The organism is Clostridium oryzae, from assembly GCF_002029235.1.
Taxonomy (GTDB): domain Bacteria; phylum Bacillota; class Clostridia; order Clostridiales; family Clostridiaceae; genus Clostridium_AE; species Clostridium_AE oryzae.
This window is the reverse complement of the sequence record NZ_MZGV01000006.1, coordinates 57,672-115,342: the sequence shown is the minus strand read 5'-3', so window position 1 is coordinate 115,342 and position 57,671 is coordinate 57,672. Positions and strand designations below refer to the sequence as shown.

The 57,671-nt window shown below is 33.4% G+C and carries 50 protein-coding genes and 1 pseudogene (2 of these 51 cut by a window edge); 34 read left to right on the top strand and 17 right to left on the bottom strand.

Annotation, left to right across the window (positions count from 1 at the left end; all coding sequences use genetic code 11):
• A protein-coding gene (locus CLORY_RS04620; protein ID WP_079422339.1) for an alpha/beta hydrolase crosses the window boundary here: on the top strand, positions 1-20 show its 3' portion. It extends 289 nt beyond the left edge of the window; the window shows 20 of its 309 coding nt (coding positions 290-309); its start codon lies off the left edge, out of view; its stop codon occupies positions 18-20.
• Positions 21-159: 139 nt separating this feature from the next.
• On the opposite strand, the gene CLORY_RS04615 is transcribed toward CLORY_RS04620, so the two are convergent.
• Together CLORY_RS04615 and CLORY_RS04610 are read right to left on the bottom strand one after the other, a co-directional pair.
• Positions 160-684 (bottom strand): GNAT family N-acetyltransferase, encoded by a 525-nt coding sequence (locus tag CLORY_RS04615; protein WP_079422338.1) that lies wholly within the window; start codon positions 682-684, stop codon positions 160-162.
• A gap of 140 nt (positions 685-824) precedes the next feature.
• Positions 825-1,697: a DMT family transporter gene (locus CLORY_RS04610; RefSeq protein WP_079422337.1), complete on the bottom strand. Its 873-nt coding sequence runs from the start codon at positions 1,695-1,697 to the stop codon at positions 825-827.
• A 391-nt stretch (positions 1,698-2,088) separates the two neighbouring features.
• Here CLORY_RS04610 and CLORY_RS04605 point away from each other — a divergent pair, with 391 nt between their 5' ends.
• Positions 2,089-4,734 carry a fibronectin type III domain-containing protein gene (locus CLORY_RS04605; RefSeq protein ID WP_169911530.1) on the top strand — a complete coding sequence of 882 codons (2,646 nt, stop codon included), beginning with the start codon at positions 2,089-2,091 and terminating at the stop codon, positions 4,732-4,734.
• 170 nt (positions 4,735-4,904) lie between these two features.
• Here the strand turns inward: CLORY_RS04605 and CLORY_RS04600 are convergent, their stop codons facing one another.
• From CLORY_RS04600 to CLORY_RS04590, 3 genes are all read right to left on the bottom strand, one after another.
• Complete coding sequence (locus CLORY_RS04600; RefSeq protein ID WP_079422335.1) at positions 4,905-6,866, bottom strand: methyl-accepting chemotaxis protein; 1,962 nt, start codon at positions 6,864-6,866, stop codon at positions 4,905-4,907.
• 444 nt (positions 6,867-7,310) lie between these two features.
• Entirely contained in the window at positions 7,311-9,983 is a 2,673-nt protein-coding gene (locus CLORY_RS04595) for an MFS transporter (RefSeq protein ID WP_079422334.1), read from the bottom strand.
• 132 nt (positions 9,984-10,115) lie between these two features.
• On the bottom strand, positions 10,116-10,745 hold the full coding sequence (locus CLORY_RS04590; protein ID WP_079422333.1) for a TetR/AcrR family transcriptional regulator: 630 nt from the start codon (positions 10,743-10,745) through the stop codon (positions 10,116-10,118).
• 180 nt (positions 10,746-10,925) lie between these two features.
• On the opposite strand from CLORY_RS04590, the gene CLORY_RS23200 reads away from it, so the two are divergent.
• The 18 genes from CLORY_RS23200 (at position 10,926) to CLORY_RS04510 (ending at position 22,449) form a co-directional block, all read left to right on the top strand.
• On the top strand, positions 10,926-11,096 hold the full coding sequence (locus tag CLORY_RS23200) for a hypothetical protein (RefSeq protein WP_169911529.1): 171 nt from the start codon (positions 10,926-10,928) through the stop codon (positions 11,094-11,096).
• A gap of 249 nt (positions 11,097-11,345) precedes the next feature.
• Positions 11,346-11,921 (top strand): TetR/AcrR family transcriptional regulator, encoded by a 576-nt coding sequence (locus tag CLORY_RS04585; RefSeq protein ID WP_079422332.1) that lies wholly within the window; start codon positions 11,346-11,348, stop codon positions 11,919-11,921.
• Positions 11,921-12,061 (top strand): SDR family NAD(P)-dependent oxidoreductase, encoded by a 141-nt coding sequence (locus tag CLORY_RS23930; RefSeq protein WP_079422331.1) that lies wholly within the window; start codon positions 11,921-11,923, stop codon positions 12,059-12,061. Before CLORY_RS04585 ends, CLORY_RS23930 begins: the two co-directional genes overlap by 1 nt.
• Entirely contained in the window at positions 12,058-12,414 is a 357-nt protein-coding gene (locus CLORY_RS04575) for an SDR family NAD(P)-dependent oxidoreductase (RefSeq protein ID WP_169911528.1), read from the top strand. The genes CLORY_RS23930 and CLORY_RS04575 overlap by 4 nt, the downstream gene beginning before the upstream one ends.
• Before the next feature lie 42 nt (positions 12,415-12,456).
• Entirely contained in the window at positions 12,457-12,939 is a 483-nt protein-coding gene (locus tag CLORY_RS04570) for a TetR/AcrR family transcriptional regulator (protein WP_169911527.1), read from the top strand.
• A 303-nt stretch (positions 12,940-13,242) separates the two neighbouring features.
• Positions 13,243-14,259: a fumarylacetoacetate hydrolase family protein gene (locus CLORY_RS04565; RefSeq protein ID WP_079422328.1), complete on the top strand. Its 1,017-nt coding sequence runs from the start codon at positions 13,243-13,245 to the stop codon at positions 14,257-14,259.
• Between the two features lie 46 nt (positions 14,260-14,305).
• Positions 14,306-14,929 carry an L-2-amino-thiazoline-4-carboxylic acid hydrolase gene (locus tag CLORY_RS04560; RefSeq protein WP_079422327.1) on the top strand — a complete coding sequence of 208 codons (624 nt, stop codon included), beginning with the start codon at positions 14,306-14,308 and terminating at the stop codon, positions 14,927-14,929.
• 101 nt (positions 14,930-15,030) lie between these two features.
• Positions 15,031-15,651: a bis(5'-nucleosyl)-tetraphosphatase (symmetrical) YqeK gene (gene yqeK, locus CLORY_RS04555; RefSeq protein ID WP_079422326.1), complete on the top strand. Its 621-nt coding sequence runs from the start codon at positions 15,031-15,033 to the stop codon at positions 15,649-15,651.
• 80 nt (positions 15,652-15,731) lie between these two features.
• Positions 15,732-16,061, top strand: coding sequence for a hypothetical protein (locus CLORY_RS23700; RefSeq protein ID WP_242954335.1), 330 nt, complete (start codon positions 15,732-15,734; stop codon positions 16,059-16,061).
• Between the two features lie 22 nt (positions 16,062-16,083).
• A complete protein-coding gene (locus CLORY_RS23695) occupies positions 16,084-16,434 on the top strand; it encodes a DUF4351 domain-containing protein (protein WP_242954334.1) in 351 nt (116 codons plus the stop codon).
• 226 nt (positions 16,435-16,660) lie between these two features.
• Positions 16,661-17,227 carry a flavodoxin family protein gene (locus tag CLORY_RS04545; RefSeq protein WP_079422325.1) on the top strand — a complete coding sequence of 189 codons (567 nt, stop codon included), beginning with the start codon at positions 16,661-16,663 and terminating at the stop codon, positions 17,225-17,227.
• Between the two features lie 14 nt (positions 17,228-17,241).
• Positions 17,242-18,111, top strand: a complete 870-nt coding sequence (locus CLORY_RS04540; RefSeq protein WP_079422324.1) for an alpha/beta hydrolase — start codon at positions 17,242-17,244, stop codon at positions 18,109-18,111.
• 222 nt (positions 18,112-18,333) lie between these two features.
• Positions 18,334-18,594: a hypothetical protein gene (locus CLORY_RS04535; protein WP_079422323.1), complete on the top strand. Its 261-nt coding sequence runs from the start codon at positions 18,334-18,336 to the stop codon at positions 18,592-18,594.
• Complete coding sequence (locus tag CLORY_RS04530; RefSeq protein ID WP_079422322.1) at positions 18,582-19,031, top strand: type II toxin-antitoxin system VapC family toxin; 450 nt, start codon at positions 18,582-18,584, stop codon at positions 19,029-19,031. Before CLORY_RS04535 ends, CLORY_RS04530 begins: the two co-directional genes overlap by 13 nt.
• A gap of 386 nt (positions 19,032-19,417) precedes the next feature.
• Positions 19,418-20,275 (top strand): AraC family transcriptional regulator, encoded by an 858-nt coding sequence (locus CLORY_RS04525; protein WP_079422321.1) that lies wholly within the window; start codon positions 19,418-19,420, stop codon positions 20,273-20,275.
• 12 nt (positions 20,276-20,287) lie between these two features.
• The gene (locus tag CLORY_RS04520) at positions 20,288-20,743 is read left to right on the top strand and encodes a GyrI-like domain-containing protein (RefSeq protein ID WP_079422320.1); all 456 of its coding nucleotides are present in this window, start codon (positions 20,288-20,290) and stop codon (positions 20,741-20,743) included.
• Positions 20,744-20,747: 4 nt separating this feature from the next.
• On the top strand, positions 20,748-21,707 hold the full coding sequence (locus CLORY_RS04515; protein ID WP_079422319.1) for an ABC transporter ATP-binding protein: 960 nt from the start codon (positions 20,748-20,750) through the stop codon (positions 21,705-21,707).
• Positions 21,694-22,449 carry an ABC transporter permease gene (locus tag CLORY_RS04510; RefSeq protein ID WP_079422318.1) on the top strand — a complete coding sequence of 252 codons (756 nt, stop codon included), beginning with the start codon at positions 21,694-21,696 and terminating at the stop codon, positions 22,447-22,449. Before CLORY_RS04515 ends, CLORY_RS04510 begins: the two co-directional genes overlap by 14 nt.
• 149 nt (positions 22,450-22,598) lie before the next feature.
• On the opposite strand, the gene CLORY_RS04505 is transcribed toward CLORY_RS04510, so the two are convergent.
• Positions 22,599-23,234: a chloramphenicol acetyltransferase gene (locus tag CLORY_RS04505; protein WP_079422317.1), complete on the bottom strand. Its 636-nt coding sequence runs from the start codon at positions 23,232-23,234 to the stop codon at positions 22,599-22,601.
• A gap of 149 nt (positions 23,235-23,383) precedes the next feature.
• Here CLORY_RS04505 and CLORY_RS04500 point away from each other — a divergent pair, with 149 nt between their 5' ends.
• Positions 23,384-24,130 carry a MerR family transcriptional regulator gene (locus CLORY_RS04500; RefSeq protein ID WP_169911526.1) on the top strand — a complete coding sequence of 249 codons (747 nt, stop codon included), beginning with the start codon at positions 23,384-23,386 and terminating at the stop codon, positions 24,128-24,130.
• A 169-nt stretch (positions 24,131-24,299) separates the two neighbouring features.
• Here CLORY_RS04500 and CLORY_RS04495 read toward each other — a convergent pair whose 3' ends face one another.
• The 3 genes and pseudogenes from CLORY_RS04495 to CLORY_RS04485 all read right to left on the bottom strand — a co-directional run bounded on the left by CLORY_RS04495 (position 24,300) and on the right by CLORY_RS04485 (position 27,278).
• Positions 24,300-25,472 carry an MFS transporter gene (locus CLORY_RS04495; protein ID WP_079422315.1) on the bottom strand — a complete coding sequence of 391 codons (1,173 nt, stop codon included), beginning with the start codon at positions 25,470-25,472 and terminating at the stop codon, positions 24,300-24,302.
• A gap of 305 nt (positions 25,473-25,777) precedes the next feature.
• Complete coding sequence (locus CLORY_RS04490; protein WP_079422314.1) at positions 25,778-26,152, bottom strand: winged helix-turn-helix transcriptional regulator; 375 nt, start codon at positions 26,150-26,152, stop codon at positions 25,778-25,780.
• A gap of 30 nt (positions 26,153-26,182) precedes the next feature.
• Positions 26,183-27,278 (bottom strand): annotated as a pseudogene (locus CLORY_RS04485) (DEAD/DEAH box helicase).
• A 388-nt stretch (positions 27,279-27,666) separates the two neighbouring features.
• Between CLORY_RS04485 and CLORY_RS04480 the strand changes: the two are divergent.
• Positions 27,667-28,038 (top strand): Rrf2 family transcriptional regulator, encoded by a 372-nt coding sequence (locus CLORY_RS04480; protein ID WP_079422313.1) that lies wholly within the window; start codon positions 27,667-27,669, stop codon positions 28,036-28,038.
• Positions 28,039-28,133: 95 nt separating this feature from the next.
• Entirely contained in the window at positions 28,134-29,183 is a 1,050-nt protein-coding gene (locus CLORY_RS04475) for a methyl-accepting chemotaxis protein (protein WP_079422312.1), read from the top strand.
• 29 nt (positions 29,184-29,212) lie between these two features.
• On the opposite strand, the gene CLORY_RS23690 is transcribed toward CLORY_RS04475, so the two are convergent.
• The 4 genes from CLORY_RS23690 to CLORY_RS04460 all read right to left on the bottom strand — a co-directional run bounded on the left by CLORY_RS23690 (position 29,213) and on the right by CLORY_RS04460 (position 32,893).
• Positions 29,213-29,545, bottom strand: coding sequence for an EamA family transporter (locus CLORY_RS23690; protein WP_242954333.1), 333 nt, complete (start codon positions 29,543-29,545; stop codon positions 29,213-29,215).
• 51 nt (positions 29,546-29,596) lie between these two features.
• Positions 29,597-29,941, bottom strand: coding sequence for an EamA family transporter (locus CLORY_RS23685; protein ID WP_242954332.1), 345 nt, complete (start codon positions 29,939-29,941; stop codon positions 29,597-29,599).
• A gap of 209 nt (positions 29,942-30,150) precedes the next feature.
• Entirely contained in the window at positions 30,151-32,139 is a 1,989-nt protein-coding gene (locus CLORY_RS04465; protein ID WP_079422311.1) for an ABC transporter permease, read from the bottom strand.
• Complete coding sequence (locus CLORY_RS04460) at positions 32,126-32,893, bottom strand: ABC transporter ATP-binding protein (protein ID WP_079422310.1); 768 nt, start codon at positions 32,891-32,893, stop codon at positions 32,126-32,128. Before CLORY_RS04460 ends, CLORY_RS04465 begins: the two co-directional genes overlap by 14 nt.
• 231 nt (positions 32,894-33,124) lie before the next feature.
• On the opposite strand from CLORY_RS04460, the gene CLORY_RS04455 reads away from it, so the two are divergent.
• Together CLORY_RS04455 and CLORY_RS04450 are read left to right on the top strand one after the other, a co-directional pair.
• On the top strand, positions 33,125-33,841 hold the full coding sequence (locus tag CLORY_RS04455) for a response regulator transcription factor (protein ID WP_079422309.1): 717 nt from the start codon (positions 33,125-33,127) through the stop codon (positions 33,839-33,841).
• A 13-nt stretch (positions 33,842-33,854) separates the two neighbouring features.
• A complete protein-coding gene (locus tag CLORY_RS04450; protein WP_079422308.1) occupies positions 33,855-35,255 on the top strand; it encodes a sensor histidine kinase in 1,401 nt (466 codons plus the stop codon).
• A 25-nt stretch (positions 35,256-35,280) separates the two neighbouring features.
• Here the strand turns inward: CLORY_RS04450 and CLORY_RS04445 are convergent, their stop codons facing one another.
• Both CLORY_RS04445 and CLORY_RS04440 read right to left on the bottom strand, forming a co-directional pair.
• Entirely contained in the window at positions 35,281-36,717 is a 1,437-nt protein-coding gene (locus CLORY_RS04445; RefSeq protein WP_079422307.1) for a sensor histidine kinase, read from the bottom strand.
• Between the two features lie 4 nt (positions 36,718-36,721).
• Positions 36,722-37,408, bottom strand: coding sequence for a response regulator transcription factor (locus tag CLORY_RS04440; protein WP_079422306.1), 687 nt, complete (start codon positions 37,406-37,408; stop codon positions 36,722-36,724).
• A 183-nt stretch (positions 37,409-37,591) separates the two neighbouring features.
• On the opposite strand from CLORY_RS04440, the gene CLORY_RS04435 reads away from it, so the two are divergent.
• From CLORY_RS04435 to CLORY_RS04395, 9 genes are all read left to right on the top strand, one after another.
• Positions 37,592-38,473: an ABC transporter ATP-binding protein gene (locus CLORY_RS04435; RefSeq protein WP_079422305.1), complete on the top strand. Its 882-nt coding sequence runs from the start codon at positions 37,592-37,594 to the stop codon at positions 38,471-38,473.
• Entirely contained in the window at positions 38,466-40,058 is a 1,593-nt protein-coding gene (locus CLORY_RS04430; protein WP_079422304.1) for a hypothetical protein, read from the top strand. Before CLORY_RS04435 ends, CLORY_RS04430 begins: the two co-directional genes overlap by 8 nt.
• Before the next feature lie 181 nt (positions 40,059-40,239).
• Positions 40,240-41,136 (top strand): LysR family transcriptional regulator, encoded by an 897-nt coding sequence (locus tag CLORY_RS04425; protein ID WP_079422303.1) that lies wholly within the window; start codon positions 40,240-40,242, stop codon positions 41,134-41,136.
• Between the two features lie 438 nt (positions 41,137-41,574).
• Positions 41,575-44,460: a glycoside hydrolase family 3 C-terminal domain-containing protein gene (locus CLORY_RS04420; RefSeq protein ID WP_079422302.1), complete on the top strand. Its 2,886-nt coding sequence runs from the start codon at positions 41,575-41,577 to the stop codon at positions 44,458-44,460.
• Between the two features lie 81 nt (positions 44,461-44,541).
• Positions 44,542-46,962, top strand: a complete 2,421-nt coding sequence (locus CLORY_RS04415; RefSeq protein WP_079422301.1) for a beta-glucosidase family protein — start codon at positions 44,542-44,544, stop codon at positions 46,960-46,962.
• A gap of 17 nt (positions 46,963-46,979) precedes the next feature.
• On the top strand, positions 46,980-47,603 hold the full coding sequence (locus CLORY_RS04410) for a hypothetical protein (protein ID WP_079422300.1): 624 nt from the start codon (positions 46,980-46,982) through the stop codon (positions 47,601-47,603).
• A gap of 573 nt (positions 47,604-48,176) precedes the next feature.
• Entirely contained in the window at positions 48,177-50,600 is a 2,424-nt protein-coding gene (locus CLORY_RS04405; protein ID WP_079422299.1) for a beta-glucosidase family protein, read from the top strand.
• Between the two features lie 277 nt (positions 50,601-50,877).
• The gene (locus CLORY_RS04400; RefSeq protein WP_079422298.1) at positions 50,878-52,398 is read left to right on the top strand and encodes a response regulator transcription factor; all 1,521 of its coding nucleotides are present in this window, start codon (positions 50,878-50,880) and stop codon (positions 52,396-52,398) included.
• A gap of 15 nt (positions 52,399-52,413) precedes the next feature.
• Entirely contained in the window at positions 52,414-54,159 is a 1,746-nt protein-coding gene (locus tag CLORY_RS04395; protein ID WP_169911524.1) for a sensor histidine kinase, read from the top strand.
• Positions 54,160-54,707: 548 nt separating this feature from the next.
• Here CLORY_RS04395 and CLORY_RS04390 read toward each other — a convergent pair.
• Both CLORY_RS04390 and CLORY_RS04385 read right to left on the bottom strand, forming a co-directional pair.
• Positions 54,708-56,897 (bottom strand): alpha-galactosidase, encoded by a 2,190-nt coding sequence (locus CLORY_RS04390; RefSeq protein WP_079422348.1) that lies wholly within the window; start codon positions 56,895-56,897, stop codon positions 54,708-54,710.
• Positions 56,898-56,972: 75 nt separating this feature from the next.
• A protein-coding gene (locus CLORY_RS04385; RefSeq protein WP_079422296.1) for a hypothetical protein crosses the window boundary here: on the bottom strand, positions 56,973-57,671 show its 3' end. The gene runs 1,287 nt beyond the window's last position; only the last 699 of its 1,986 coding nucleotides appear in the window; the start codon falls outside the window, past its right edge; it ends in the stop codon at positions 56,973-56,975.

Below are 57,671 nucleotides of genomic sequence, written 5' to 3'. Positions count from 1 at the left end.
TAAAAAGGATTTTTAAGTAGTAATTGATTATATGATTTATAAAATATAAAGAAAAGCTAAAAAAGCAAATATCTTTATAAAACAGCCTTAAATATAATGGATAAACAGTATTCACTCTAAATTTTTAGTAAAAAAGGACAAATCATGTATGCGCATAAATCAGAAGTTTGTATACAATTTAATTGCTTTATCATTTTTTAAATTTACACAAAGTGTAATAGAATTTATAGTATCAAAGCTAAACAACCATTTAAGGGCAATAGACAGTAATCTGCTGGCTATACCTTTGCGTCTCTGTGATTCATCAACTGCAAGAAATTCTATATTACTAAGACTAACATCGGGTTCAGCTTCTGCATATATATATCCACACAGAGACGAATTTTCTTTAATAATAAACACTTTTCGATGTTTGTTTAGTCGTCGAATGATTTGTTTACCCTTATAATAAGCATTTGGAAATACTGTATCATGAAGATTAACAAAATCCTGGAAATATTCTTGAGATAATTCTATAGCAAGTTCGTTGGTGGGCATACCTATATATTTATTAGAAAACATTAAAATAGTATGTCCACCATGGTTATGAAAGCCAAGCTTTTTAGCTAAATCAATAACATGAGTATTTTGCTTATTTGGAAACATATGTAATGTTTTTACGTTCTGAGGAAGCAGTTTAATCATTTCCTTCCAGAAGTCAATTGCAATATCCCATTTATCAGTTTTAATAAATGACCCCCATATCTCGGCACTATTGTTCTCAACTCAATCATTCTACACTTCCTCCAGTCTATATTTATCTTAACATAAAAGTTGGTAATTATCTAAGAGTGTTCATATCTATCTTTAGCTAATATAACTGTAGAAATTAGTATAAATACACTTCCAATTAACAAAACAATAGATAGTCTTTCGCCAAGAAATAATACTCCGAGAAATATACTTACTATAGGTTCGAAGGTTCCAAGTATTGCGGAGGAGGATACTCCTATTATTTTTGTAGCCTTTAGCAGCAAAATTATTGATACTATTGTTGAAATCACGGATATACCCAGATAACAAATTACTGCCTTAAAATTAAAATTTAGAGTTATAGAATTATTAAGTAGTCCATATAAAGCAGTACCTATTGATGATCCGAAACAAATGTACATAGTTACAACTCTATTGTCTAAGTTTCTTATAGGTTTTAGATTAAGACCAATCATAGTGAATCCATAAGCTACACCGGAAAATAAAGCTAACGAAATACCTAAAACATTTATTGTACTGTTTTTGAAAGCAGCTAACAAATATATACCCGTAGCAGCAAGCAATAGAGATATTATTTTTCTGGTACTCATTTTATTTTTAAAGAATATAAAGCCTACTATACAAACAACAACTGGATATATAAAATGCAGAGTCGTTGCGAGACCTGCTCCTAGGTAGTTATAAGATATAAACAAGGCAAGAGTAGTTATAGTATAACCAATAGTGTTTATTAATAATAAAAATATCTGTTCCTTTTTCAAACTAATCTCAATCTTAATATATTTTAGGTAAAGAAATAATACTAAGGTTGAAATTATAAATCTAAATACTAATACAGTAGTTGGATTAGATCCATTAATATATGCAACTCTAGCTAAAATTGGCATAATTCCAAATGCTACTGATGATAAGAGTGCATATACTATTCCTTTGTAATTGTTCAAAACTTTATCCCCCTTGTTAAAAATGTCCATAATGCAAAAGTATCATTTCAATAAAAATAGTATTTTTTTATCACACATAATATTATAGCCCTTTACATTATTAAGGCAATACTAAAGAGACTCTAGATAATATTGTGTAAGAAATGTTTTCCAAAATGAGAACTTGAACGATAAGAATATCGTATTATAGAGTGAAGAGTTGGAAGATGTATGAAAATTGGGATATATGAAGAAAGGTGAGGATGAAGAAAGTTTGTTATTTTTATGTGAAAAGATAAAGCAGCAGATGGTTTTTTATGAATAGGACAAGCATTGTCCTATTTAGGTATAGCTTGCATTGGCTAAACTTATTTATAAAATTTATTATGAAATGTTGATTAGGGAGGATGTTTTGGAAGCACAAAAAGGAAAAATTAGAAAAATAAGTTCGATAATTATTTTAATTGCGTTTTTGGTAAGTATAATTCAAATTCCGCAAACTGCAAATGCGGCAGTTAAAAAGATTAGCATACCAATTGAAATAAAGGTTGCATCAGTATCATATAATAGTGTTATTGTAAGCTGGAGAGAGGTTCAAGGTGTAAGTGGATACAGCTTGTATATGGCTACTTCCAGTAATGGAAAATATAAGTTAATCAAATCTACTGCAGCAAATAGTTACATAGTGTCAGGACTTAGTACTGGCAAAACTTATTACTATAAAATAAGAGCATATAAAATCTTAGGCAAGAAGAAGATATATGGCACATATTCTTCAATAGGATGTGGAAAACCTATTCTTGCTGCACCGATTTCAGTAAAAGTTATACAAACATCGAATACTGGCGTTACTATGAGCTGGGAGAAAGTTCAGGGTGCAAGCGGCTACATATTATATCAGGCGACTTCAAGTGAAGGTGCGTATAAATTAATAAAAACGACTACAGAACATACTTCGACCATTACTGGTCTTATTCCAGGAGTGAATTATTATTATAAAGTAAGAGCGTACATAACTAAAGGAAATAGTAGAGTTTATAGTGATTATTCAACTGCAGCAGTTTGTAAAACGACCTTAGCTGCACCTAGTTCTCTTGAGGTAGTTTCTCTATCATATAGCAGTGCTAACGTAAGCTGGAGTGAGGTGCCTGGGGCCACAGGATATGAGCTCTACAGGTCAATTTCACAAAATGGAAGCTATAGTTTAATAACAACAACATCTTCTAGCAGCTATAAAGATACAGGACTAGCACCAGGAAAGGTTTATTACTATAAGGTAAGAGCATATAGTACGATTGGATACAGCAAGGTATATAGTGCTTTTTCATCAGTAGAAAATTCTCAATTAATGCTTCTTGCACCAACTTCACTTAAAGCTCAAGCATCTTCTTATGATACTATTAAACTCAGCTGGAGCAAGGTGACAGGTGCAAATGGCTATCAGATTTACAGAGCTGCTTCTAAGGAAGGAAACTATTCTTTAGTTGCAACAGTTTCTACAACAAGCTATAGCAATACTAAACTTACAGTCGGCAAAAGTTATTATTATAAGATAAGAGCATATGGAATATTAGACGGAAATACGACATATAGTGATTTTTCACCTATTAGGAGTGCGAAGCTTATACTGTCTGTACCGAAATCTGTAAAGGCATCGGTATATTCCTTTGACAGTGTTAACGTAAGCTGGAAAAAAGTATCAGGTGCAAGTGGTTATGAAATCTACAGATCTGAATCGAATAATGAAGAATACCAATTAATAACTTCAATTAATGCTAAGACCTATAGAGATTCAGGTTTAAAAACAGGGACAAGCTATTATTATAAAATAAGGGCATTTAGAACTGTTGGCAGCGGTAAAGTATATAGTGGTTTTTCCTCTGTAGTAAATTCAAAACCTCAATTGTATATTCCAAAGAATATAAAAGCGGAAGCATCATCTGAGAACAGTATTACTGTCAGCTGGAATGCTTTAGGCGGAGCGGTAGAATATGAAGTATACAAAGCTGAAGCTAGTGAAGGACCATACAACTTGATATCAACTTCATCATCTTCTGCCTGCATGGATATAGGACTTGAAACAGGTGGAACATATTATTATAAAGTAAGGGCTTGTGCAGCTGTTGGAGGCAGTAAGATATATAGTGATTTTACTACTGTAGTAAGCTGTGTTGCAGCGGTAGTTAATGTAACTGCTGTAAGCTTAAATAAGAGTAAAGATACCTTGACTGTAGGGAATACTGACACGTTAATAGTTTCTATAACTCCTCAAAATGCATCAAATCAAGCTGTTACATGGAGTTCTTCAGATGATTCCGTAGTGACAGTCGATGATGACGGGAATATAACAGCGGTTGGGGCAGGAACTGCTGTTATAACTGTAATAACTGTTGATGGAGAGAAAAAAGCTAGCTGCAGTGTGACTGTAAGTGATAACAGCAGTGATACTAAAATTAAAGGAATTGACGTTTCTAGGTGGCAAGAAAACATAAACTGGTCAGCAGTGAAAAGTTCTGGAGTCAAGTTTGCTATGATAAGATCATCTTATGGAAGCAAAAGTGCAGATCCAATGTTTGAAGTTAACTATGCTGGTGCAAAAGCTAATGGAATAGCAGTTGGAGCATATCATTATAGTTATGCAACAACAACAGCTAAAGCTGCTGTAGAAGTAAATAACTTTATGAAACAGCTGCAAGGAAAACAGTTTGAATATCCTGTATGCATAGACATGGAGGATGCATCCATGAGTAGTATCAGCAGAAAGACATTAACAGATATAGTGCTTGTGTATTTAAAAAAACTCACGCAAGCTGGATATTATCCTATGATATATGCAAATAAGAATTGGTTCACTTCAAAACTTGATGACACAAGACTTAAACCTTATGATCACTGGCTTGCCCAATGGACGTCTTCAATTTCCTATGATGGTCCTGTAGGAATATGGCAATATAGTGATGCTGGCAGTGTGAAAGGAATAAGCGGAAGAGTAGATATGGATATTTCATATGTTGACTATACATCTAAAATAAAAGCTGCGCATTTAAATGGATTTTAGCTGCAGGAATCATTTCCGGCTAATAATTTTAATTGCAAGTCATATAAGCATAATAATGATAAAAAAAGCCGTGCACTGTATTTTTGTTTGCACGGCTTTACATTATACCTTTTTATATTATATTCGCGGTAATGGCTAATATGAAAAGTTTTTATAATATATGTACAAGTTTAAAGCTTAAACGTATCAACTTCAGCCATAAGTGATTGAGCCATATCAGAAAATGTTTTAGTGAACTCTGTAATTGTCTCAAGTGATGCAAGCTGTTCTTCGGATGAAGCAGATATTTCTTGCATGCTGGCTGAAGATTCTTCTGTTACAGCAGACATATCTTGAGCTTTTGCTACAACAATTTCCGTATTGTCTTTTATTTTTCCCAGCATAGTTGCTATGTTTTGGGATTGTTCTGCAATGTTACTAGCGGAATCTTTAATTTTATGGAAGGTGGTTTGCGTAATACTTAATGCATCCTTTTGTGCCTGCATAGCCAGTGTAACATTTTCAGCTTTTTCTGTAGCTACTCTGGTCTTATTATTAATATCTTCTATGATAGCTCCAATTTGATTTACGGCCTTAGCAGAATTTTCGGATAGAACTCGTATTTCATCAGCAACTACTGCAAAGCCTTTGCCCTGTTCACCTGCCCTTGCTGCTTCAATAGAAGCATTTAATGCTAGTAAATTAGTCTGTTCAGCTATGCTGTTTATTACTTCAATGAAATCTTTTATTCTTACTGCCATATCATCTAATTCACTTATTGCTGCGCTGATTTCTTTAGTAGTTACATCGCTTTCCTGCATTCTCTCAACCTGTTGTTTAAGAGAATTTTGACCTTCTTCCACCAGCTTTAAGGATTCAACAGATTTATTAGCTCCAATTTCTGTAGAGGAGTTTACATCGTTAATTAAAGATGCGATATTTTGTATAGCATCATTTGTGTTAGTAATCATATCACTTTGTTTACTGTTACCTTCAGCTATTTCATTTATGGTTAACACAACATCACTTAATGCTTTTGTATTTTCAGATGTAGAATTAGTTAGTTCTTTTGAACCTGCCGAAATTGCATTAGAAGTATCTTTAATCTTCTTAACAATACTCTTTAAATTAGTTGTCATAATAGAAAAGGCTTTAGCCAAGTTTCCTATTTCATCTTTAGATTTTATGCTTATATCAGAAACATTTAAATTTCCGCCAGCAATTTGATTAGCTGCGTTGCTTAATTTTACTAATGGCTTAGCTATTCTAACTGATAAGAAATAAGCAGTTAGAGCTATAACAATTAATACCATGACTGTAGCAACAGATAATGTAGCAGTTAGTGCAGTAGCCTTAGCCATGGCTGATGAGTATATTGTATCTGTGCAAATAAGCCATCTAGTTTTACTTTGGTACGCATAAGATCCAAATACTTTTTGGCCTGCATAATTAGTTACTACTCCAGAAGAGTTTTTACCCGATAAACCACTCTTGATATTTGATAATTTACTTAAGTCTTTTCTTTGCGTAACATATTTAACATTAGGGTGTGCTATGATTTTTCCGTCTTTATCAGTTATATAGACGGTAGTAGTTTTATCCGATAATTCCTTAGTTAAATTACTTATTTTCGCAAGTTCCATGCTTGCGTGGACTACACCTATAATACTGCCTCCGTCTTTATCTCTTACTGGTGTAGCTATGTTAATAATCAAGTGCTTATTAGCTTTGCTGATTAGTACATTTGATATAACCTCGTCATTGCCTTTTATAGCTTGCTGGAAGTAGGGACGGTCACTTATATTTGGCAGAGTTTCTGTAGTATCTCTTGCAAATGGCTGGCCTTTTGCATCATCTAAAGTGACTGTAAGCTCAGGGTGAAGAGCTTTAGTTTCTGTCAGTAATTGTACTACTTTTGCCTTGTTGAAAGCACGAACATCAGAATTCCTAGCCAGTATCTTTAAATCCTTGAAATCACTTGAGATTAAATCATCTATTTTAGTTTGAATATTCTTGGATTTGTTTAGATTCGATTGGCTAATAGTCTGCTTCAGCTGATTGCTGAAAAACCAATTAGAAGCCACCGAAAATAGAATGAGCGGAATACCGCTTATTAGCAGTATTATAATAATTAGCTTTTGTTTTAATTTCATAAATATTCTCCCTTGTAGTATTATTTTGTATCAGTACCATTTAATTATCGACCAGTTGATGGAATTTATAAAGGAAAGTTACATATTCGTTAGGTAAAAATTTGGTTAAATATAAGATTTTATATAGATTTAGATTATTGTTATAAGTCTTTAATGAATGGATTAGTCTCCGTAGTGCCACAACATTTCAATTTTTAGCGTCTAGGAATTTATGCTTTTTGCCAATTGTGGATAACTTTTAATTAATATCAAGATACACTACTAAAGAGTAAAGAGTAAAGAGAAAAGTGAAGGTGGGAATTCAGCTGTGCTGAATTCCTATGAATCAATTTCGTTTCTTTTTAGAAAAGGCCCATGAAAGCGTGCTTTCACCAAGTAGAATGAAAAGGTAATCTTCTTTTTAGTAGGAAGTGGTTGAAGGAGACATTTTCCAGCCGACGGAAATCACTTCCTACCTTTTTTATCAGTAAATACACCAAAGATTGACATAGATAAAATAATCATTGCTGCGATAAAGAAGGTTTTATCGAAGGCAGCTGTAATTTCTTTATTCTTATATTTCTTAATATCATTAACTTCATCAGCAATCAGATCTTTCTGTTCCAGCATATTTAAACCAGTAACTATCTGTTCTGTGCCACTTTCAATTTTCTCGGAAGCACTTACTAATTTATCTGACCCTTTTTTAAGTTTGCCGCTTCCATTTAAAGCACTATGAGCTCCTTTGTGTATATTATCTGTGCCTTCATATATTCTATCGGCGCCACTGCTGAATTTTGAAAGAGCATTGTTAAGTTTACCTATACTGGTTTCCAGTGTATTAATTCCACCAGTGCTGCTTTCGAGTTTGCTTGCACCATTTGCTAGTTGTTCGATACTAGTTTTTAAAGTCCCTGATTTTTTAAATTGAGCTGCCAGTTTTTTTGTTGAAGCAGAAAGTTTATTGATTCCAGATGATAGAGAAGAACCTGCATATACGACGCTTTCTCCTGATGTATTGCTTTTACCCATAGAAATAAGTTTTTCTTCGAAGTCAGATGAATTATTTACGGATGGATTAATGGCAGCAGTATAGATATTTATCAGGTTACTAAGCATTCTAATTTCATTCATATGTTTAGCTCTGTCATTCTTGCTATTTGAACTTGAATATTCAGTTTTAGCCTTAAGAAGTTTGTTTTTATAAACTGTCAGTAGTTGAGGAGAAGTAGGATCATTACTGATAATAGTATATAGAGTACTGTTTACTACTGAGATATAATTATCAGTTCCTTTTGAAGCATTCTGTGCTCCCTTTGAAAGACTCATGATTCCATCATATAAAGTAGGTATTTTAGAATTACTGTTTGATTCGAATTGTTTAAGCAACTCTTTAGTACCTACATTTAATTTATGAATGCCATCGGAGAGTTTATTTAAACCTTTGTTTTTATCAGAAACTGATGTATATAATTTATCAGAACCAAGGGATACTTCTTTCAGACTGTCTTTTAGAGTTTTCATACCTGCAGTTAGAGAACTAGTACCGTTATAGAGAGCATCTAACCCGGAATTTAGATGATTAATTCCAGAATTTAAATTATTCTGTCCGACAGCTGCTTTTTTTGCCCCCTTCTTTAGTGAATTTGCACCTTTATAAAAAGCAGCAAGAGTTTTATTATCTGTAGAGGAGGATTTTTTTAATAACATTGATTTATTGTTTTTCAGTTTTTTCTCTAATTTCTTTTTTATTGAATTCTGAGAAAAGTTATTTTCTTTATCTGTGTTATTTACTATTTTAATAAGCTCTCTTCTAACTGGAGTAATTATTTCTTTGTGATTTTTTATATCTTCAACAGCATATTTTTTAATGTCGGTTTTTGCACCTGAAACTCCTGAATTAAGAAGGCTTACTAGCAATGCAATTCCAATACATGTGCCTATCTGTCTAAAGGCATTAATAATTCCTGACCCTATTCCGCTTTTATCTTCTGGCAGGTACTTAATTGATGAAGCTATAGCTTGACATGAGAAGCCAAGTCCAATTCCGCATATGAATAAGTTAAATATCATTATAACTTTAGTTGTATTAATTTCAACTCGTGAAAGCAAAATGCAGCCTACTCCCAGTATGAGGATTCCTAAAAAGTTCACAACTCTTGTGCCTGCCTTCTTTGAAAGCATACTCCCAGCTGGTATTGAAATCATTGCGGTAACTGAAATTGTCATAAGAATAAAAGCTGCATCAAGGGCACTGTAGTTCAATACATCTTGAAGAAAATAATTAAATATGAGTATGGGACTCATAGTAGCAAAACCAGTTATCATATAGCATATACTGGAGGCTGTAAAGGTAGATTCCTTAAAAAGACTGAGCTCTATCATTGGGGAAGGGGCGATACGCTCTATAAAAATAAACAGTATCAAAGTCACTGCTGACATAATGAAGAGAGATATAATAAGCAAAGAGTTCCAGCCATATTCTCTTCCCTTAAGAAGTCCGAAAACCAAACAGAACAGACATATTGTTATAAGCAGCATACCTAACCAGTCAATTTTCTTCGAGACTGTATCATCATAGGATTCCTTGGCGAACAGGATTATTAATATAACAGCTAATATGCAAAGTGGTACATTTACGAAGAAAACAGCCTGCCAATTCATATACTGTATCAGTAATCCACCAATGGGTGGGCCACTGGCTGCGGCTAGAGCCACAATTGCTCCTGAAGCTCCTACAACGAATTGTCGCTTTTCTTTTCCGAATATCTCTAACCCCATTGGTAAAACGATGGGAGTGATAATTGCACCACTTAAGCCTTGTATAAATCTTATAATTATAAGAAATAACAGCGAGTTAGAAAAACCACACATAGCCGAACTCAATCCGAATAGTATTAAACCAATAATCATGAGTTTTTTTCTTCCAAATTGGTCTCCGAGTTTAGCAGCAGAAATTAAAAAAACGGATAAGGCCAGCACATAAATTGTACTTACCCAACTACTATCATTTAATGATGAGTTAAAATAATTTGTTATATCAGGTAAAGCAATATTAACTATAGTACTGTCTAAGGTTCCGAGGAATGCAGCTATTGTTAGACCAATAAAGGCTAGGATATTTCTATTTTTATTCATTTTATAATCACTCCTTTAATTGAATGTAATAGTTATAGCTACCAACCTGTTGGTCGGCATTGCACATAGAATTTTCATTCAGATGATCACTATGTATCATCTGAATGTTTAGCCATAATAACAGCTTTAAAGTTAGTTGCCTTTGATTATATTGTTTATAAATATGTTTTTATATAATTTACAAAATATATCTCTTGTTTTGCCTGTATCAACATTATAATATTGAGCAAATTTATCATTCAAAATAAAGAAGGTATAAAGTGGAATCATGCCTAAAAAAAGCATATTCATAATGAACTCGATGTTTTTATCCTCTGTAACTTCCGTTAAATCCTTATTATTGACTTGCGAGAATATATCACTAAATATAGGATCTAGTAAATCAAATATTGATACATTTTCAGAAACGTTTTTAAGGGACTCTATAAGTCCTATTCTCATAATATCTTTTTCCTTTTCTAATTCGTTCATTAGAAGCTGAACAAATTTTTCCATCTCTTCAGCAGTTTTTGAATCCATGTTGTTCCATATTTTGCCTCTATATTTCATACATCTGCTGATATGTTTTTTAGTAAGCTCATTTAAGAGATCTTTTTTGTTTTTAAAATAGTAAAAGATTTGGGTTTTGCTTATATCAGCACGCCGTGCTATTTCGTTTACTCCAGCAGCATCATAACCTTTCTCTGAAAATACATCTTCAGCTGCCTTCAGTATTCTTTCGTATGTTGATACCTTTAATGAATCATTTTCTTCTCCTTGCATATCATCACCTCCATTACTACCAACCGGTCGGTATTATTATTGCATAGATTGCTTTGATTGTCAATATATAACATATATAAATTATTAGCTTAATGAGATATAATATTTTGATAAGTTTATGTGTATATATTTCCGTAACTTATATCAAATTTTTATTTAGATGGACTGTTATAATCGTTTATGAGAGGAGAGATAACGAATGAATGGATTAAACCAATTTCAGAAGATAAGATAAAAAGGGCTATGACTGTTTTTGAAAAGTATTGTCCTTGTTCAACAAATCACTATACACTTGCTGGTATGGAAAGCTTTGTGAAGAACAAAATGAGACAATCTGTTTGGCAGATATAATACTATAGAAAGAAAGCTGAAAACACAAAATAAGCTTCATAAGGATGAACTAAAGCAGATACTTTCAAAACATATGCCAGAGGGAGTAGCTTGCCATTACTACTATGATTTTGAATACTATAAAAAGTTATATAGATTCAAGAGAATATCTAGCAAGGATATTGAGAAAAGTTTACTGTTGACAAAATACCACGTGTTATATATCACATAATATATAACACGTGGTATTTTTAATATAGGAGGGTTTATATGGCACCTAATATAAAGGTAACAAAGGAAATGATTCTAGAAGCAGGTTATAAACTAGTTACAATCAGTGGAATTGAAAGCGTTAATTCCAGAAGCATAGCAAAAATACTGGAATGTTCTACACAGCCGATATTCAGTCAATTTCCGAATATGAAAGAGTTGAGGCAGAAACTGCATGATTACATTTGTGAAAAATTTGAACGAGAGGTTCTTTGCAGTGAAGACTTTGATTCTATTATTCAAAGCAGTTATCTTAAAGTTACTAGTCTGGCGAAAAATAATAGAAATGTTTTTAGACTAATTTATATGTCTGAATATTGTATGGGAGGCAGCTTCCTTACAACTAGAATGAGATTTAGAAGCAATCAAAAAATTTTTGAAGAAATAAAAACACAATACAAAATTGGAGATGAAGAATGTGCAGATGTTTTGGAACGTATCAGTTTATTAGTACAGGGAATTGCTACATTAATTGCAACTTCAAATGTTCAGTATGAGGACGAGCAAATAGTAAAAATTGTGAATCAAACGTTAGTAGATATGATAAATGGAATAAAAGAAAGAGGGGTTAAGTAATGAAAACTGTTTTTATCACTGGAACATCATCAGGAATTGGCAGAGAAACTGCTAAAGTTTTTTGCGAAAATGGCTGGAATGTTATTGCAACTATGAGAAGGCCAGAGCTTGAGAAGGAATTGGCAAAAATAAAAATGTGAGAGTTGTAAAATGCGATGTTACTGCCTTCGATAGTATAAAAAATGCAATTGAAGAGGGAATAAATTATTTTGGTAAAATTGATGTACTTGTAAATAATGCAGGCTTCTATACAATAGGTGTTTTAGAGGCAGCGACTGAGGAACATATTAGGAGGCAGGTTGAAACAAATCTTATAGGATTAATAAATACTACTGAAGAAATGCTACCACACTTTAGAGAGCATAAAGCTGGTACTATTATCAACCTTTCTTCAGTTGCAGGAAGGACAACAGTGCCGCTTCAAAGTTTGTATATTTTGTTGAATATGTTAACGTTACTGTTGATATTTTATATTTATAGCAGTAATGTTTAAGCGTTGAACATGTTAAAGAGAGGCTATTTTGAGGTGACCACAATGGATGACACGAGAAGCAAAATAATGATAAGTGCAAAAGAGCTTTTTATATTGCAAGGTTATAAAAAGACAACAATCCGCCAAATCGTTGAGCGATCCGGTGTATTGATTGGCAGCATATATTACTTATTTAAAAATAAGGAGGAGATCTTTAAAAGTCTTGTTCTCGAAATATTTGAAAAAGGCGATGGCATCATTTGTAATTACTTTGGAGAAGATTTAAATCCAGTTTTTAGATATGGAATATTCTGTGCGATTGAGCTTACAGTAGTTGAAGAAGAGGAATGTATTTGTGAAATCTATTATGAAGCTTATAGTTTAAAAAGTGTGTTTGATGGACTTGTAAATGTTGCAGCTAAAAGATCTCAGTTTCTTTTTGAGGACTATAATCCTGATTTTGAATTTGAGGATTATTACATACGAACTTTGGCAATAAAGGGTGCTATGCGCAGTTTTATCGCCAATCGCTATTTATCCACGTAGCTTCCTCTTGAAAAAAGAATCGATATGATTCTTGATTTTAGCTTGAAGGCGTACAATGTTCCAAATGCTGAAATCTTTCAAGTAAAAAAACGTATAGCACAATCTCAAAAACAGATAAGAGAGATTTCGTTATTAATTGGAAGAAGTTAATAGAAATCTATAATAACCCGGTATAGCTGACTGTTATCACAGTCTTCATTCCGGGTATTAAGTTAAGGTTATTTGAACATGTTAAAGTAACAAATAATTATAGATATTAAATTTCTACTAATCAATAATAACAAAGTACAAGGAGTGATTGAATTGAAAATTAAGAAATTACAGATAGGTTCAGCAGAGAAGGATGTTTCACTTGCTGTTTTGCATGAAGGTAAGTGGGTTGTTTTATCGCAGTTGCTTGAACAATTTTCAACGGATGGCAGTGAAGAATATTCAAAATTAATGTCTGCGTCTCAAGATCTTATTTTGTTTTTGCAGAGACTTCCGGATAGTAAAGAATATTTGAATTGCCTTTTAGGAAGAGCTGATTTAAAAATTTGCTGCCAAACAGAAAATATGAAAGAAATTATTCCTTTTCGTCCGCTGCTTTACCGCGATTTCATGCTGTGCGAAAGACACATAATTAACAGTGGACGTGGTTTTACAAAGTTCATTATGCCTAACAAATATCCAATTGTAAGAGCATATGAAGCTATATTTAGACGTACCTTTCCAGCTTTTAAACCTAAAAAGGCGTGGTATGATAATCCTGTATATTATAAGGGCAACACTTTGTCATTTATTGGAGATGGTGAAATTGTAAGCTATCCGCAGTATGCAACGATTAAAGATTATGAATTAGAACTTGGCATGATTATCACTAAGGAACTTCTTAATGCAACTGAAGAAGAGGGACTTGCTGCAATAGGCGCTTTCTGTGTGTTTAATGATTTCAGTGCTAGAAATGTACAGCTTGATGAAATGAAAAAGACAGGATTTGGACCATGTAAGGCAAAAGATTTTGCTAGTTCAATATCTAATGTGGTAGTAACAGCAGATGAGATATTGCCAGTACTGAATACTTTAAAAACCCGAGTGTTTATTAATGAAGAACTAGTAGCTGAAGGACAGTTAAATGAATTTTATCATTCACTTGGAAAAGCTGTTGCATATGCGTCTAAAGGAGAACGTGTCTACGCTGGGGAGTTTATGGCTTCAGGAACAATTCCTAATTGCTGTGGAATGGAAAATTTGCATTTACTAGATTTAGGTGATGTTATAAAATTGGAAATAGATAATATAGGTTCTTTAACAAATCAAGTTAGTACTGAGTTGATTTAATTATTAAATTTTAAGTGTATCTTAATGTGTTATTAGGGGTGATAATATGAGTTTCAGTGAAACGAGATTCCATTTTTTTTATGATGAGTGCATAAGACAATTTGGGGCAGAACAAGGGAAAAGGATATTTGAAATAGCAGATAGAAAATTAGCTGAAATGAAAAATGAAGCTGATTATAGAAATAGTAAGGCAATTAAGGAACATATGAATACAAATCTTCTTCCTACGATAGCTATATATTCAGCATTTTTGCAGTCAAATTTTACAAAAGAGAACGCATATGAAAAAACATTAGAAATTACACAAATTGCAGCGAAGGTAATTCAAAAAAAGAACGAGTTTGTAGGTAAAATACCTTTTGGATACAATTTATTTAAAATGTTCTGTAAATCGGTAATGAATAAAAACTATCCGAAAGAAGGATGGAGTATAGTATGGCAGCGATATGATAAGCAAGAAATACATTTTGATATGACAAGCTGTATATATATGGAGACAACAAAACGCTATAATTGTCCTGAGTTGTGTCCAGTATTTTGTGCTAACGATATAACTACTTTTGCAGGATATAGACCGAACATAATTTTTGAACGTAATGGAACTATTGGACAGGGACAAAAGGTATGTGATTTTCATTTACAAAACAGTAAATTTAAAATTAAAAGGTAAGTATTGTACATTTATTAGCGGAAGTTTTATGTGCCATAAGAGAAATAAAACTATATTTGAATATTGAGCAAAGTAAGCTGATCATAGAAGGAGAAAAAGGATTGAATAAAATATTTACTTCGATTACTAGTGATTTTGAATTTACTGGTAATGTAAAAAAGGACAGCTATGACTTACTTATTAAGCATGGAAGGTTTGTTATAGCTGAGCATACGCTAAGAGTTGTAGCTAAAGCTAGAAGTCTGGCAGCGAAATACGGAATTGACGAGGAGGCTGCAGAGCTTGCAGCGCTTCTTCATGATATTGGAGGAGTATATCCTAATAGTGAAAGGCTTCAAATAGCTGAATTACTTGGATTAAAGGTACTGAAAGAAGAAAAAGAACTCCCATTAATTCTTCATCAAAAGATATCTAAAGTTATGGCTAAGGACATATTTGGAATAACAGACAAGACGGTTCTAGATGCTATTGGCTGTCATACTACACTAAGACCTCAAGCTACGCAAATGGACATGCTTATATTCATTTCGGATAAACTAGAATGGGATAAGAAAGGTATACCGCCATATAGTGCAGAAGTTGAAGAAGCACTTTCAATATCTCTTGAAGCTGCTGCGTTTAAATTTATTAAGTATCAGCTAAAGGATAGAGAGAAGCTTGCTGTGGTACATCCATGGCTTAAGGAGGCTTTCGAGGATTTGAAATCTAAAATAAATGAGTGAGCAACAAACATATATTCGTATATTTTGCGTCTGTGTTGGAAATAATAACAAGTATAAAGTTGTAGAAAGGCAGGCGTGATATGGATTATAATAAAATTGAAGATGCAGTTTTTAAAAAAGCTATGGAATTTTTTAAAGACAATGCAGTAAGCTTTTTTGGTATAGATACAAAGATTCTTGCACCAGCTGAGACAGAGATTAAAAATGTAGACATTAAAACAAATTATACTGATTATTTGTTTTATACCGAAGATGGGAGTTATCTGCACTTTGAATTTCAAACTACAGATAAAAGGGAAGATATTAAAAGATTCTTATATTATGATGCGTCGCTGTTTTATAAGGAAAAAAGAACAGTTAACAGGAGAAGATATTCTAACATTAAGTTTTATACCGTTGATGTCCAGTAAGGAAAATAAGAGTAAGAGAGCTTTGGAAGGTATAGAATTAGCAGATGCTATAGAAGATGAGGATTCAAAATTAAAATGTCTTACCTTGCTATATGCGTTATTTGATAAATTTGGAGATATCGCGTCAAAATCAAAATTTAAGGAGGTGTTTAGCATGACTGAAATAGGAAGAATGATAAGGGAAGACGGAATAAAGGAAGGCAAAATAGAAGGAAAGGCTGAATTGCTTGTTAATTTGTTAATAAAAAAATTCAAAAAGCTACCAGATGAGTATATTAAAAAGATAAAAGAACTTCCAGTAGAGAAGATGGATGTAATAGCAACTGAAATATTTGATTTAAATAGTGTAGAGGATTTGGAGAAATATATATAAATTTTAATAGCAGCCATCTTATTGATGGTTGTTTTTTTTTAATATATGAATTAAAATTTGTTGTTTTGAGTGAATAAAGAATATATAAGTTGGAAATTTGTGAGCTATGTGAGGAATAAAAATTCTGTAAAGCCTGATGAATACTATAAATAGTCATATGGATTTATAGATTTATATATAAAAATGAGCTGATAAAATAACTGAATGGTGTGGAGGAAAAAAGAAAATGGACAAGAAATGGTTGGCAATGGTTGGAAGCTCGCGAAGCGGAAAAAATACAGATTTGTTAGTAGACTATGTAATAGATGGGTTGAAGTATAAAGGTATTGCTATAGATAAATATATCTTAAATAGCAGTAACATTTCAACCTGCAACGGTTGTGAATATTGCATAAATACAGGAAAATGTAGAATTAATGATGAAGCAGCTAAAATAATATCAAGTATGAAAGAGGCAGATGGATATATTTTTGCATCGCCAACGCATAATTACAATATGACAGCACAAATGAAAGCACTGTTGGATAGAACTTTCTGCTTAAATGATTACAGCAATGGATGGAAAAGTAGAATTGCTGCAGGAAAAAAAGCAATCCTTATAGGAGTTTGTGGCGGCGGTACAAAAGAGTCTATAGGATATACAATAGAAGGTATGAACAAAGTCATTTCTGAATTGGGCGTAGAGATTATAGAGGAAATCGAATACTATAACTCAAAGAATAATCCAGTTTATAAAAATGCTATAATTAAAGAAGAGATTGTACAAAGAATAAGAGAAAATAAAAAAATATAAAGGAGCAACGTAACATGATTATTGATGAAAAGGTTTTAGGTATGATAAAAAACATGAGACAAGGCGATAAGGAGAGAACTGATAGAGCCAATATTATTGGAAGTGAAGAATTTATTCCAACTAGAGCTGGAAAAACTCGAGTGCTCGTTTATAAGACTGAAAATAGTACAAGCTTATCACCAGTGTTTTTTGATGTTCATGGAGGCGGCTTTATTGCAGGTCTGCCAGAGGACGATGACAGGTTTTGCGATGAGCTTAGAAAAGAGCTTAATATAACGGTCATCTCAATAGATTATAGACTAGCACCAGACCATATGTGGCCTGCGGGAATAAACGATACCTATGATGTTGTAGAATATGTAAGTTTACATAAGGAGGAGTTTGGAATTGATTCAGATAATATGGCTATTGGTGGTCATAGTGCTGGAGCTAATATTTCTACAGTGGTGTGCATGCTTGCTAAACAAAGCGGAAAGTTCTCCTTCAAGTGTCAGGTACTTGATTACCCACCTCTAGATGTTGCTACACCTGGAACGGAGAAGTTTTACATTGAAGGAGCAATCCCACCTGAGGTTGCAGCTATGTTTGACAAGTGTTATAGAAAAGATGAAGAAGCAAAAAATCCACATTGTTCTCCTGTGTATGCAAGTAACGAAGAGCTTAAAGGATTACCACCAGCAGTAGTTATTACTTGTGAGATAGATTCTCTTAGAGATGAAGGAGAGGATTATGCACAGAAGCTGATCAAGGCAGGAGTTGAGACAATAGCAAAGCGCTTTTATGGTGTATGGCATGGTTTTACTATTGGTGCACCTGACTTGAAGGAGAGTAAAGAAGCTTATAGGATGATTGCAGATGGAGTGAAGAAGTATTTAGGGAGATAGATTATTGTATTTATGGTGACAATGACCACATGAGTATTTTTAAAAGTGCAATTTATTAAAGGAGGCACAAACATTTGGTATGCCTCCTTTAAGTTATCATGTTATATAATTATAGTGAGCCATACTGTAAATAATGATTTGTTATTTCAAGATGAACAAATGTTTAGCAATTACTAATTATGATATAATAATTTATATAAGATAAAAAGGAGGAATCCTGTTATGAAATCAGTAAGCGAAGTTATTAATATAGATAATAAGCATTATAAAATGATTATTATACCTGATGAATTATTTGATACAATAAAAGAAAAACTTGGTGATGAGTTTATTTGGGATTACGATAAAAAAACTAATAGATTGTTTTTAATGAAAAAGCCTGAATCATATACAGATTTTTTATCTGGACTTGGCAAAGAAATGTGGGAGAGTGCAGGTGGAGAAGACTACATTAAACAGGAGAGAGAAAAATGGGACGACTAGGTGATGAACTGAAGAAGTATCAAAGAATATTGATAGATACAAATTTGTTTATTTATCTTATGGAAAAGCATCCGCAGTATTTTCAAGTCGCAAGAGAAATATTTGAGCAAATTGAAAAAGGCCAGGTTTATGGAATAACTTCAATTTTAGTCTTAACAGAACTTCTTACAAAACCGCTTAAAGATAATAATGAAAACTTAGCACGTTCATATAAAGCAGCTATAAGTACCTTTCCTAATTTGTCTGTGAAGCACATTGATAGTAATATATGTATAACTGCTGCTGAACTTAGAGCAAAGTATGGATTTAAAACCCCTGATGCCATTTTTATAGCTACAGCTATTGAAGAAGGTGCAGAAGTATTCATAACAAATGACATAAGGCTTAGAAATATGGCAGAAATCAATTGTATCATAATTAGTGATTATTTATATTAAACCTAAAATATAAAGTTATCTAAATGAAAAGGTAAACAATCCTGTCATAAACAATGAAGAAGGAGAATTCTCAGTTGATGAGGTTTCCCTTCTTTTTTTATGGTATAGAATTAAGCATTCTCTAAATTATACGAAGCGCTAAACAAAAGCTATGTAGAAAACACTGCTTTGTAAATTGATAAGAAAGAAATTTGAAAAAAATTACTATAGAAAATAATGTTCTGTAGATGCATAGCGGCGGTTTAAGGAGCGTGTAATCCTAGGAGGCATTTTCCAGCCGACGGAGATTATACGCTCCTTTTTTTATTTCACAAATCTGGACACAAAAAGAGAGGATATAAAATTTTTATTATGATAAACTCTAATTCATGAAGGGAAGTGATTAAGTGAAATGGCTGAAACAGATGAGTGGAGTGATTGATTATATAGAAAATAATCTAACTGGAGATATTTCTTATGATGAGGCAGCAAAGCTTGCCTGCTGTTCCACATATTATTTTCAACGAATGTTTTCCTACATAACGGATATTTCTGTGTCCGAGTATATACGCCGCAGGCGTATGACAGAAGCGGCTTTTGAATTGCAGCAGACTAAGGCTAAGGTAATGGAGATCGCTTTAAAATATGGCTATGAATCACCAACAGCTTTTAATCGGGCCTTTCAAAGTGTTCATGGTATTTCTCCAACGGCTGCACGTGTGAAGGGAGTTAGGTTGAATGCCTATTTACCTATAAGTTTTTCAATTTTAGTTAAAGGAAGTGAAAGGATGAGCTACAGAATTGAAACTAAAGAGGCAATGAAAATTGTTGGATACAGGATAGAACTGCAGGAGAGTATGGAGGAAAATCAGAAATTAGTCCCGATGTTCTGGAGCAGAATGCTTGAAAGTGGGGAGTTCTTGAGAGTTTGTGAACTTACGAATAAAGCCGAGAGGTGTGTTTTTGGTGTGACATCCTATGAAAATCACAAGGATATTTATTATTATGTTGCAGCGCAAACAGACAAACCTACCCCTGAGGATATGTTTGAACTTGAAATACCTGCTGCTACCTGGGTGGTTTTTGAAGGTGATGGTCACTTTAAAGAATCTGTTCAGAGCATATTCAAAAGATTTCTTACAGAATGGCTGCCTGCTTCCGGTTATGAATATGCTGAGCTACCGGATATAGAAGTTTATCCTGTTGATGCTCAAGGTTCAAAGAGCGGTCATGCTGAAGTATGGATTTCTATTAAGAAAGAATGAGGTGTAAAATAAATGAATTATAAAATTGAAGTTAGAGATATTGAGCCTATTAGAGTGGCTTTTATGAAATACAAGGGTGTAGTCACTGAAGCAAATAGAGTTTTCCCGAATGTGTTCAAAGCTATTCATGGAAAAGTAAATGGAGCACCATTTTTCTGTTACTATGTAATGGATCAGCAGTCTAAAACAGGTGAAATTGAATTATGCGTTCCTACAGCAGAAATGCCAAACGAAAATGGTGTTACAGCAAAGGATATGCCTCGAATAAAGGCTGTGTGCGTTACACATATCGGCTCTTACGAGACTATGAGTTATGCATATGAAGCACTCAACCGTTACGTGCAGGAAAATGGTATCACGCTGCAGCCGCCATTTAGGGAAGTGTTTATAAAGGGACCGGGAATGTTTTTAAAGGGTAATCCTGATAAGTATGTTACAGAAATACAGTTTCCAGTGAAAGAAGGGTAAATGAATGCTGGCGATTGAAATTGATAAATTAGTTAAGCAGTATAAGAATGGTGTAAGGGCCTTAGATGAATTAAGCCTAAAGGTAAAATGTGGAGAAATTTTTTCTTTGCTTGGTCCTAATGGTGCGGGGAAGTCTTCACTTATCAATATTCTTACAACTCTTTATAAGCCAAGCTTTGGAAAGGTAACGATGCTTGGAAAAGATTTATGCAGGGAGCCGGCATGGGTTAGGACTCAGATAGCCTGCGTTTCGCAGAGAGTTTCTATTGATGAGCATTTGTCGCTTATGGAAAATATGATATTTCAAAGTAGGCTTTACAAGGTGGAAAAGGCTGCGGCTAGGAAAAGAATCAGCAGTTTAATCGACAGCTTTGGCTTGGAGCAGTATTTGAAATATACGGTTGCTTCCTATTCAGGTGGAGTAAAGCGGCGGCTGGATATCGCAATGAATATGGTGTCTATGCCTAAAATACTTTTTTTAGATGAACCAACAGTCGGCATGGATATTGTTTCCCGAAAGGCAATGTGGAAAATAGTGCGAAAAATTCGAGACGATTTTGAAACGACGGTTTTCCTTACCACTCATTATCTAGAAGAAGCGGACCAGCTTAGCGATACGGTTTGTATTATGAAAGAAGGACATGAACTTGCGCAGGGAACTTCTGAAAAACTGAAGGAATATACTAGACAGAATATACTTCGTATTGGCTTTGCTGACAGTAAAAAGGCAGAAAACAGTGTTAATCTGCTTGAGGAAGCACATATACTTCCGGCTATAAGTGTTCGAGAAGGCTCAATTTTTGCTGATGCTGGAGACAATAGACAGACTTTTGAACAGGTGAATAAGCTGCTTTTGGAAAAGCAGGTGCCTTTTGAAGCAATTGAGATTGTGCAGCCTAGTCTTGAAGATGTGTTTATGAAATTAACCTATGCAACGGGAGGGATATCTAATGGAGACAATTAATATTTTATGGCGTAACATAAAGTGGCGCTTTCAAACGCCTATCTCAATCCTGCTTACTATAATACAACCGCTTATCTGGCTGTTACTATACAGTGCAATTGCAAATCAATCTATGCAGAAAATATCAGACGGCAACTATACAGCTTTTATTCTTCCTGGCATTATGGTGCTTGTCACATTTGCCTGCTGTAGCAGCAGTGGGTATATCAATTTTACTATGAAATCTAAAGGCAGCTTCTATAGAATACTTATTGCACCTGTGAGACGAAGTTCTATTGTTCTTGGACAAATGCTTGAAGCAGCTTGCGTTTCGTTTTTTGAAGTAGCTATTATGGTTATAATGGGTATATTCCTATCGGTGCATATAGCTTCAGGGTTTATCGGCTTACTTTTAATGGTGCCTCTTATTTTCCTTACAGCATTTTTTATGTCTGGGCTAGCTTATGCAATAAGCCTGTGTCTGCCGCATGAAGCAATCTATGAGACAATTATGAATCTTATCGTACTTTCCTTGTTTTTTGCCAGTACTGCATTATTCCCAATGAAGAATATATCTGGAGCTTTAAAAATAATTGTGACAATTAATCCCTTCACTCATGTTATAAATTGTTTGCGCAGTCTTATATTGTGTGCTTCTATTGATTGGAAGAGTTTATTATCTGTAACAGGCTTATTTATATGTCTCTGTTGCGGCAGCTTTGCACTAGCTCTTTGGAGGTTAAAAAAGGAAACCGTAAGTTAAGCTAGTATTTCAGTAAAAGCGATATGTCCTTTTAATTTTAACAAGGCCATGGCACTGCATATATAATTTCGACTAGTAAAATATCGACGTTTCAACGAATTTTGTGAAGTCGGAATAGCTGATTTACTTCAAAATTTATATAACTCAAATTATAGATATTTTACTGGATTATCTAAAATTTCTTGAATTATGCTGAAGAATTGTCCTACATGAATGCCATCAACTAACGCATGATGTGCTTGTACAGAGAATGGCAATTTAACTTTTCCACCTTCTTCGAAATATTTACCCCAAGATATTCTAGGTATACTATCTACAGGCTTCATCTGAATCGGATGCGTTATATTTGTAAAGGAGATCCAGGGGATACTGGTTATGTACAGTAGGTCATCACGTCCTGGCTCATCTTCTATAGTTATCTTGTTTTTTACTTTTTCAATTCCTTTTAATGCACTAATTTTAAAATCGTCATATTTATCTATAAAATTTACTGTACAGAAGCTAAATACTTCTCCTTCAGTCATTACAGTGAAAGAGGGGCTTACAATTTCATGTTCAATCAGCTTATCTCCTCTTATTCTGAATCTAAACTCTTTTATGCTATTGGCTGTTTTTACAGAAGCATATAAAATTGATATAAAAAACGGTAATCCGTTTTCTTTAATATAGCTATGGTAGTTTGTAATATCCAGATTACCACAAATATTAAAATGCGGATAATCTAGCTGTTTGAAGTAATTGTAATGGTCTTTTCTATTCCAGTTTTCTACATCTATGAATTTCATGCATATATCACTCTCCAGAAAATTATATCTATAACATATAATAACATAATATTTATTTAAAGTCCTATTGACAGTTCCGTTACGGTATCAATTATACTTGTTTTAGGAAGTACTTCTATATAAATTCCAGAATGCTAGGGGATGATTTGATGGCAGCATTAATGAGGATAAATGATGTAGCTAAAAAATATAATATAACAAAACGATCGTTGAGATATTATGAAGAGGTTGGACTATTGAATAGCAGAAGAATTGGAGCTTCGAAAAGCAGATATTTTGATGAGGCTGCGATTAATAGGCTAGAACAAATCCTATTGCTACGTAGTGTGGATTTTACAATCAATGAAATATCTAAAGTGCTGTTATCGGATAATCGGGAGTCAACTTTTGAAATTTTTGAAAATAGATTAAAAGAAATTGCTGATATGATAGATGAATTAAATTATTGCAAAGGTATTATTGCTTCGTTTATCAAAATAGGTAAAAGCATAGGGGTTGACAAGGTTAACATTTATCAATTGCTGCGGGATCAAATATATGTTCATAACAATGACGAAAGGATGTTAAGTATGGAAGAGAAGTATGAAGGAGACATTATCAAGGTGGAATTTGGAGTGGCCATAGTTCCAATTGTATGTCCAACTGAATGTGATAACTTTTTAGATAAGATTAAAGAGATGCGTAATAAGATAGAAACGGAAACTTCTAAAAGAATTCCACTCATCAGAGTTTTAGATAATGAAGAACTTGATGAATGGCAATATAGAATAAGTATAAAAAAGAAGGTTATGCTGGATAACAATTTAGAGATTATTGCTCCAGAGGATAGAAGCTCTGCTATGCTAAGTTATTTGGAAAGCATTGTGAAAACAAGTATAGACGAAATTTGCAACTAAGAAGTTGGAAATCTATATATAAAGACCTAATTTTCTTCGAGCCTCGATTTTTCGAGGCTCATTTCTGTATCCGAGTGTAACGCTACAGGTGTATGACAGAAGCGGCTTTTGAATTGCAGCAGACTAAGGCAATGGATATTGCTTAACTCAAAAAAATTATTTAGTATGACTATACAGATTCCTTTATGCTTATGCATTCATGTATAAAAACTGCTAGAATCACGCTTGCAATAAGGGCTGATAATGCGCATACGGAAGTTGCTGCAGCAAAATTGAAATGAGCTATAAGAAAACTTACTATTGCAGAGCCAGAAGCGGTTCCAAGCCACATGAACGAATTGTTAACTGCCATAACTGTGCCTCTCTGAGCTGAACTTAATTGTGTAATCAGCACCTGCATAACGGAAAAAGCAGCACCGCCTGAACCCAACCACAGAAATACATCTATAGCTGCAAGAAAAATATTATTACCGAATATAGGTAATAATATCAAAGCTGTTACGAGTAAGAGTGATGAGGCAATAATAGTTTTCTTTTTACTAAATTTATCGCTCAAAATACCACCTAGCTGTACACCGCATACATTTCCAAAACCCGCAAAAATTAAGAATAGTCCGACATCAGAAACCTTCAAGTTGAACTGTTTATCAAGCCAAAAGCCTAGAAAGGTATATAGACCTAAATTAGCGACTGCTATAAATAAAGTTACTAGAAAACTAAATACCACAGACTTAACTTTGAAGACTTTTATAAACTGATGGAGGTAATTAGTATTTGAGCTGTCAGTAGTTTTTTTGTCTGGAAAATATGCATAAATAGATATAGAGACGAGAAACGAAACTACTGCTAGTACATAAAAGCAGGTTTCCCAATGCATTAACTGAGCTAAAAATGAACCTATCGGGACACCCAAAATCATTCCTAGAGAGAGCGCAGAAGCTATAATGGCAGTTACTCTGCCTCTTTCTTTATAATCAAAATAGTCACCTATGTAGGCCCAGACATTAGGGGCTGCACAAGCTGCGCCGACACCGGTAAAGGCTCTTGCTATGATAGTTAGGATATAGTTTGGAGCTATTCCTGTAGCTAAGGAAGCTATAGAAAAGATAAATGTACCAATAACCATCATTTTTTTTCTGCCGACTTTATCGGATATAGGACCTAGTAATGGAGAAAATATAACGTAAAGTATTGAGTAGGCAGTTACAAGATATCCGCCACTGCTTGCAGCTATATTAAAACTCGAAGCTATCAGAGGAACTAGAGGAGAGACAATAAAAGTATCACAGCCTAGTAGAAAGAATATTGAGAATAGTAATGTGATAATAAGACGTTTTTTCATTAATTTGATACCACCTGTTAAGATTTATTTTATGTATATAAAATGCGATAAAGTTCTTATATTGTGGCTTCTAAAATATCACTGCGGAATAGGTTCGACCCTAGGATCTTTTAGAAGTCAGAATATATTAGAACTTTCACAATTTATGCAGCAGCTTTGCTGTATAAAATAAATTATGATGGTATATTTACCATTGCACAAGAACGCACAATTTTAAGAATAAGTCATAAAATTATGCCTATAAGCTAGTATAGAGAAGTTACGGCTGTAAAATTATTTGAAACTTTTGTAGCTACAACTTTTGATTAAGGTGTTTTTATAAATTCCACGTCATGATTTTTGATATAGTCTCTTCCAAAGTCGATTAGAGTATTCAGGATAGGCAGGAATCTTTTCCCGGTTTCGGTTAATGAATACTCAACTCTTGGAGGAATTTCGTTGAACACTTCTCTGTGTATCATATCAGCTCTTTCTAATTCCTTTAGTTGCAGTGATAATACGCCATGGGATATGTTTGGTATTAGCTTTTGCAGTTCATTAAAACGGATTGTTTGTTTGCTTAAGTAGAATAAAATTATAAATTTCCACTTGCCTTCCACTATTTTTTGGACTGTACGAACAGGGCATAACTTTCCGTTTGGTGTTTCGATTATTAAGCTATCATTATTGACGTTCTGCATTTTTTAAATCCTCCGCTTGCTATCACTCTATCAATCTAATTTCCTTCTAGGTATCTTAAACTTAATTGTTTTCTCTATTTCTGCTAACATTCCTTTATCTTTTGGGTCGATAAACAAACAAGTGTAGCCTTCCTCGCCAGCTCGGCCGGTTCTACCTATACGATGTATGTAGTTTTCTACACTTTCTGGAATATCATAATTATATATATGGCTTACTCCGCTTATATCTAAGCCTCTTGAGGCTACATCTGTAGCTATCAAATATTGAAAATCACCATGTCTAAAAGTTTTCATTATTCGTTCTCGTTTTGATTGAATTATATCACTGTGTATCTTTTCGCAATTATACCCACGTCTGTAAAGGGCTATTTCAAGTTCATCAGCTCTTCTCTTGGTTCTACAGAATATGATAGCCATAAACGGATTATCTTGATCCAATACCGTACATAAAGCATCTTGCTTTTTTCTGTCGGTGGTTTCTACAACATCTTGTTTAATAGTATCAAGCGTAACTTCTTCTTTTTTTATAGATATGGTCACGGGGTCTTTCATATATCTATAGGCTAATTTTTTAACCTGGGGATTTATAGTTGCAGAGAAACAATTTTTTAGAGGCGTTTTTTATAATAGTATCAACTTCATTTTTAAAGCCCATAAGAAGCATCTGATCTGCTTCATCCAGTACAAAAGTTTTTAATTTGCTTAAATTTATCGTTTTTCTTTCAAGATGATCTAATAGCCTTCCTGGTGTTGCAATAACAAGATGGACGTTCCCTTTCAGCTTTTTAAGCTGAGCACCTATATCTTTACCACCATAAGTAGCTAATATATTTATATCCTTAGCTTCCTTAAGTTTTAGAGCTTGCTCAGTTATTTGGAGGGCGAGTTCTCTTGTAGGAGTTACAATTAAGGCTTGAATTGCATCAATGGAAGGTGATATATTCTCAAAAATAGGAAGCAGAAATGCAAGAGTCTTTCCAGTGCCTGTTTGCGCTTCAGCGATAACATCCTTTCCATTTTTTATTTGTTGTATGCTCTCAGCTTGAACGGGAGTTGGCTGAGTGATTCCACTATTTTTTAACACATTTATTAACGCTTCACTAATACCTAATTCTTTAAAGTTCATTATTTTCTACCTTTCGATAATTCGACGTGCATAAATTTTTAGTTGAGTTAGAAACCCTATAATAATACCATACTATTGTTATTAATACTAATCATTATGATTTTTTATTTCTTATTAACTCTTATATTATTATAACCAAAGTGCAGCATAAGCACACTATAATTCCAATTAGGAATGGCATGGCATCTATAGCTGTAAGGAAAATGTTATTCCTAAATATAGGTAATGATAGAGCAATGAAACTATTGTTAACTCATAAAAGCAGGTTTCCAATATATAGGTTAGCAATAGGTAAAAAAAGTTAAAAAAATTTAATGCGATATAATAACCATTATTAGTTGACAAACGTAATTGGTGTAACTATAATGGTTACAAGGAGAGAATTTAAATGAAAATAAGTAGTCGCTTTACTATGGCTGTTCATATTATGGCTTTGATATCTATGGGTGGAGTTGTTGTTTGTACTTCAGAATGGATTGCCAAAAGTGTGAATACTAATGCCGTAGTAATTAGAAGAATAGTGAGTAAATTAAGAGCAGCAGGATTTATTGGGACAAAAGCTGGAACAGGAGGATATTATTTAACAAGGGAACTTGATCAGATTACTTTGTTAGATGTATATAAGGCGGTGGCAGTGGTAGAGGAAGGAGAGCTTTTCAATTTTCATGAGGATCCAAACCTTAAGTGTCAAGTAGGCGCGCAGAGGGTTTTAATGATGGATTTAGTAAAGCTGAAACATATGCACAGCAGGTTAATATAATCATTAAGGAACTCATTAAGTTGAATCCAGAGAGTAAGAGGGAAATAGAAAAAATGTAGCAGGATTTTAATCCTTATTATGAGACTGGTAAGAATATGGCTAAAGCATACATAGCTGGCGGACCAGCTAAAGGAAATCAAACAATGAGTGAGTTTGACAAGACAGCGGAGACTATCAATAAGTCAGTGGATTCATTCAAAATTAAATCAAAGCAGGGTATAGAGCATTCTATTAGCCATATCGAACTGTCAGTGCAAAGGTCTATAATTATGTTGTTAACCTCAATAGCGGTAATAATTTTATTATCAGCTCTAATGTTAATGTTGATATCGAAGAGTATAGTCAACCCTATAAAATTACTAAAAAAGGAAATTAATAATCTTGCAGAAAATGGGGGGGATTTGACACAGCAAATCAATGTTTCATCTAAAGATGAGATTGGTGAATTAGCAGCTAGTGTAAATAGATTTATTGCTAATCTTAGGTCGATAATCATTGAAGTGGATGAATGTTCTAGTACAGTTATTGATATGGCAAAGGCCCCAGCTAAAAGCTTAGAGCAGCTTAACGATAATGTGGAGAACACAGCAGCTACTGCTGAAGAATTGTCAGCAGATATGGAAGAAACGGCTGCATCTGCAGAAATTAATAAGAGGGCAGAGGAATTAAAAGCTAATGCAATTGCATCGCAAAAAACAACGGAAGAAATTTATGGAGAGGCCAAAATAAAATTAGAAGCAGCTTTGGAGCAAGCTAAATCTATACGACAAATAACACAGCTCTCAGATTCTATATTAAAAATCTCATCACAAACAAACTTACTTGCATTAAATGCATCCATAGAGGCAGCACGTGCAGGAGAGGCTGGCAAAGGGTTTACGGTAGTGGCTGAAGAAATAGGCAAGCTCGCAGAAAATTCTAGTTTGACAGTGAAGGAAATTCAAAGAGTAGCAAATGAAGCTATTACATCAGTTGAAAATCTTTCTACAAGCTCGGAAACCATTATGCAGTTTATGGATGTTAATGTTAAAAATGATTATCAAGCTATGTTAAACACAGGTAAGCAGTACAGTAAGGATGAAATGCAAATTAGCATGGATAATGCACAAAGGTTAAAAAGTATTGTTGCAAAGTTTACTGTATAGGCTGTCGGCTATGGAGAGCGAAACATTTCCTAGTTAGAATGTGCATATCTATCTCTAGCTAGTACGATTGTAGAAGTTAGTATAAATATACTTCCGATTAATAAAACAATAGATAACTTTTCGCCAAGAAATAATACTCCTAAAAATATGCTGACTATAGGCTCAAAAGTTCCAAGTATTGCAGAGGAGGAGACACCTATTATTTTTGTGGCCTTTAGCAGTAAAATTATTGACACTATAGTTGAGATTATTGATATTCCTGGATAACATACTACAGCTTTAAAGTTAAAATTTAGGGTTATAGTATTATTAAATACTCCATATAAAGTAGTGCCTATTGATGAACTAAAGCAAATATACACCAGTAGCAGCGAGTAACAGAGATATAATTTTTTTTGGCGCTTAGTTTATTCTTAAAAAATATGAAACCTGTTATGTAAACAACAACTGGATATATAGTGCAGAGTTGTCGCGAGGCCTGCGCCTAAATAGTTGTAAGACATAAATAGCGCTAGCGTTGTTATAGTGTATCCAACAGTATTTATCAATAATAATAATATCTGTTCCTTTCCCAAACGGATATTAATCTTAATGCATTTTAGATAAAAAAGTAATCTTAATGCTGAGATTATAAATCTAAATACTAATACAGTGGTTGGGTTAGAACCATTAACATATGCAACTCTAGCTAAAATAGGCATGATTCCGAATGCTGTTGATGATAAGAGTGCATAGACTATTCCTTTGTAATTGTTCAAATCTTTATCCTCCACGTGAGAACGTTCATATTGGAAAGATATTATTTCTATTAAAATAATATCTTTCGAACCCACATAATATTATAGCCTCTTATAGCATTAAGGTAAATCAAAAAAGAGTTTTAGGAATGTATCAATGCAGAAAATGTGTGATGCACATAGAAATTTGACACATGAATATATCGATTAATTCTTATTTGTTGAATGCATTAGGCTTTTCTGCTGATAATTTTCATATATGCTATAACTGAGAGTAGATAGTAGAACAAATAAGCTGCTGCATATATTCCCATCATAATGCCTATTAACTGTATTGCATGTATTGAGTTGCCCCAACCTCCTTGATCGAGGTAATGAACATAAACTTTAAGTGCAACAGCACTATGAAGAGTACCAAATAAAAGTGGTACAATAAAAATAAATCCAACCTGTTTGACAACAAGCTTTAAGGTCTTTTTTTTGCTCAAACCTATCTTTGAAAGTACAGTGTATCTATGCTTATCCTCATGTGCCTCCATTAATTGCTTGTAATACATTATGCTGCCTGTTGAAGCGATAAAGAGAATTCCTAAAAACATACCGATAAATGTAAAAGTACCGTACAAACTATGCATCATTATATAATTATTATAGTAACATACAAAAACTTTGTCTGATGGAATAATTGTATTAAGCTTTTCAGCAATACTTTTAATATCATACTGTTTTTTTAGATTATATGTTCTCCAAGTTACTATATTGTTTTTGGTTGAGGCAGCAAGCTGCTTGAAAACCGTATCCTTTACGACGATAGTTGCTTTTTGTAATTTATATCCTAAAACACCTTTAATATCTGAATCTGAAATATTAAATTTATACGAGTTATCACCAATAGTAGTGTGGAGCTTACTGCCAGTCAACCTTCCTCTTTTACTAGCTAAATCGCTTGCTTCAATGAAAAAACACTGGTTATTATTATTGATTTTAATGTCGGTAACTCTTGCAGAAGATCCAGTGCACTTGCTGAGATTCGAATTTTCCATAATATCGTTGTATTCAGAAAGTGATATTATGTATATGTCAAAAGGAAAACTGGATAATTTTTCCAAGGAACCTTTATATTTTGGTGTACGGCCACTTCCTTTTATTATTTTAAAGTCCTTTTTGTAGGTTATGCTATTTCCTTTATCCTTTCTAATAACAGCAGATACTTCTTTATTTAAGGTTTTATCCCCACCATCATAAGATATTGTAAATGGAGCTGAATTTGGAACAGATTCATCCAGCATTTTATTAAAACTAAAGGTAAAGCAAAGAGCCGTCATTGCAACTGCAGAAATAATCGATATGGTTGCAAGCAGATTGCTGTTGCCTTTAATCCTGTAGGTAAGTTGAGAGATACTCAATAGGTTTTGCCATTTGTAATAGGTCTTTTTATTTTTCTGTGATAGTTTAAAAACATAAATCAACAGATTGTTAAATAAAATATATGTGCCGGCAACAATAATCACACTTAATGCCAGAATTTTATACATCATTTGTTTACCACCAGAAGATAAATCAACATTTAGCGTAACAATATATCCCCCTAGTACCATTATTAATGACAACAATGCTAAGGCTTTAGAAAATTTAGGTGAACTTTCTCCTTCCTTATCGGCATGCATAAGCTCGATAAGCTCATAATCATATATCACATAGTAAGCTTTCATCGAATTTAGTGCAAATATAATTACAAAAACCATAATTGTCATCAATATGGATTTAATGTCAAAGCTATATTTAATAGAGGTATTTGATTTTATACACATAGCATATAACTTCAAAAAGAAATTTGATGAAAATTCGCCTAGCGGTACGGCGATGACTATTGATAGTATTCCAAGAAAGATGTTTTCACAGAACATTAATATACCAATTTCTTTCTTTTTCATTCCAAGAAGAGAGTATAGTGCAACCTGTTTCTTTTTGTTTTTTATAAAATAGCTATTTGCATACCATATAAAAATAGCTGAAAAAACTATGACGACTATAGCTGCTGCCTTGAAAACAGCGACGACCTTAACTCTTGAGGAACTGAAGCTGTGTATATGGGGATTGAAGTATATTGAAAAAAATATTGTCAGTATAAAAACAGAAATAAAGCTGCTTATAAAGTATGAAATATAGTTTTTGAAATTGTGTTTAACGTTTTTAGCACCAAGGTTAAATAGCGTCACTTTTATCATCTCCTACTGTGGCAAGGGTTTTAAGAATCTCGCTATAAAATTCCTTCCTTTCGCCATTTTTTTCTAGTTCGATATAGAGCTTTCCGTCTTTTATAAATATAATTCTATTGCAGTAGCTTGCAGCAAAAGCATCATGAGTTACCATAACAATTGTTGCCTCATTATTTTTATTTAAGAGAGAGAGGCTTTCTAACAGTTCTGTTGAAGATTTTGAATCGAGCGCTCCGGTTGGTTCATCGGCAAGCACGATTTCTGGCTTTGTAATTATAGCTCTTGCAGCTGCAGCTCTCTGTTTCTGACCTCCAGAGACTTCATAGGGGTACTTATTTAAGATGCTCTTAATATTCAAAATACTGCTGATTTCATTTAATTTTGCTTTCATAGTGGCAGCCTTTACATTGGATAGTGAGAGGGGTAAAATGATATTTTCTTTTAGGGTAAGTGTGTCGAGAAGATTATAATCCTGAAAAATGAAACCAAGCTTTTTTCTTCTAAACTTTGATAGCTCGTCATCATCGAGGTTTAAAAAACTTTTTCCTCCAATTGTAACTGTTCCTGTTGTAGGGATATCGATAGTGGATATCACATTTAATAAAGTTGATTTACCAGCTCCTGAGGGTCCCATAATTCCCAAAAATTCTCCTTTTTGAACAGAAAAACTGACTCCGTTTAAGGCTTTTGATTCGCTTCCACCATGTTTTGAATTGTATATTTTTTTTACGTTTTTAACTTCCATTACATTCATGAAAATACCTCCGTGTTATTTATTTAACTTCAATTAGGATTGTACACGGGTGGTATTAAGCCATTCCTAAAAGCATCTTAATTTCATCTTAAGTTTTTGCGAAGTAATTTGTTTTATGTTCTTAGATTTGGCTCGCTTAGCGGGTTAAACACAGTTTCTTGTGACAGTTGCTTTGTGCATGTTTTTGACCGTATAATTTATATAGTGAAAAGAAGGATAGGAGTATTTAAAATGAGTGAATCAGATTTTTTAAATAGAAAAATATTAATTATAGATGATGAGAAGGACATTACAGATTTAATAGAGACAGTTTTATTAAAAGAAGGTTTTAAGAATGTATATGCAGCGCATAATGGATTAGACGGCATATTAAGGTGTCGTCATGAAAGTCCAGATGTAGTAGTACTTGATATAATGCTGCCAGATATCGATGGTATTGAGGTGTGCAAAAGAATAAGAGAATTTTCTTATTGTCCGATACTTTTTCTCTCTTCAAAAAACAGAGAGACAGACAAGATTATGGGCTTGAGTATGGGCGGAGATGATTACATTACTAAGCCGTTTAGTCCAAGAGAAATAGCCTTTCGTATAAAGGCACAGCTCAGGAGACAGCAATATGCTGGTATGAAGAAGGCTAATAACAGTTGTGTTATAGAAGTGAGCGATATTACTATTGATAGTGAACATTCTCAAGTGTACAAAAATGGTGATGAGGTTATACTTACAGCAAAAGAATATCAGCTTCTTTTGTATTTAGCAGAGAATCAAAACAAAATTGTTAATAAGGAAGTATTGTGTGACGTGGTATGGGGAGAAGATTATATTGGATATGATAACACTATTTCTGTCCACATAAGGCATCTAAGAGAAAAACTTGAAGATAATCCGTCAAAACCAAAGTTTATTATTACAGTAATAGGACTTGGGTACAAGCTTGTAAATAAGTAAGGAGCGATGATAAATGAAAAAGTCAAAATATAATGCACTTCCTCATTTATATTCAATGTTTTTGATACTTTTTCTGGTTTTTGCTTTCATTTCCTCAGCGATAGTAATTTATTTAATGAACAGCAGTGTTGGTAAGAGTAGCAGCGATGTTACTTGGAGCAGCTATCCAATATCTTTTACAAATAATTTTTCTAAAAATATTAGCTTTGTAAATGGGAAACCTCAACTTTCGATTTCAGGAAAAGATGAATTAAAAAAGCATAAGCTTTTTATTCAGATTGTTGACAGATATGGATATGTGGTTACAAACTATAACAGTCCCATAGGAATGAAAACTCACTACTCCCCGATAGAAATAGTACAGATATATAAAAATGGAGTCAAATCAAAAAAGTATTCAACTTTCGTTGGAAGCGTTGATAATAGAGGCTATAAATGGACATATATTATAGGCTTTCCTGTAAAAGTACTAAAGCTAACCTTCTATTTAGATTATGGAAAAGCTGCTACATTTAAATTTATTGTGGCTGGAATGTTATTGACAACCCTGTTTTTTATTACAGTGTTTGGAGTAAAAACTAATCGTATTTTATCTGGTATGACAGCTGGAATAGAAGGTTTAAAAACGAATTCCTATGCTCCCATGAGGGAAAAGGGACTATATCGTGAGGTGTATGCCAGCCTGAATGCTTTGGATGAAAAGCTTAAAGCTAATAAAATCGAAAGAGAGAGAGATGAAAAATTGAGGGAGGAATGGATAGCGAATATTTCTCACGATCTAAAGACTCCATTATCACCTATAAAAGGTTATTCTGAAATGCTAATAGATCCGGAATATGAAGCTGATACTGAGGAAGTAAATAAATATGCTGCGATTATACATAAGAATGCAAAAAATATTGAGAGCATAGTTGAAAATTTGAACTTTACTTATCAGCTAAAAAATAATATGCTTCCGATAAACAGGAAAGATGGAAATTTAGTGAGGCTGATGAAGGAAATAATAATAGATGTGCTTAATCATTCAGAGTATGAAGACAGAAATATAGTGTTTGACTGCAGTGAGGATAAGATAAATTTTTGCTTTGATAGCACCCTTCTAAGGAGAGCTTTTGATAATTTGATATACAATGCAGTGCTTCATAATGAAGCTGATACTGCAATAAAAATTTCAATGATAAAGTCGGATAAAATATATGTAATTATTAAAGATAATGGGAGAGGGATAGCAAAGGAGGATTTAAAAAAGCTCTTTGAGAGATATTACAGAGGAACCAGCACTGCTGTAAATGTAAAAGGTTCTGGGCTTGGAATGGCAATCGCAAAGCAGATAATAGAAGCACATGATGGAAAAATATATGTAACAAGTAAGATAAATAGTGGTACTACAATAAAAATAGAGTTTCCAGAATAATTCTATTATCTGTTTTTAGTAAGAACTAAGGTTTAACGGGGATACATATAGTGAACAGTATTTTTTCAGTTTCACTGGAGGTCAGTTTTATGTTTCCGCCATGTTTTTCTATAATTTTTTTTGTTATAGCCAGGCCGAGGCCGCTTCCACTAGAACTGCTGCTTTCTGCTTTTACAAAGGGTTCGAATATTGTATTTTTTATGGTTTCATCAATGTCTGCGCTGCTGCCAATCTCAAGGATTGCATTGTTATCTTTTAAATAGCATCCAATCTTTAAGCGGGTATAATCCTCATTATGAGTTAGAGTGTTATTGAAAATATTGGAAATAGCCCTTTTCATGAGCTTTTCATCAAACTTAAATAAAACAGGATGCTCACTGATATCAAGATCAAGCTCAAAATGTTTATTTTTAAATTCCTCGAAGTATTCTGCTACAAGGCGTCTAAACCATTCGGTAAAATCAAGTTCAATTAAGGAAGGTAAAAATTCGGAATCTTCCAATTTTGAAAGTGAAAACAAATCTTCTATAAGAGCTGTTGAATATACAGCTTTGCTATATATTATTTTTAAGAATTTTTTTTCTTGCTCAGGGGTTATATTTTCTTCCAGCAGAAGTTTAGAAAATCCTTGAATAGAGGTTATAGGTGTTTTTAGGTCATGAGATACATCTACTAAGAGTCTCTTTTTACTAGCATCAATTCTTTTGTTTTCCTCTTCAACCATATTAAGTTTTAGTACCATTTCATTAAATTCATTTTCAACTTCCTGCAGTTCCCTTAAACCCTTTATGTCAGCTCTGGTCTTATAATTAAGTTTCTTGAAGCTTTTTATACTGTCAATAAAGGTTTTGAGGGGGTTTGTTATAAATTTTGAGCTTATAATACTATAAATATAGATACCTATTATCAGATAGATGAACTGTATTAAGTATAGAAGACCATACGATTTTAAGCTAAAAATGCTGTCCTTTTTAGTATAAAAGTTAGGTGTATATAAAAGCGAATAAGAAATTTTTCTCCTGTCAATTTTATATAGAAAAATATATGGCTCTCCATGCTTACCTTTTACCATAAAAACTTGTCCGACAAAAGGACATTTAGGAGAATAATCGTTAATGGAAACCAGATCAAATAGCTGTTTTTCGTTATATTTCATTATATTATCTTTTTTCTTGCCCTTTATAAAGATTACTTTTTTATTCTGATCTAAAACTTCTTCCCAGCCGTCAATATCTGAGAGAAATCCTAACTTTATTTTATTAAAGTCTTTGTTGTAGTAGGTGCGGAAGGAGGTCCTGCCTATGTGTTCATTTTTAAAGATAAATTTTTCTGAAATAAATGAGGAAGAAGTATATGAGAGTTGTAGAACTAAATATAATATTAAAAAGGTTACTAAATAATTTATAATAAGGAAGCCTTTTATACTCAGTTTTTTCTTAAGAATATTAAGATTGATCTTCATGATGTTAATTCCCTTCAAAAATGTACCCAAGGCCTCGTATGGTTTTAATAAACTTTGGTTCTTTGGGATTTACTTCTATTTTCTCTCTCAATTTACTTATATAAACCATTATAATCCTCTCGTCTCCTAGGTAGCATTCTCCCCATGCTGCCTCGTATAGCTGACCTTTAGTAAATACCTTGTTTTTATTCTTCATAAAGAAACGTATAAGCTTATACTCAAAGGAAGTAAGCTGGAGTTCACTATTATCTCTGTATAATTTGCAAGCTGTTTGGTCCAGAAGCAGATAACCGCTGGTGATTGTATTTTCATTTTGCTTATTATTAACTATATCGCTTCTTCTTAATAGGGCATTAACTCTTGCAATTAGTTCCATAGGATTAAAAGGTTTGGACAGATAATCATCTGCACCAAGGAATAATCCATCTATTTTATCGATATCTTCACCTTTTGCAGATAAAAATATCACTGGTACATTATCTTTTTCTCTGATTTTTTTCAAGACCTCTTTTCCATCGAGTTGTGGCATCATGATATCTAGTATTATAAGGTCGAGCTGTTCTTTTTCAAAAATTTCAAGAGCTTCCCTGCCGCTGAACGCACTGTAGGTAGTGTAGCCATTATTTTTCATATAGAAATCTATTAATTCCACTATTTCTTTTTCATCATCAGCAATTAAAATAGAACTCACTTTTTTACCTCTCATTAATACAAATATTTTATATAATTAAACTAACACAATTTGGCAGGCTGTTCAAATTTTATTACGGTATAAATAAAAATTTTAGGTTATATTAAGGTTTGGTTAGATTTATATTAATTCTAATACGTTAGTATAATAACTGAATTTATTAAACGAATTTAGGAGGATATTATGCTTTCAATAAAAAATGTATCTAAAAAATACTCAAATAATTTTACGGCACTTTCAAATTTTAATCTTGAACTTGAAAGAGGAATTATAGGACTTTTAGGAGCTAACGGTGCAGGAAAATCAACCTTGATGAAGATGATAGCGACTGTTTCAAAGCCAAGTGAAGGCGTTATTACTTGGAATGGAAAGAACATTCATAAAGATGGAGATGAACTTAGACACGACCTAGGATATTTGCCTCAAAGTTTTGGCGTATTTCCTAATTTAACAGCAATTGAATTTTTAAAATATATGGCAGCTTTAAAAGGACTCAATATGAAGAAAGCAAAAAACAGAATAAGTGAGCTTATTGATTTATTAAACCTTAGCGATGCTGCTAACAGGAGTATAGGAAACTATTCCGGTGGTATGAGACAAAGAATAGGTATTGCACAAGCTTTACTAAATGATCCTAAAATTCTTATAGTGGATGAGCCTACTGTTGGATTAGACCCTAATGAAAGAATGAATTTCAGAAACTTAATTAACAGCTTAGCAAAAGATAAAATAATTATGCTGTCTACACATATAGTATCAGATGTAGAAGCTTCGGCAGAAAAAATAGTTCTTATGAATAAAGGTAAACTCATTTGTTTTTGTAGAAACGAAGAACTTTTAAATTCGTTAGAAGGAACTGTGTGGGAATGCATTGTTCGTGAAAACGAACTTAAAGAAATAAAAGAAAAATATATAACTGGAAATATAATAAGAAGAAACGAAGGCATGGCAGTAAGAGTAATATCAGAAGCCAAGCCATTAGCTAATGCTGTAGCCATACAGCCTACACTTGAAGATGCCTATATCTATTATACTTCTGGAAAGAGAGGTGAGAAGCTTGAATAGTGTATATCAAATTTACTATGTGGGAATATCTGATTTTTTAGATAGAATAAGAAGCAAGAGTATTCTTATCATATCACTTTTGATGATATATATATCGTATTTATTCTTTCCGCAGAACAACACAAGTATTTATTATACGTTGAAGTATTATTTACATGGATTTTTCTACAGAGGTGTTTATAACTCTGTCTGGCTTGGATGGGTTGCTACAATAGCATTTATTAGTATTGTAACATTAATAGGTTTCTACTTTGTTAGAAATGCTATTAACAGAGAAAGACATTTTTTAATAGGTGAAATTACTGCATCTACGCCGATAAAGTCATGGATTTTTATATTCGGCAAGACTTTTAGCAGCTTTTTGTTCCTATTGCTGCAAATGTGTGTGGTTATTCTTGTTACTGCCATAATGCAGTTTGTTAGAGGAGAGAGCTATTGCTTTCAGCCTATAAAGTTAATAACGCCATTTTTAATATTAGGTGTGCCAGCCTGTTTTATTACAGCAGTTATAGCAATAATCTTTGAAACAATCCCCTTTTTAGCTAAATCTCTTGGAAATGTAATATATTTTTTTGTGTGGTCTGGTATATTAGTGGTATCAATGCAAGGAGGAGCCTATTCTTTAACAGATGTTTTTGGATTCAGCAGCGCTGCTCAAATTATCTTAGAACAACTAAAACGTAATTTTAAGCAATTTAGGAATATGAACTCTTTTAGCCTTGGAACAAGTGGACCACTTCATAACAATGTTAAAACCTTTATGATGAATAACGTTAGTGTTAGTGGAAATGTGCTGTTTGAAAGATGTTTTTGGGTTCTAGTGGGAATTCTTTTACTTATTTTAGCTTCTATGCTTTTTAAAAGAACATATCTTGCAGCAGGAAAAAGATATACTGGAATTAAAAGTTTTATGAAAGAGAAAACACATAATCCTCAAAAAGGAGTAGTTTTAAGCGAAATATTTGAAAAAAGAACTTATTCTAATGATTTTGCTATAGTAAAAAGTGAATTTAAGATTATGCTTTCATCCGCTAATATATGGTGGTATATAGCCATGTTTCTGTGCTGTATATGTGTATTTTTTACGAATGGTGATAGTTTCTATAAAGTTGTAATCCCAGCGATATGGATTTTACCTATTTTTATCTGGTCTAGGTTAGGTAGTATTCAAATGGATTTCAATATGGAGGAATATCTTTCAACTTATAAAAATTATAGAAGCAGCCAGCTTTTGAATTCAGTTGCTGCGGGAATTTTATTTACTATATTTATAAATGTAACGATTATAATAAAATTTGTATTATTGAGGAACTTTGAAGGAGCAGCTTATATTTTTATGGGAGCTATTTTTGTCAATGCATTAGGAATATTTATTGGTAATTTTGCCAAAAGCTCCACTGCTTTTGAAATAACATATATAATTCTATGGTATGTAGGGATAACCAATGGTGTATCGGGTTTAAATTTTTTAGGTACTACTCAACAAGCTGCAAGTTCTCATACTCCAATCGTATTTCTATTCATTGGAATAATTTTAACGATAGCATCGATCATAATCAAAAATAGGCGAATGAATAATGTGTGAAACTAAAAGAACAGTTAACGAATAAAGGAAATTTCAATAAAGCCTTATTAGCTCTTAAAAATAAATTATTGATAAGTTGAAATAGATTCATATATGTAAGGGGAGGATTGTAAAATAATATATACTATGCTATACTTGCATTAATTATCTCAAACCTTAACACGCGTATAAAGGAAAAAATATGAATACAGAAGCGTTAGAATATTTCATTAAAGTTTATGAAAAGAAGAGTGTTACCTCGGCCGCTAAGGACTTATTTATTACTCCGCAGGGCTTAAGTAAGACCATAAAGCAACTTGAGGTGGATTTGAAAGCAGAATTATTCTACAGAGGATCACGCGGAATGGAAGCCACAGAATGCGGTGAGCTGTTATATGCTCGAGCCAAGCATATCTGTTATCTTATGGATGATATAAAAAAGGAAATAAGCATTATGAATGGTAGAAACAGTAGTTTAAATGTTGTTGTTACTTATTCTACAACATTAGCGATACCTCTGGATTTATTGTTCGGGTTTTCTAAAATTTATTCTAATATTCCAATGAAGATAAAAGAGTTCCCAGATGAATATGACATTAGTAAGCTATTTCAGGAAGAAGAAGTTGATGTTGGTTTTGTTATGGGACATGAAGACATTGAAAACTGTGAATATAAATTGATTAAATCAGGAGAAGTAGTAATAATAGTTTCTAAAAACCATCCTCTAGCGTTAAAAGATGAAATCTCAATAACTGAGTTGGAAAGTGAACCATTGGTTATAAAATCTGTTGAAACAGGCAAGGAACATAGCTTAGTGGATAAATGTATGGAATATGGATTTACGCTTGATGTCAAATATGAAATAGGTAATCCTATAACTATGCATAAATTATGCGAAGAAAATGGATTGGTGGGAGTTTCTGTAGATTTTATTGAAGAAGCACTTACTGATAAAAATTTAAAAACCATAAGACTTAAGGAAAAAATCCCTCAGAGTATTTACCTCATTACAAGAAAAAGAGTTATCCAATCCAAATCGGTATCTTTGTTTCGAAGTTATGTAAAAGAATATATAAAAGAAGAAAATGGGTCGTTTTGATGAGCATAAAAGCTTATCAAAATGACTTTTTTTATTCAGTAAACAAAAAGTTTATCCCCCTAACTTTTGGTTTATTGTTGTTTGAATTGAAACATGTTAACTTAAATAATGTAAACGTGATAGTTTTTATTTGATTCATAAATCCATAAAACATTACGGTACAGTATCAAATATATTTAGGGGGAAACGCGTGATTAAGTTTGAGAAAAGGTGGCTGTTAAGGTGAGTTAAAATTTCTCGATTTAGTACATTTACCTAAGTAATTAACTAAATATGCTTGAGAGGAATTTCACTTTTTAAGATTGTAATTTATTCTAATGTTTAAGTTAAATTTTTAGTGAGTGAAATCCTTCAAATGTATAGTTGTAAAGCCGCATAAAATAAGGCTGTGCGGTTGTACATCAACAAATATCCATATTATAAATAGGGGGAATAAAAATGAAAGGCCACAAAATGAGCAGTAAGAAGGCACGTATAGTTAAAACCTCCATATTGGTGGTTCTACTTGCTATCGTAGTTGGTGTAAACATAGCATTATCAAATTTTGCACCAGTAATTACCCAGTACTTTTCTAAAATTGATATTACAAGTAAAGAGGCAGTAGCTGCTCGTAGTAAATCTACTAAACTTGTTAATAAAATTACAGATGAAGGTGTAGTGCTTCTTAAAAATGATGACAACACACTACCTATTAAAAAGTCGGGAACTGGTAAAACTAAGGTAAACGTTTTTGGATGGGATTTTACAAATCCTATATATGGAGGTACAGGTTCCGGTGGAGTAGATACATCTACAGCTGTTACTCCAAAGGCAGGTCTTGAAAAAGCAGGTTTTGAAGTGAACGAGGATTTATACAATGCTTATGCATCCTTTAGTAAAACGAGACCGCAAGTGGAAATGAACGGCCAGGACTGGACAATTCAGCAGCCAGAACCATCAAAGTTTTATACAGCAGATAGAATGAAAAAGGCTAAGGAATTTTCCGATACTGCAATAATTTTTATTTCACGTGCAGGTGGTGAAGGAGCAGATCTTCCAACCAGCATGAATGGAAAAGATACATTTAATCCCAAAGGAACTCAAGGGCCTACTGGTCAAAAATTTGGCTATAAAGACGACCTTGATTCAAACAAGAACTATTTTGAACCAAGTAACAGAGAAATGGGTATGATAAATACCGTTACAAAGAACTTCAAAAAAGTAATTCTTGTTATTAACAGCAGTAACACTTTTGAATTAGGTTGGACAAAAAACTACAATCAGATTAAGAGTATTGTAAATATTGGAGGTCCAGGACAAAACGGATTCCTTTCACTTGGAAGAATTCTTGCTGGAACAGTTAATCCATCTGGTAGAACTGTAGATGTATATGCAAAAGATCTTTTAGATGCGCCATCAGCAAAGAACTTTGGTGACTATAGTTATGTAATTAAAAACAAAGACGGATCATATTCTCAGGCAATGGATTCCAAAAAGGTTCCTTTAAAGTTTGTGAATTATGCAGAAGGAATTTATGTTGGATATCGTTACTATGAAACCGCAGCGGCTGAAGGAGCTATTAAGTATGATGATAAGGTTATGTATCCTTTTGGTTACGGATTAAGCTATACAACCTTCGATCAGGAAGTTGTTCCAAACAGCTTAAAATGGAATGATAAAGACATTTCTGTAAAGGTAAAGGTAACAAATACAGGATCAGTAGCAGGAAAACAAGTTGTACAACTTTATTATTCGGCACCTTATACTGGCAAAATAGAAAAATCATCTGTAGACCTTGCAGCTTTTACAAAGACAGATATGATACAGCCAGGAAAATCTGAAGTAGTTACGCTTTCCTTCAAAGTTTCAGATATGGCATCTTACGACTATAATAAAGTTTATAGCTCAACTGGATCATATGTACTTGAAAAAGGTACTTACAAGCTTATGCTTATGAATAACTCTCATGAAAAGATAGCTGATGTTACTTCAAAGGCTCTTGATCAGGTGGTTTATGATTCACAGGGACGTCCTACTGATAAAAAAGTAGCTACAAATCAGTTTGATAAATATGTTACAGGCGAAGGCAGTATAAAGAATTATCTTTCAAGAGCTAATCGCTTTGCCAACTTAAAAGATATTACAACTTACAAGACTTATACAGTTGGAACTGGTAAAACAGCAGCAAAAGTAAAAGGTGTCTTAGTTGACTCGAATTTTGTTAACTATATAAACAGCAAGAGATATAGCATTCCTGCTGATACTCACAAGACAGCGCCTACAACAGATGCTAAAAATGGTAAGAAACTTAAAAATTATGTTGGCGTTGATTACAATGATAAGAGTTGGGATAAGCTTTTGGATCAGTTGTCTGTAAAAGACCTGGTTGCTTTATCAACACTTGGTGGTTATAAAACTACAGCAATTAAGTCAGTTGGAAAACCTGCTACGGTAGATTATGATGGACCTTCAGCTATCAGCGCATTTATTTCCAAATCAAAAGTGTCAGGTATTGCATTCCCATCAGAGACAGTGATTGCATCTACTTGGAATGTTAAGCTTGCGCAGGAAATGGGAGCATGTGTAGGAGCAGAAAGTAAAGCTTATGATACTACTGGATGGTATGCTCCAGCTATGAATATACACCGTACAGCCTTTGGTGGAAGAAACTTTGAGTATTATTCAGAAGATGGACTTCTTTCAGGTAAGATGGCGGCTGCTGTAACAAAAGGCTTCCAAAGCTTAGGCGGATATGTTTATATGAAACACTTTGCTTTAAATGATCAGGAAACAAATCGTACTTTTGGTATTCTTACATGGAGCAATGAACAGGCTATTCGTGAAATTTATTTGAAATCATTTGAAATCGAAGTTAAAGAGGGCGGAGCTAAAGCTGCAATGTCATCCTTCAACAGTATAGGTAACACTTGGGCTGGAGCATGTTCTGCACTTCTTAAGAGTGTTCTTCGCGACGAATGGGGTTTCCATGGAATGATTGATACAGACTTCTATATTAACGGAAAAGGAATGTCTGCTTATCCATATATGACTTATGAGCTTGGTGTACGTAATGGTAATGATCTTTATCTTACTGGTGTTGCGCCTGTGGGAGTTCCTTCAGCAAATACAGACAGCAAGGATACTCTATGGGCATTGAGAGAAGCTGCTCATAATATTCTATATACAGTTGCTAACAGCAGAGTTGTAAAGAGTGGTTTTGCTGCAGATACTCCAACATGGGTAAAATTAACAATTGCTATTGATGTTGTTGCTGTTATAGCAATAGGTGCTGGATTATTCTTTGTACTTCGCGATGGTAAGAAAAGAGAAGAAAGCTTAGCTTAAAAATCAAAAGGGATTTTATATGAAAGAAACTTAAACGGTCAGACTGCCTAAGGGCAGTCTGACTACTATAGAGGTGAAGATATGAAATATGCGGAAATAATAAGTCAGATGACTTTAGAAGAAAAAGCATCGTTAACATCTGGTAAAGATTTCTGGCAATCAATGGATATTGAACGCTTAGGAATAAAAAATATGTTTCTTTCTGATGGTCCTCATGGCATCAGGAAGCAGGCGGCAGCAGCAGATCATCTGGGTTTAAATGCAAGTATTCCTGCAACCTGCTTTCCTACTGCTGCCACTATAGCAAACAGTTGGAATGAGAAACTGGGAGAAAAGATTGGTGAATTTTTAGGAGATGAAGCAGTATCTCAGAAGGTCAACGTGCTTCTTGGTCCTGGTACCAATATGAAAAGAAATCCGCTGTGCGGAAGAAATTTTGAATATTTTAGTGAGGATCCGTATTTAGCTGGTAAAATGGCAGCTAGCTATATCAGAGGAATACAATCTCGCGGTATTTCAGCTTGCGTAAAGCATTTTTGTGTAAATAACCAGGAAGAACGAAGAATGGTTATTGATACAATTGTTGATGAAAGAACTTTAAGGGAAATCTATTTAACTGCCTTTGAAATTGCAGTTAAAGAAGGTGCTACAAAGACTCTCATGTCTTCTTATAATATGTTGAATGGTACTTATACCAATGAAAATTTGCATTTGATGAAGGATATTCTGCGTGGTGAGTGGGACTACAAGGGTGTAGTGGTTACTGACTGGGGTGGCAGCAATGATCGTGTAGCTGGACTGATTGCTGGCAATGAACTAGAGATGCCTACTACATGCGGAGAAACAAATGTAGACATAATAAACGCTGTTAAGAGCGGAAAAATAAAAGAAGAAGTACTGGATGAATGTATTGACAGATTATTAGAACTGATTTTTACTACAGAAGAAGTGTATAAGAAACAACGTAAGGAGTTTGATGTGGAAGAGCATCATAAGATGGCTCAGCTTGCTGCTGAAGAGTCCATTGTAATGCTTAAAAATGAGGAAAATATTCTGCCATTAAAGAAGAAAGCAAAAGTAGCTGTTATAGGTGATTTTGCTAAGAATCCTAGATATCAAGGTGCAGGCTCCTCCATTGTTAATCCGACGAAATTGAATAACACACTAGATTGCTTAAAAGAAATAGATGTGCAAAGTGTGGGCTATGCTCCGGGTTTTGAACGTTATGGAAAGAAAAATGACAAGCTCATAAAGGAAGCATGTGTGCTTGCAGATAAGGCAGACGTAGTACTGCTGTATATAGGTTTGGATGAAGCTACTGAGGCAGAAGGCTTGGACAGACAAGATATGAAATTACCACAGAATCAAATTGATCTAATAGAAGCTATAAGTAAAGTGAATACAAATATCGTGGCAGTTCTTTCCTGCGGATCAGCTATAGAAATGCCATGGATTAAGAATATAAAAGGATTAGTACATGCGTATTTAAGCGGACAGGCAGGAGCAAAGGCTGTTTTAAGAGTCCTTTGCGGTGAAGTAAATCCATCAGGAAAATTGGCTGAATCCTATCCGATACGTTATGAAGATGTACCTTCCTATAGTAATTTTCCTGGTAAGGAAGTTAGTGTAGAGTACAGAGAGGGGCCGTACATTGGTTATCGTTATTATGGTACTGCTAACGTGAAGGTACAGTTTCCTTTTGGATACGGTTTAAGTTATGCAACCTTTGAATATGGTGATCTGAAGGTTGAAAGTGACAAAGTGACATTCACGCTAAAGAACACAGGAAATGTTGCAGGAGCTGAAGTTGCACAGCTATATATCGGAAAATCTTCTGATGTGATTTTCAGACCTAACAAGGAACTTAAAGGCTTTAAAAAGATATTTCTTGAGCCAGGAGAAACACAAACAGTAAAAATACTGTTTGATGATAAATCCTTCCGTTATTTTAATGTAACAACAAGTTCCTGGGAAGAGGAGGCCGGAGAATATAAGATTATGATAGGCTCCTCCAGCGAGGATGTTAAATTATCAGGTGCGATTATAAGGCAAGGAACGAATGCAGCTTCTCCTTATAATAAGGCAGCTCTTCCTTCTTATTTTTCTGGTAAAGCCTCTAATGTTGATGCTGAGGAGTTTGAAACATTGCTTGGCAGAAAAATACCCGAAGCTAAATGGGATAGAAGTAAATCTCTTGGCTACAATGATACTATAGGTCAGCTGATTTATGCTAAATCTGCTTTTGCAAGATTTGCACTGCATCTCATAAATTTCGCATATGGCTTCCTTAAAAAGATTGGAAAAAGAGGCACGGCGAACATTATTATGATGTCTGTTTATCATATGCCATTTAGAGGTATAGCTAGAATGACCGGTGGTGCGTTTAATATGCCTATGGTAGATGGACTCCTTATGATGGTCAATGGCCATTTCTTTAAAGGATTTAGGCATCTGCTAAGAGAGAGAAAGAAAATGCGAAAAGCAGCCGAAGCTAATCAGTAAGGTAATGGAGGTAAAACATGAGTAATAAAATAGGCGCAGAAAAAAATTCTAATGCTATTATAGGTGCTTGGGCAAAATTTAAAGAGAAACATCCTAATACTGCTCAGTTTTTAGTGTTCTTTATTCTGAGTAATGGAATAACAGTTTTGCAAATGGTTTTAATGCCTATATTTAAGGATATATTTGGACATACTTCTCTAGTAAGCACAAATTTTCAGGTTCTTAAAGTAGGGCATAATTTTGATGGAAGTCCTTACTATGTGTTTAATTATGCAGCCGGTTCAATTTCTGCTGGAGGCGGTGGTGGGCTTGCATATTTTCTTGCAGTTCAGATAACAATGGCTATTGCGCAGATAATTAATTTCTTTGTTCAGAGGAATATAACTTTTAAATCAAAAAGTAACATATGGAAGGCAGCCTTTTGGTATGTAGTTGCATATATAATTATATCTATAGGTGCTGCTGCTCTTCAGGGACTTTATAAAGCACCTATATATAATCTGCTGATGAATACATTAAAAATGGGTTCAGTAGGTGAAACAATAGCAGATTTTATTACAATGATTATAAACTGTGCTATTTCTTTCTGGGTATTTTTTCCTATTTTTAAAGTTATATTTAAGGATGAATCTCAAAAATAGGAGAGTTAGTTAAAGGCAGTGGGCGCATGGTGTCCATTGCGGTTTATAAGATATCACGGAAAGTCGTTGGCTTTAACTAATATAATCAGAAACATAAAACAGCTTCGGAGTTAACCTGAAGCTGTTTTTGTAATAGATGAAAACATTTTTTATTAATCAACTAAAAGTTTATTATAATAACCTTTTGATTATAGTAGTTCGTATTAAAATGTGCTAAAATGTGTGATGTCGAGATAGTAATTTCATATTATATGTCATTTTAATAAAATACAAACTTTGTTTGATTGCAAGAATAATGGAATGACACAAACATTGCTTTTAGTATTTTAAGGACTTGATGATACAATAGTTTTCAACTATAATGATTCTAAATAATATGATTGCTTGGACAGATACTATTCTCTTGGTATTAATTGCACTTGTATTTTCTGGAATTACGCATATTAAAAATAGAAGAAGTAAGTATCGAAAGTTATATATAGAAATCTGCTTTATAAAGACTTTAAAATGAGGTGTATTTCGACAGTGATTGTTTCACAACAGCGGTAGAAATACAAAAAGAGGAATAGGAAGATGAAGTATAAAGAATTAATCGAGAAAATGACTTTAGAAGAGAAAGCATCTTTAATGTCGGGAAAAGACTTCTGGCAGTCTAAGGATATAGAACGTCTTGGGATCAGTAGTATGTTTCTTGCCGATGGACCACATGGAATTAGAAAGCAGGCAGCAGCGGCAAATCATCCGGGACTTAATGTTGGCATTCCAGCGACATGTTTTCCAACGGCAGCAACAGTAGCAAATAGTTGGAATGAAGAATTGGGTGAGAAAATAGGGGAGTATCTTGGTGAAGAGGCTATTGCGCAGAAAGTTAATGTGCTATTGGGGCCTGGTGTTAATATGAAGAGAAACCCACTATGCGGAAGAAACTTTGAGTATTTCAGTGAAGATCCATATCTTGCAGGTAAAATGGCTGCAGGGTATATCAGAGGAATTCAGTCACATGGAATTTCAGCCTGCGTGAAACATTTTTGTGCCAATAATCAAGAAGAAAGACGTATGTCTATTGATACTATAGTAGATGAAAGAGCTCTTAGAGAGATATATCTTACTGCGTTCGAAATAGCAGTTAGAGAAGGTAAAACTAAGGCAATGATGTCCTCATATAATAGATTAAATGGTACTTATACTAACGAAAACATGCATCTTATGCAAGATATCCTACGTGGTGAATGGGGGTATAAGGGCTGTGTTATAACTGATTGGGGGGGGAGTAATGACCGTGTGACAGGGTTACTTGCCGGCAATGAACTGGAAATGCCTTCAACAGCAGGGGAGTCAGATCAAGAAATTATTAAAGCCATTAAGAGTGGAAGAGTTAAAGAAGAGGTATTAGATGAGTGTGTAGACAGACTACTTGACCTTATTTTTACAACAGAGAAAGCATATCATAGACCTCATACGGAGTTTGATGTAGAAAAACATCACAGAGTAGCGCAGAAGGTTGCGGAAGAAGCAATAGTGCTGCTAAAAAACGAGGATAATATATTACCGCTTAAATTTGGAAAGAAAGTTGCCGTAATAGGAGATTTTGCAAAGGATGCCCGCTATCAGGGAGCAGGATCATCTCTTGTAAATCCTACGATTTTGGACCATACCTTAAATTGTTTTGAGGAATCAGGAATTGTAAGTATTGGATACGAGCAAGGTTTTGAACGTTATGGGAAGAAAAATGAAAAAAGAATAGAGAAAGCTTGTGAACTTGCTAAAAATGCAGATGTGGTTCTTTTATATATTGGTTTGGATGAAGTTACAGAAGCTGAAGGATTGGACAGACAGAGTATGAGGATTCCGGAGAACCAGATAGAATTACTAAATGCATTGTATGAAGTTAACCAGAATATTGTAGCTATTCTATCTTGCGGTTCAGCGGTGGAAATGCCTTGGATTGATAAGGTAAAGGGATTGTTACATGGATACTTGGGTGGACAGGCTGGAGCAAGATCCATACTTAGAATTCTTTCTGGAGATGTAAATCCTTCAGGAAAGCTGGCAGAAACATATCCAATTCGTTATGAAGATACACCTTCATTTCATAATTTTCCTGGCGGAGAAGCTAGTGTAGAGTATAGAGAAAGTATTTATATCGGGTATCGTTATTATGATACCGCAAATGTTGATGTTCTTTTTCCTTTCGGATATGGACTGAGTTATACAACGTTTGAATACTCAGATATTGAGGTTAATAAATACGGAGTTACATTTAAGTTGACAAACTCTGGAAGCGTTGCCGGAATGGAAATCGCTCAACTGTATGTACACTCCAAATCAACTGATATTTTCAGACCTAAGAAGGAATTAAAAGGATTTGTTAAAATCTTTATAAATGCTGGTGAAACAAAAACAGTAACAATTCCTTTTGACGATAAAACCTTCCGCTATTTTAACGTAAAAACAAATAAATGGGAGATAGAAGGCACTGAATATGAAATCATGATTGGTGCATCAAGTGCTGATATAAGATTAATTGATACAATTTTTATAGAGGGCACGGGAGCACCAGTTCCTTACGATAAGGAGCTTCTACCATCTTATTATTTAGGAAAAGCAAGTAATGTGAGTGCAGAAGAATTTGAAAATTTGATTGGTCATACGGTGCCTATTTCTCAATGGGATAGAACTAAGCCGCTAGGTTACAACGATACTATTGAGCAATGCCAGTATGCAAAGGGATGGGTTGCTAGATTAGCGTTTCATCTAATTGTTTTTGCGTATTGGTTTTTAAAGAAAATAGGAAAGAGGAGTTCTGCTAACATTATCATGATGTCTATATATCATTTGCCTTTCAGAGGAATTGCAAAAATGACGGGCGGTGCGGTTAATATGCCTATGGTAGATGGAATATTAATGATAGCAAATGGACATTTTTTTAAAGGTTTGAGTCATCTATTAAGAGAAAGAAATAATATGATAAAGTCGAGAAAGCAAAAAAAATTATAGATATGAGACAAATAAACACTGTACTTTTAGAGAGCTTTTTATTGCATATAAGTACGGTGTTTATTCTTTTTGGATTGTATTTTTATATTCTACTCAATATATGTTAAACGGTTGACATATGTTGAGAAAATGTTTACAATTAATTTATAGACCTTTAATAATCTAATGTATTTCGCTTTTTCTATGTCTTAACTGCTCTCCGAATATTTTGGTAGATAAATTAACTATATGCAATAAAGCTTTTGTATTATATATAATACTTTAAGGGGGTAAAAGTGTGTATAGTCTGCTTATAATAGATGATGAAATTTTGGAACTTGATACACTTAAGGATTATGTGGATTGGGACTCATATGATATATCTGTGATCGGAACGGCTAAAAATGGTAAAAATGCCTTGAGTATTGCAATTGAACATAAGCCCGATATTATCATAACTGATATTAAGATGCCTATAATGGATGGTGTTGAATTCAGCAGGAGACTTCGTGAAGCTAATATATACTCAAAATTGATATTTTTAACTGGTTATGATGATTTTGCCTATGCTAAAAATGCTATTGATGTGCAGGCTTCTGGTTATATTTTAAAACCCTTTTCTATCGCTGAACTTGATGAAGTTATTAATCAGGTAAGAGAGCAGCTGGAATCAGATAGGCTTCGCTTAAACTCGGTTAAATTATTTGTCAAGGAAATATTTGAGCTTTTGCTAGATAACCCGGAAATAGATGATGTCAAAAATGTTATAAGCGAGTTAGATAAGATAAAAAGTTATGATTATAATGACAGCAATTATAAAATGATGTTAGTTTACAGTGATAATGATGCTGTAAACCATGTTAAAGACTATATCTATTCTTTAGATGAATATGCGCAAATAATAATCAAGGACACTAAGTACGTAGCAGTGATATTAAATTCAAATATCAGTCAACTTCAAGACATGGAGAAGTTTGCGAGGGCGGTGCAATCTGAGATATTCATGAAAGAAAAGAAATATGCTGCTGTAATATATCTAGATTCAGCTATTAAACTTGAGGAATTAGGCAGAGTATATAAAAAACTTATAACTTTAGAAGAATGTATATTTTATAGTGGAAAGAATTGTATTATCAACGCTTCAATATTTTGTCATTATCCTGCAAACAATATTGAAATTCCCAATTTTGAGAACAAACTTATTAAAGCATTTTTTACTTATAAAAGAGAGAGTATTAGCCAGGTAATAGATGAATATTTTAATTTCATGATAGACAATAAGATATCTAAGTCTATGTTTCTAGAATCATTATTTAATCTTTTTTTATATGTTTGGGAGAATTTCTTTAAGAATAATCCTAATATTGATTGGGAGCCTATAAGTAGAACTGAATTATGGAATGAACTTATAAAGTTTAAGGATATAAATGATGCGTACAGTTTTACAGAGCAGAATATAAATAGATTAACACAATACCTTATAGAAAAACAAAAGGATAAGAATCAGCAAGTAGTTGATAAAGTAATAAAATTCATTGAGAAGAATTTTGGTAATCAGATTATAATTAATGATGTTGCAAAAGATATTTATCTTTCCCCAAACTATATAAGAAATATTTTTAAAGAAAAAACGGGGACTACTTTTCTTGAGTATCTTGTAGACTTTAGAATGAAAAAGGCTTCAGAATTTCTTAAAGATAAATCATTAAAAGTTCATGAAGTGAGTAATAAGGTAGGATATGAAAATGTATCTTATTTCTGTTCTGTATTTGCAAGACATTATGGAGTATCACCAAGCGAGTACAGAAATAAATTTTAAATTAGGATGAAGATAATGTTTAAACAAATTCGCAATTATATACTCAATTTAAGCATAAGAAAAAAGTTTTTTCTCGGATATATTTTTGCATCAATATTACCAATATTTTTTATTACTATGTACTCTTATAACATAACTAAAAGAAATCTAATTGAACAAAATTCTGTTAATATGCAAAATAGTCTTACACAAATAAATAGCAATATTGAAAGAAAGCTAGAAACATATTCAAAAAGCAGTTCACTTATCTATTTAAATGATACGCTTAAAAATTATCTTACTGAGGATTACACCAAGAATAGTGTAGAAGATGCATACTATTATATAAATAGTTACTTCGGAAATATATTGATTCTAAATCCGGATATTTCACTTGTTACGGTATATACCGATAATTATACTTTGTCATCAGATAGTTATTATATTAAACATATTGATAACTCTATTAAGAGCGAAAAATGGTATGATAAGGTTCAGACTTCTACGGGAAATGTAATATATGGAACGACTTATAAGAATAGTAATGGTAATTATGTATTTACACTTACAAGGTATTTGAATAGTGGAAGAATAGGATATCCCTATGGTATACTTGTAATGACTATTAATGAATCACAGCTATATTCTCTTATCGATAAGTCAGCTAAGAATAGTTATAAATATATTGTAGATGAGAATGGATCGATAATATCCTGCAGAGATAAATCTAACATAACGAAGAATATTTATAAGATATTAAATATTGATAAAAGTACATTGTCGAACATTGGTACAAAGGACATAAATTATAAAGGAAAAAAAATGCTCGTGGTTTGCAAAAGCTTAGAAAATGGCTGGAAAACAATAAGCATGGTATCTTACAGCAGTTTTTTGGATAACGCCATAAAATCAGCTTCATTTATATTTATTATATTTCTCTTCAGTGTATTGCTTGCTGTTGTACTTACATACGTGATTTCAGCAATAGTAACGAAGAGAATAAATGTAATGGTAAAGCAGGTCAAAAAGGTGCAGGATGGTAATTTTAATGTTGAGTTTAAGAACATGGGTAATGATGAAATTGGAAATCTTTCATCTGCATTTTGTAATATGAGTAAAAAGTTAAAATTCTTAATTGAAGAAGTATATGAGAAGGAATTGTTGAAGAAGCAGGCGGACATGAATGTGCTTCAAGAACAAATCAATCCTCATTTTTTATACAATGCGTTGGCTTCTATATCTTCACTAGCTTTAAAAAATAACGATAAAAAAGTAAACCAGATGACTTCGTTGCTGGGGAAGTTTTATAGACTTTCACTAAATAAGGGTAAAAATATGTTTCATGTAAGTGATGAAATAGAACTAACTCAATACTATATTGAAATTCAAAAAATAAGATTTCAAAATCTATTAAATATCACCTTTGAACTTGATGAAACATTGGCGGAATATAAAGTACCTAAGCTTATTCTTCAGCCATTTATTGAAAACAGTATAAATCATGGAATATTTGATGATGAGAAAGGAATTAATATCATAATAAAATTATATGGGCAAGATGGTAAAATAGTATTTGAAGTTGTAGATGACGGTATAGGCATGGACAACAATAAACTTGAAAGTATTTTGAATCAAATGTCAAGTCTTACGGAGGGTTTTGGCATTAAAAATGTGAATAATAGAATTAAGTTGTACTTTGGCGATGAATATGGAGTACAGATATTCAGTAAACTTAATGAGGGTACGCAAGTTAAAATTATTCTCCCTATGCAGCAATGTTAAAGTATATTTTAGTAAATTAATGGTCAGAAAATTTATTAATAGAATTCTCTGACCATTTTTTACTCTTTAGGAATTTATGATTTTTACCAATTATGGATAACCTTTCATTAGGGTCAAGCTATATCTCAAAAAAGTAAGAAAGATGGAAAGTAAATAAAAAAACGACACATCATGTTTGCGAAGAAGTTAAAGAGAAGCAGTAAAATATTTTGAAGTTAGTGAATTAAGATAGAAAGGTAATAGAATTAATAAAATAAAAGTATCATGTAAAAATTAAGAGTTAGGGCATTAAAAATGGTTCTTCGGGGCTATTTATGCATACTCATTGTCATTCGCAAATAGCCCGTGAAAGGTCGTTTAGACCTTTCACCCCGACGAAGGCATTTGAAGCAAGTTTAGCAATTATCCGTGTCTTTTAGGCAAATTTCCGTTAAGATGGCGAATTGTTTGAGGTGCAGCCGAGTTATGAGCCATTAGGAAATTTGACTAAAAGATGCGGTGAAATTGCTTAACGAGTGGAACTAGCCGACATAGGGTGTAACCATTTTTTATATACTTTTAAGTGTCCATACAACACTTTGATAATCACCTTGTAACTCCGGTATACTTAATCCCGAGTACATAAGTTCATCTCCGCCAAAAGTAACAGATTTATGTGAAACTGAATATTCTTTAGTTGAATCTAAACCTTTTAGCTGTAGTTTTCTAATAGCAGCATTAGGCAGCGCAAGAACTCTAAAATATACTGCGAAAGCTTGTGTTTTATCTGTCGATACAACCATCCAGGCAGCTTCATTACCTTTAAAAGGATTTAACAATCTATAAAAATCTCCAAATTGTATAAGTTCTCTAAGCTTTTTATAGTGAGTTATTTGCTCTTTTACGACTTCTTTTTCTTTATCGGTAAACTTTGTAAGATCAAGTTCATAGCCGAAATTACCTGACATAGCTACATCTCCTCTCATTTTTAAGGATGTGTTTCTATGCACTTGGTGATTTGGTATTGCAGAAACGTGGGCGCCCATAGTACTAATAGGGTATACTATACTTGTACCATATTGAATTTTTAACCGTTCAACTGCATCTGTATTGTCACTGGTCCAAGTTTGCGGCATATAGAACAACATTCCAGGATCGAAACGTCCTCCGCCTCCTGAACAGCTTTCAAACAACACATTTGGAAATTTAGAAGTGATTCTATCTATAACCTTATATAAACCGAGTATATATCTATGTGCTGTTTCTCTTTGACGTTCTCTAGGTAAGTTTTCTGAACCAATTTCAGTCATATTCCTATTCATATCCCATTTGACATAGCTAATTGGAGCACTTTTTAAAATATCGCAAACGGAACGAACAATATAGTCACATACATCTTCTCTTGATAAATCCAGAACTAACTGCTTTCTTGCTTGTGACCGTATTCTATCTGGAACATGTAAGCACCAATCCGGATGTCTCCTATACAAATCACTATCAGGAGATACCATTTCGGGTTCAAACCATAGTCCGAATTGCAGTCCAAGTTCATTAACATGTTTAGCTAGTGTATCTAATCCGTTTGGAAGCTTTTTGGCATCAACTACCCAATCACCAAGAGAACAATCATCATTATCTCTTTTTCCAAACCAACCATCGTCTAATACAAAAAGCTCAATACCAAGCTCTTTTCCTGCTTTAGCAATACTCTCAATTTTTTCGGCGTTAAAATTAAAGTAAGTAGCTTCCCAATTGTTAACAAGTATAGGTCTTGTTTTATCTCTAAACTTACCTCTACATAGCCTTGTACGATAAAGTTTATGATACGTTCGGGACATTTCGCCTAAACCATTTGAAGAATAAACCATTACAGCCTCTGGAGTCTGAAAGGATTGTTCTGGTTCTAGCAGCCATGAAAAATCAAAAGGGTTTATTCCAATAGATACTCTTGTAGTATAATATTGGTCTACTTCAGCTTGGGCTAGGAAGTTACCGCTATAGACCAAACTAAAGCCATATACATCTCCGTAATCTTCTGTGGCATCTTTGCTTAAAAGTGCTATGAAGGGGTTATGAGCATGGCTGCTAGCACCTCTTCTGCTTTCAATTGACTGAGTGCCATTTAAAAGAGAGGTTCTTTCGACATGTCTTTCTCTTGCCCATGCACCATGCAGATGTAGAAAATCATAATTGTTACTATCAAAATCTAAACTCATGCTCAAAGCCCTAAGCAATTTTAGATTACTAGTTCCTTTGTTGATAAATTTCACATTCCTTGTAATAACATCATAATCCTTATAAACTGTATAGGAGAGTACTACTTTTAGTTTAATCAATGGATCCGCTAATGTTATTTCAAGTGTTTCAGCTTCATCATCACTTTCTACGTAAGTTGCTGGCAAACCTTCTAGTGTAGTTTTCCCTTTTTTTATCGTAAAAGATTCATATCTTAGGTCTGTTATGGTTGAACCATTTTCAAGCTGTATGCAATAGGCTGGGGCACGGAAGTCACTGTTGCCGTATGCGGGATATTCTTGCGGTAAAGTATCTAAAGATAGTTCATTGTCTTCTGGATTAGGATTTGGTGAAAAGGATCCTCGACCTGTCAATGCTAAAAGCTCTTCAGCATTAACTTTCTTAATTTTTTTCCCCCAGTATAAGTGTACAAGATAACCATCTCTATGAATTTGTAAAACGTAACTAGTATTTTTTGATTGTAAATTGAAAGTTTTTTCTAACTCGTTAAAAGCAATACTCATACATATTTCATTATAGTACATATTTTAGAATGTTCACTATAATGAATTTCACCTCCTTGTTAGTAGATATATTTATTAAGTATGTATTTTTATAATTGTTGAACTTGCACATGCTAAATTAACTTTAAGAGATTCATTAAACTCAAATATTATAGTGTTATTCTTCCATAAGTTTTCTACTTCATATTTCTTTCCTAAACTTAAACCTAAGTCTTGCAGGCTGATATCAAATTGTTTTTCATCGCAAATACTGTAATTAAATAAAGCGATAAATAAAGCATTCTCGTCATTCCTAACAAAAATGTCTGCTGCTTTTTCACCTTTATTACCACTGAATGGTATAAAGGTTTTTCCTGTTTTCGCAATATTATTTACTTTCTCGTTAGTAAATAATATTTTTGCTCTTTCTCTAGCTTCTTTATATTGATAATCATCGCTGTTCAGCATAACAGTTCCGCATATTATAGCAGAATTAAATCTTGATAGAGCTTCATTCCATGTAGAAGATACTTTGTCATAAGTCTTATAAATAACAATATGATCAGGATCATTATATCGATAAAGGCAATCATTCATCCACCATAAATAGGTTAATGAGTTGAGTAGGTACTCCGATTGATCTATTGTCCCGAATGCATCACAAGAAATCCTTCTTGCATGCCCAAAGCCATGAGGAAATATTGGAGCAATTGATAAACTTATAAATATATCTTTTCCTGCTTTACTTGGGCTTAAATTTTCAACAAAGTAGGTCATTCCATAATTGTAAGCTTG

Coding starts and splice junctions, on each gene's coding strand:
- CLORY_RS04615 (WP_079422338.1), bottom strand. CDS start 684: ATGATTAAACTGCTTCCTCAGAACGTAAAAACATTACATATGTTTCCA.
- CLORY_RS04600 (WP_079422335.1), bottom strand. CDS start 6,866: ATGAAATTAAAACAAAAGCTAATTATTATAATACTGCTAATAAGCGGT.
- CLORY_RS04595 (WP_079422334.1), bottom strand. CDS start 9,983: ATGAATAAAAATAGAAATATCCTAGCCTTTATTGGTCTAACAATAGCT.
- CLORY_RS04590 (WP_079422333.1), bottom strand. CDS start 10,745: ATGCAAGGAGAAGAAAATGATTCATTAAAGGTATCAACATACGAAAGA.
- CLORY_RS23200 (WP_169911529.1), top strand. CDS start 10,926: ATGAGAGGAGAGATAACGAATGAATGGATTAAACCAATTTCAGAAGAT.
- CLORY_RS04585 (WP_079422332.1), top strand. CDS start 11,346: ATGGCACCTAATATAAAGGTAACAAAGGAAATGATTCTAGAAGCAGGT.
- CLORY_RS23930 (WP_079422331.1), top strand. CDS start 11,921: ATGAAAACTGTTTTTATCACTGGAACATCATCAGGAATTGGCAGAGAA.
- CLORY_RS04570 (WP_169911527.1), top strand. CDS start 12,457: ATGGATGACACGAGAAGCAAAATAATGATAAGTGCAAAAGAGCTTTTT.
- CLORY_RS04560 (WP_079422327.1), top strand. CDS start 14,306: ATGAGTTTCAGTGAAACGAGATTCCATTTTTTTTATGATGAGTGCATA.
- CLORY_RS23700 (WP_242954335.1), top strand. CDS start 15,732: ATGGATTATAATAAAATTGAAGATGCAGTTTTTAAAAAAGCTATGGAA.
- CLORY_RS04545 (WP_079422325.1), top strand. CDS start 16,661: ATGGACAAGAAATGGTTGGCAATGGTTGGAAGCTCGCGAAGCGGAAAA.
- CLORY_RS04540 (WP_079422324.1), top strand. CDS start 17,242: ATGATTATTGATGAAAAGGTTTTAGGTATGATAAAAAACATGAGACAA.
- CLORY_RS04535 (WP_079422323.1), top strand. CDS start 18,334: ATGAAATCAGTAAGCGAAGTTATTAATATAGATAATAAGCATTATAAA.
- CLORY_RS04530 (WP_079422322.1), top strand. CDS start 18,582: ATGGGACGACTAGGTGATGAACTGAAGAAGTATCAAAGAATATTGATA.
- CLORY_RS04520 (WP_079422320.1), top strand. CDS start 20,288: ATGAATTATAAAATTGAAGTTAGAGATATTGAGCCTATTAGAGTGGCT.
- CLORY_RS04515 (WP_079422319.1), top strand. CDS start 20,748: ATGCTGGCGATTGAAATTGATAAATTAGTTAAGCAGTATAAGAATGGT.
- CLORY_RS04510 (WP_079422318.1), top strand. CDS start 21,694: ATGGAGACAATTAATATTTTATGGCGTAACATAAAGTGGCGCTTTCAA.
- CLORY_RS04505 (WP_079422317.1), bottom strand. CDS start 23,234: ATGAAATTCATAGATGTAGAAAACTGGAATAGAAAAGACCATTACAAT.
- CLORY_RS04500 (WP_169911526.1), top strand. CDS start 23,384: ATGGCAGCATTAATGAGGATAAATGATGTAGCTAAAAAATATAATATA.
- CLORY_RS04495 (WP_079422315.1), bottom strand. CDS start 25,472: ATGAAAAAACGTCTTATTATCACATTACTATTCTCAATATTCTTTCTA.
- CLORY_RS04490 (WP_079422314.1), bottom strand. CDS start 26,152: ATGCAGAACGTCAATAATGATAGCTTAATAATCGAAACACCAAACGGA.
- CLORY_RS04480 (WP_079422313.1), top strand. CDS start 27,667: ATGAAAATAAGTAGTCGCTTTACTATGGCTGTTCATATTATGGCTTTG.
- CLORY_RS04475 (WP_079422312.1), top strand. CDS start 28,134: ATGGCTAAAGCATACATAGCTGGCGGACCAGCTAAAGGAAATCAAACA.
- CLORY_RS04460 (WP_079422310.1), bottom strand. CDS start 32,893: ATGAATGTAATGGAAGTTAAAAACGTAAAAAAAATATACAATTCAAAA.
- CLORY_RS04455 (WP_079422309.1), top strand. CDS start 33,125: ATGAGTGAATCAGATTTTTTAAATAGAAAAATATTAATTATAGATGAT.
- CLORY_RS04450 (WP_079422308.1), top strand. CDS start 33,855: ATGAAAAAGTCAAAATATAATGCACTTCCTCATTTATATTCAATGTTT.
- CLORY_RS04445 (WP_079422307.1), bottom strand. CDS start 36,717: ATGAAGATCAATCTTAATATTCTTAAGAAAAAACTGAGTATAAAAGGC.
- CLORY_RS04435 (WP_079422305.1), top strand. CDS start 37,592: ATGCTTTCAATAAAAAATGTATCTAAAAAATACTCAAATAATTTTACG.
- CLORY_RS04425 (WP_079422303.1), top strand. CDS start 40,240: ATGAATACAGAAGCGTTAGAATATTTCATTAAAGTTTATGAAAAGAAG.
- CLORY_RS04420 (WP_079422302.1), top strand. CDS start 41,575: ATGAAAGGCCACAAAATGAGCAGTAAGAAGGCACGTATAGTTAAAACC.
- CLORY_RS04415 (WP_079422301.1), top strand. CDS start 44,542: ATGAAATATGCGGAAATAATAAGTCAGATGACTTTAGAAGAAAAAGCA.
- CLORY_RS04410 (WP_079422300.1), top strand. CDS start 46,980: ATGAGTAATAAAATAGGCGCAGAAAAAAATTCTAATGCTATTATAGGT.
- CLORY_RS04405 (WP_079422299.1), top strand. CDS start 48,177: ATGAAGTATAAAGAATTAATCGAGAAAATGACTTTAGAAGAGAAAGCA.
- CLORY_RS04395 (WP_169911524.1), top strand. CDS start 52,414: ATGTTTAAACAAATTCGCAATTATATACTCAATTTAAGCATAAGAAAA.
- CLORY_RS04390 (WP_079422348.1), bottom strand. CDS start 56,897: ATGAGTATTGCTTTTAACGAGTTAGAAAAAACTTTCAATTTACAATCA.